At 41.8% G+C, this 54512-nt stretch carries 49 protein-coding genes and 2 pseudogenes; 41 read left to right on the top strand and 10 right to left on the bottom strand.

Annotated features, from left to right (window positions below; translation table 11 throughout):
* The 7 genes and pseudogenes from NFS18_RS12070 to NFS18_RS12040 form a co-directional block, all read left to right on the top strand.
* Positions 1-1096, top strand: a pseudogene (locus NFS18_RS12070) (hypothetical protein); the annotation flags it as partial.
* A complete protein-coding gene (locus NFS18_RS12065; RefSeq protein ID WP_251390434.1) occupies positions 1002-2456 on the top strand; it encodes a DEAD/DEAH box helicase family protein in 1455 nt (484 codons plus the stop codon). The pseudogene NFS18_RS12070 and the gene NFS18_RS12065, both read left to right, overlap by 95 nt.
* Before the next feature lie 50 nt (positions 2457-2506).
* Positions 2507-2962, top strand: a complete 456-nt coding sequence (locus NFS18_RS12060) for a hypothetical protein (protein ID WP_251390432.1) — start codon at positions 2507-2509, stop codon at positions 2960-2962.
* Positions 2963-3261: 299 nt separating this feature from the next.
* A complete protein-coding gene (locus NFS18_RS12055; RefSeq protein ID WP_251390430.1) occupies positions 3262-3786 on the top strand; it encodes a sortase in 525 nt (174 codons plus the stop codon).
* The gene (locus NFS18_RS12050; RefSeq protein WP_251390428.1) at positions 3737-4582 is read left to right on the top strand and encodes a DUF6674 family protein; all 846 of its coding nucleotides are present in this window, start codon (positions 3737-3739) and stop codon (positions 4580-4582) included. The genes NFS18_RS12055 and NFS18_RS12050 overlap by 50 nt, the downstream gene beginning before the upstream one ends.
* 175 nt (positions 4583-4757) lie before the next feature.
* Positions 4758-5556, top strand: a pseudogene (ku, locus tag NFS18_RS19960) (non-homologous end joining protein Ku).
* Between the two features lie 32 nt (positions 5557-5588).
* Positions 5589-6485, top strand: a complete 897-nt coding sequence (locus NFS18_RS12040) for an ATP-dependent DNA ligase (RefSeq protein WP_251390427.1) — start codon at positions 5589-5591, stop codon at positions 6483-6485.
* 134 nt (positions 6486-6619) lie between these two features.
* Here NFS18_RS12040 and NFS18_RS12035 read toward each other — a convergent pair whose 3' ends face one another.
* From NFS18_RS12035 to NFS18_RS12005, 7 genes are read right to left on the bottom strand one after another with little or no spacing between them, the layout of a single operon-like run.
* Entirely contained in the window at positions 6620-7204 is a 585-nt protein-coding gene (locus NFS18_RS12035) for an ANTAR domain-containing response regulator (RefSeq protein ID WP_251390425.1), read from the bottom strand.
* Between the two features lie 32 nt (positions 7205-7236).
* Positions 7237-8448, bottom strand: a complete 1212-nt coding sequence (locus NFS18_RS12030; protein WP_117576268.1) for a glutamine synthetase family protein — start codon at positions 8446-8448, stop codon at positions 7237-7239.
* Between the two features lie 18 nt (positions 8449-8466).
* Positions 8467-9189 (bottom strand): GltB/FmdC/FwdC-like GXGXG domain-containing protein, encoded by a 723-nt coding sequence (locus NFS18_RS12025; RefSeq protein ID WP_117576267.1) that lies wholly within the window; start codon positions 9187-9189, stop codon positions 8467-8469.
* 1 nt (position 9190) lies between these two features.
* Complete coding sequence (locus NFS18_RS12020; protein ID WP_251390423.1) at positions 9191-10438, bottom strand: NAD(P)/FAD-dependent oxidoreductase; 1248 nt, start codon at positions 10436-10438, stop codon at positions 9191-9193.
* A 1-nt stretch (position 10439) separates the two neighbouring features.
* Positions 10440-10874 (bottom strand): 4Fe-4S dicluster domain-containing protein, encoded by a 435-nt coding sequence (locus NFS18_RS12015; protein WP_016439168.1) that lies wholly within the window; start codon positions 10872-10874, stop codon positions 10440-10442.
* Between the two features lie 5 nt (positions 10875-10879).
* Positions 10880-12385: a glutamate synthase-related protein gene (locus NFS18_RS12010; RefSeq protein WP_251390420.1), complete on the bottom strand. Its 1506-nt coding sequence runs from the start codon at positions 12383-12385 to the stop codon at positions 10880-10882.
* Positions 12385-13479: a class II glutamine amidotransferase gene (locus tag NFS18_RS12005; protein WP_251390419.1), complete on the bottom strand. Its 1095-nt coding sequence runs from the start codon at positions 13477-13479 to the stop codon at positions 12385-12387. The genes NFS18_RS12010 and NFS18_RS12005 overlap by 1 nt, the downstream gene beginning before the upstream one ends.
* A gap of 218 nt (positions 13480-13697) precedes the next feature.
* Here NFS18_RS12005 and NFS18_RS12000 point away from each other — a divergent pair, with 218 nt between their 5' ends.
* The 5 genes from NFS18_RS12000 (at position 13698) to NFS18_RS11980 (ending at position 17038) form a co-directional block, all read left to right on the top strand.
* Positions 13698-13889: a UDP-N-acetylmuramoyl-tripeptide--D-alanyl-D-alanine ligase gene (locus tag NFS18_RS12000; protein ID WP_251390417.1), complete on the top strand. Its 192-nt coding sequence runs from the start codon at positions 13698-13700 to the stop codon at positions 13887-13889.
* Positions 13890-13926: 37 nt separating this feature from the next.
* Entirely contained in the window at positions 13927-14616 is a 690-nt protein-coding gene (locus NFS18_RS11995; protein ID WP_251390415.1) for an aspartate/glutamate racemase family protein, read from the top strand.
* Positions 14617-14885: 269 nt separating this feature from the next.
* Entirely contained in the window at positions 14886-15731 is an 846-nt protein-coding gene (locus tag NFS18_RS11990) for a helix-turn-helix domain-containing protein (protein WP_251390413.1), read from the top strand.
* A complete protein-coding gene (locus tag NFS18_RS11985; RefSeq protein ID WP_251390411.1) occupies positions 15721-16632 on the top strand; it encodes a DMT family transporter in 912 nt (303 codons plus the stop codon). The genes NFS18_RS11990 and NFS18_RS11985 overlap by 11 nt, the downstream gene beginning before the upstream one ends.
* Positions 16616-17038, top strand: a complete 423-nt coding sequence (locus tag NFS18_RS11980) for a DUF2000 domain-containing protein (protein WP_251390409.1) — start codon at positions 16616-16618, stop codon at positions 17036-17038. The genes NFS18_RS11985 and NFS18_RS11980 overlap by 17 nt, the downstream gene beginning before the upstream one ends.
* A gap of 65 nt (positions 17039-17103) precedes the next feature.
* Here the strand turns inward: NFS18_RS11980 and NFS18_RS11975 are convergent, their stop codons facing one another.
* Both NFS18_RS11975 and NFS18_RS11970 read right to left on the bottom strand, forming a co-directional pair.
* Entirely contained in the window at positions 17104-18477 is a 1374-nt protein-coding gene (locus NFS18_RS11975) for a TrpB-like pyridoxal phosphate-dependent enzyme (RefSeq protein ID WP_251390407.1), read from the bottom strand.
* Between the two features lie 1222 nt (positions 18478-19699).
* A complete protein-coding gene (locus tag NFS18_RS11970) occupies positions 19700-20356 on the bottom strand; it encodes a Crp/Fnr family transcriptional regulator (RefSeq protein ID WP_251390405.1) in 657 nt (218 codons plus the stop codon).
* 153 nt (positions 20357-20509) lie between these two features.
* Between NFS18_RS11970 and larA the strand changes: the two genes are divergently transcribed.
* The 29 genes from larA (at position 20510) to NFS18_RS11830 (ending at position 54141) form a co-directional block, all read left to right on the top strand.
* Complete coding sequence (larA, locus tag NFS18_RS11965) at positions 20510-21790, top strand: nickel-dependent lactate racemase (RefSeq protein ID WP_251390403.1); 1281 nt, start codon at positions 20510-20512, stop codon at positions 21788-21790.
* Between the two features lie 29 nt (positions 21791-21819).
* Entirely contained in the window at positions 21820-22530 is a 711-nt protein-coding gene (larD, locus tag NFS18_RS11960) for a D/L-lactic acid transporter LarD (protein WP_251390401.1), read from the top strand.
* A gap of 100 nt (positions 22531-22630) precedes the next feature.
* Positions 22631-23197 (top strand): ECF transporter S component, encoded by a 567-nt coding sequence (locus NFS18_RS11955; RefSeq protein ID WP_251390399.1) that lies wholly within the window; start codon positions 22631-22633, stop codon positions 23195-23197.
* Positions 23198-23203: 6 nt separating this feature from the next.
* A complete protein-coding gene (locus NFS18_RS11950; RefSeq protein WP_251390397.1) occupies positions 23204-23731 on the top strand; it encodes a uridine kinase family protein in 528 nt (175 codons plus the stop codon).
* 199 nt (positions 23732-23930) lie between these two features.
* Positions 23931-24668: an MATE family efflux transporter gene (locus tag NFS18_RS19955; RefSeq protein WP_331477677.1), complete on the top strand. Its 738-nt coding sequence runs from the start codon at positions 23931-23933 to the stop codon at positions 24666-24668.
* A gap of 12 nt (positions 24669-24680) precedes the next feature.
* Positions 24681-25313, top strand: coding sequence for an MATE family efflux transporter (locus NFS18_RS19950; protein ID WP_331477676.1), 633 nt, complete (start codon positions 24681-24683; stop codon positions 25311-25313).
* Positions 25314-25552: 239 nt separating this feature from the next.
* The gene (locus tag NFS18_RS11940; RefSeq protein WP_251390394.1) at positions 25553-27649 is read left to right on the top strand and encodes a glutamine synthetase III family protein; all 2097 of its coding nucleotides are present in this window, start codon (positions 25553-25555) and stop codon (positions 27647-27649) included.
* Between the two features lie 100 nt (positions 27650-27749).
* A complete protein-coding gene (locus NFS18_RS11935) occupies positions 27750-29465 on the top strand; it encodes an ammonium transporter (RefSeq protein ID WP_251390392.1) in 1716 nt (571 codons plus the stop codon).
* Positions 29466-29759: 294 nt separating this feature from the next.
* Positions 29760-31340, top strand: coding sequence for an asparagine synthase B (asnB, locus tag NFS18_RS11930; RefSeq protein ID WP_120105174.1), 1581 nt, complete (start codon positions 29760-29762; stop codon positions 31338-31340).
* 205 nt (positions 31341-31545) lie between these two features.
* Positions 31546-32022: an Hsp20/alpha crystallin family protein gene (locus tag NFS18_RS11925; protein ID WP_016439162.1), complete on the top strand. Its 477-nt coding sequence runs from the start codon at positions 31546-31548 to the stop codon at positions 32020-32022.
* Between the two features lie 303 nt (positions 32023-32325).
* Positions 32326-33609, top strand: coding sequence for an O-acetylhomoserine aminocarboxypropyltransferase/cysteine synthase family protein (locus tag NFS18_RS11920; protein ID WP_016439161.1), 1284 nt, complete (start codon positions 32326-32328; stop codon positions 33607-33609).
* 19 nt (positions 33610-33628) lie between these two features.
* Positions 33629-34561 (top strand): cysteine synthase A, encoded by a 933-nt coding sequence (gene cysK, locus NFS18_RS11915; protein WP_251390390.1) that lies wholly within the window; start codon positions 33629-33631, stop codon positions 34559-34561.
* A 19-nt stretch (positions 34562-34580) separates the two neighbouring features.
* Positions 34581-34982, top strand: a complete 402-nt coding sequence (locus NFS18_RS11910; protein WP_251390388.1) for an RrF2 family transcriptional regulator — start codon at positions 34581-34583, stop codon at positions 34980-34982.
* A gap of 172 nt (positions 34983-35154) precedes the next feature.
* Positions 35155-35874: a phosphoribosylaminoimidazolesuccinocarboxamide synthase gene (gene purC / locus NFS18_RS11905; RefSeq protein ID WP_120091418.1), complete on the top strand. Its 720-nt coding sequence runs from the start codon at positions 35155-35157 to the stop codon at positions 35872-35874.
* Between the two features lie 5 nt (positions 35875-35879).
* Positions 35880-37316 (top strand): adenylosuccinate lyase, encoded by a 1437-nt coding sequence (gene purB / locus NFS18_RS11900; RefSeq protein WP_251390385.1) that lies wholly within the window; start codon positions 35880-35882, stop codon positions 37314-37316.
* Between the two features lie 15 nt (positions 37317-37331).
* Positions 37332-38609 (top strand): adenylosuccinate synthase, encoded by a 1278-nt coding sequence (locus NFS18_RS11895; protein WP_251390383.1) that lies wholly within the window; start codon positions 37332-37334, stop codon positions 38607-38609.
* Between the two features lie 13 nt (positions 38610-38622).
* A complete protein-coding gene (gene guaA / locus NFS18_RS11890) occupies positions 38623-40164 on the top strand; it encodes a glutamine-hydrolyzing GMP synthase (RefSeq protein ID WP_251390381.1) in 1542 nt (513 codons plus the stop codon).
* A 14-nt stretch (positions 40165-40178) separates the two neighbouring features.
* Entirely contained in the window at positions 40179-41786 is a 1608-nt protein-coding gene (locus NFS18_RS11885) for a CTP synthase (protein WP_251390378.1), read from the top strand.
* Positions 41787-41813: 27 nt separating this feature from the next.
* The gene (glmS, locus tag NFS18_RS11880) at positions 41814-43652 is read left to right on the top strand and encodes a glutamine--fructose-6-phosphate transaminase (isomerizing) (protein ID WP_251390377.1); all 1839 of its coding nucleotides are present in this window, start codon (positions 41814-41816) and stop codon (positions 43650-43652) included.
* A 19-nt stretch (positions 43653-43671) separates the two neighbouring features.
* On the top strand, positions 43672-45090 hold the full coding sequence (purF, locus tag NFS18_RS11875) for an amidophosphoribosyltransferase (RefSeq protein ID WP_251390375.1): 1419 nt from the start codon (positions 43672-43674) through the stop codon (positions 45088-45090).
* Between the two features lie 20 nt (positions 45091-45110).
* Positions 45111-46211: a glutamine-hydrolyzing carbamoyl-phosphate synthase small subunit gene (gene carA / locus NFS18_RS11870; RefSeq protein WP_251390373.1), complete on the top strand. Its 1101-nt coding sequence runs from the start codon at positions 45111-45113 to the stop codon at positions 46209-46211.
* Positions 46195-49377: a carbamoyl-phosphate synthase large subunit gene (carB, locus tag NFS18_RS11865; protein WP_251390370.1), complete on the top strand. Its 3183-nt coding sequence runs from the start codon at positions 46195-46197 to the stop codon at positions 49375-49377. The genes carA and carB overlap by 17 nt, the downstream gene beginning before the upstream one ends.
* A 46-nt stretch (positions 49378-49423) precedes the next feature.
* Positions 49424-50155: a glycosyltransferase gene (locus NFS18_RS11860; protein ID WP_251390368.1), complete on the top strand. Its 732-nt coding sequence runs from the start codon at positions 49424-49426 to the stop codon at positions 50153-50155.
* Position 50156: 1 nt separating this feature from the next.
* Positions 50157-51344, top strand: a complete 1188-nt coding sequence (locus NFS18_RS11855; protein ID WP_016439147.1) for an LL-diaminopimelate aminotransferase — start codon at positions 50157-50159, stop codon at positions 51342-51344.
* Positions 51341-52090 (top strand): NAD(+) synthase, encoded by a 750-nt coding sequence (gene nadE / locus NFS18_RS11850; protein ID WP_016439146.1) that lies wholly within the window; start codon positions 51341-51343, stop codon positions 52088-52090. The genes NFS18_RS11855 and nadE overlap by 4 nt, the downstream gene beginning before the upstream one ends.
* 254 nt (positions 52091-52344) lie before the next feature.
* The gene (locus NFS18_RS11845; protein ID WP_251390366.1) at positions 52345-52614 is read left to right on the top strand and encodes a helix-turn-helix domain-containing protein; all 270 of its coding nucleotides are present in this window, start codon (positions 52345-52347) and stop codon (positions 52612-52614) included.
* A 43-nt stretch (positions 52615-52657) separates the two neighbouring features.
* Positions 52658-52978: a LytR/AlgR family response regulator transcription factor gene (locus NFS18_RS11840; RefSeq protein ID WP_251390364.1), complete on the top strand. Its 321-nt coding sequence runs from the start codon at positions 52658-52660 to the stop codon at positions 52976-52978.
* Between the two features lie 146 nt (positions 52979-53124).
* Complete coding sequence (locus NFS18_RS11835) at positions 53125-53364, top strand: LytTR family transcriptional regulator DNA-binding domain-containing protein (protein ID WP_251390361.1); 240 nt, start codon at positions 53125-53127, stop codon at positions 53362-53364.
* 3 nt (positions 53365-53367) lie between these two features.
* A complete protein-coding gene (locus tag NFS18_RS11830) occupies positions 53368-54141 on the top strand; it encodes a hypothetical protein (RefSeq protein ID WP_251390359.1) in 774 nt (257 codons plus the stop codon).
* A gap of 119 nt (positions 54142-54260) precedes the next feature.
* On the opposite strand, the gene NFS18_RS11825 is transcribed toward NFS18_RS11830, so the two are convergent.
* A partial coding sequence (locus tag NFS18_RS11825) for a hypothetical protein (protein WP_251390357.1) occupies positions 54261-54512 on the bottom strand: 252 nt, incomplete at its 5' end.

The following is a 54512-nucleotide window of genomic DNA, read 5'->3' as shown; positions in this document are numbered from 1 at the left end:
CGAAGAAAAGCCAATGCTGAGGGCTCTGCCTCTGATCCCCTTTGAGATATGTGAGTGGTCCTATAACCATAAGGTTGTCCTTCTTTTGTACCGTTATATCGGATTAACACCGAGTGTGTATGTGGCAGTTCCGGTGGTGGTACCGATTGCACTTGGCGGGTTTTATTCTTATAACGGTATGGGGTTTTATGAAGTTATGGGAAGAAAGATCCGTATGATGTTTGCAAACCATCCTCTGACTTATGTTTCCACAGAAGGGGAAGCTATTGTGATGACGGACAAGGTGGATGGTCCATATGGTGATAGTTTTATCACAAGGGATATGGAAGGTGTAACGGTATCCTATAAAAAGTCGGATGGAACAAGGGGAGAGAAAAAAGTCGATTACAAATATTGTGCTGCTTTAATCCTCCACATGATTGAGGAGAATGATTATCTGTCAGAGGAGATTTTTGAACAGTTCAGAATCAGTCCGCAGTCCTTTCAGGCAAGTCCGGCATTTATGGAGATTTACCATGAATACAAAGAGCGTATGCGTATGGAACCGGGCTTTACGGCGATAGAGCTTGAGGATGCAGAGCAGACCGAAGCGGAGGAAGCACAGACAGAGCAGACGGAAATCATAGAAAAAGTGGAGGGAGAAATTGTTGACCAGAAAGGGAATGTGATTAAACCCGTTTCCACAGCAACCTTTCCAACTGCTTTAGAGCAGGTGGAGACAATGGAGGAGGACTTGCGTGAGGCATTGGAGCTTTATATGCAGGGATGTTCCGTTATCAGACCGTTTCAGCCATTTTTACAGATGGTAGCGAAAAGTGAATTACCAAACACAGATAAGCTTCATTTTTTAAACCGTATTACCAATCACTACGGAAACGGAGATACCCATAGTGCTTACCACAACAATGCTTATGGTCTGATTGAGTATATCGGTAACTCGGATACTTTTATGGTAGATTATAAGAACCGTAAAGGAGAGCGTAAGCGGGCATCTGTCACTTTTGAGCAGATTTACAGCGTTATGGAGTATCTTATCCGGGCGGGGCAGTTTACGGACAAGGCAGCTTATTTTTATTCAGACAGAAGGTTGCAGTGATGAGGAACTGAGGTTCCAGCAGAAGCTCTTAAACGAGAAGTATGATGCCTATGTAAGAAAGTTCGGTCCGATTACCGGCAGGGGAAGTAAGCAGGCATTTCAGGACGATGCGGATTATCCTCTTTTATGTTCTTTAGAGGTTGTGGATGAGGACGGAAATGTAAAAAAGGCGGATATGTTCTATAAGCAGACAATCCGTGCAAAGAATCAGGTAGACCGTGTGGAAACTGCAACGGAAGCATTAAATGTGTCGGTAAGTGAATTTGGTGCAGTAAACATTCCGTTTATGCTAAGTATCTATGAGCCTGACATTTCTAAGGCAATGGCACAACTGCCGGAGGGCAGTACACTTTCTGAACAGGCAGAAGCTGAGGTAAAAAGGGCAGTATTGCTTGAGGAACTTTCGGGATTGATTTATCTTGATCCTACGGAATATAACGAGAATAACCTAAATGCAGGCTGGAAAACAGCAGATGAATATTTATCCGGTAATGTTCGTGATAAGCTCCGTATTGCCAAAGCTTACGCAGAGGAAAACGGGGAGAAGTTTGCAGTTAATGTGCAGGCATTAGAGCAGGTACAGCCGAAGGATTTGGACGCATCGGAGATTGAGGTAAGAATCGGAACGACTTGGATTGAGCCGGAGGACTATGAGAAGTTTATTTATGAGCTTCTTGGAACTCCAAACCGTGCAAAGGCAGTCAGAAGTTCTTATTACAGTTCCGGTATTCAGATTAAGTACAATTCCTATGGGCAGAACTGGTATATTGAGAATAAAAATCTTGATAAAAGGTTCATTGCGGCAACAAAAACTTATGGTACAAGCAGGATTGATGCTTACTCCATTATGGAGGAAACCTTAAACCTTCGTACTGTGACAATCCGTGACCGAATTGAGGATGGGGACGGGAAATTCCATTATGAAGTGAATAAAAAGGAAATCATGCTTGCAAGGGAAAAGCAGAACCAGATGAAGGAAGCGTTTAAGGCTTGGATATTTAAGGATCAGGAACGCAGACAGAAGTATGTGGACTATTATAACAATACTTTCAACTGTATCCGACTTAGAAGTTATGACGGTTCCTTTTTACAGTTCCCCGGCATGAACCCTGAGATTAAGCTCCGTGACCACCAGAAAAATGCGGTTGCACGTATCCTTCTTGGAGGAAATACCTTGCTTGCCCATGTGGTAGGTGCAGGAAAGACCTATACCATGATGGCAGCCTGCATGGAACAGAAGCGTTTAGGACTAGCCAATAAAAATGTGATTGTTGTACCAAAGTCCCTTATCGGGCAGACCGCAGGAGAATTTATGCGTCTGTATCCGTCCGCCAATATCCTTGTGGCAAGGGACTCATAGCGGAGCCGGAATTTGCCATTACAATCAAGGGTGTGAAGTTTAAGGAGCGAGTGGATGGCGGTACATCTATGCTGGAAGCAGTCAGCAAATGTAAGAATGGCGAGACGACACATCTTGGAGAGTTCAAAGGCTTTGAGCTTTTAGTAGAAAAGAACTTCATCGGTGTTAATTATCTGGTGCTTCGTGGTAAGACAGACCATAAGGCAGAGCTTTCCTCAAGTCCTGTAGGTAATATGGTGAAGCTTGAAAATCTGCTTGGCGGTATGGCTGAGGAGCTTGATTTTCTGACTAAGAAAATCGAGCAATATGAGCGAGACTTGGAGCAGTCAAAGTTAGAATATGAGAAGCCTTTTGCACAGGAAGCGGAACTTTCCGAGAAGATTGCAAGGCTGAATGAACTGAATGTCCAGCTTGACCTTGAAAATGGCAGGGCAGAGGATGTGGACCTGGCCAGACAGGAAAAAGAAGAACAAAACAGGGTGGCTTGTTGTGATAAAGTAAAGTAGTAACAGGAGTGGCTAATAAGATATAATCAATCCAGAAAGAAAAGAGGTACTTGCAGCATAAAGAGCGGCGGGAGCAGGATTTCTGATTGAATTGCTTGACCACCCAAAATCGGAGGTGGGAAGTTTTGTCAATGGCATAGCCGCGCAGCGTTGCAAAGCACTATTGATAAAAGCTGACAGTTCCGCTAGCATCCAAGCAACAATCCAATAAATTTTAAGCCACAAATGTTACAAAAAAGCTTGACCACTACAGCTGAGGATAGTCCTTATCATACCAGACCACTCGGAAAAGAGGGAAGATGAAACGAATAGTGATTGCAGGAATATTGATTGTTGTGGGGCTGGCAGTAATGTCAGTCCCGCTTTATTACAGATACACGGGCAATCAGAAAAGTGACGAAATGGTAGAGCGTTTTGAACACATGATAGAACAGGAGACGGTAACAGAGCATGAAGAAGAAAAAGAAACTTGTGGGCAGGAGGAAACCGAAACCACCGTTAGTGAAGAAGATGCTGCCACACTTGCCAAAGAAGAAGTAATCGGATTGATTGAGATTGAGGCTTTGGATATAAAGTATGCAGTATTGGAGGGAACGGAGAGCCATGAGCTATCCTGTGGTATCGGTCACATCACGGATACAGCAGGAATCGGAGAAAAAGGCAACTGTGTCCTTGCAGGTCATAATGGCAGCAGACACGGTACATTTTTTACGAACCTAAAGACCATTCAGACGGGCGAGGTGGTGAAGCTGACGGATAAGGAAGGCAAAGAACATGGAATTGTCGAAAGACCAGATCATTCAGGAGCTGATAGTACTTCTTAACCAAAACCAGCAGAAGGAAGCTGCCAATAATGTATTTGAAATGACAGCATTGATTGACGGTATGGGAAAAAGGCTTGAACAGGTAACGGAGGAACTTGTGAGTGTCCGTAAACAGCTTGAAAAGATGGAGCAGGAGAAGGCAAATAAAACCTTGAAGGCTACTGTCTGTAAGGCTGTGGATTCCTTAGAACAGCAATGCCAGAAGATGAAGAAGCAGTTGTTTGAAATCAAAATAGAGGTAAAAGCAAAGGCTTCGGAGGTTGTGGCAGAGACAAAAGCCAAAGGAAAAGCGGCACTTCATAAGGTGTCGGAGTTCTTAGGTGTTAAGGATAAGCTGGAGTCTGTCCGTGACAATATCCGTAAGAGTATCGGAGAAACAGAGCAGACAATGATAAAACTTGATGCTTTTGGTAGTGGCATGAGGGAGGCAGGTCAGAAGATTGCTAATACTTTCCGTACTTTTGCAGACAAGGAGACTGTGGATTATTCAGTAAAAGAGAAGCATTTTTCAAAGACAGAGCTTGCAAAGAAGCCTTTTGCCATGCAGAAAAAATTGTATGAAAGCATGGAGCGATATTTGGATGCTGCTATTGATAAGGTAAAGAGCCTTGCAAAGCAACCGGAGCTTGTGCAGGAGGTTGATATGGCAGAGCCTACCGTACTTGGAATGGTGGCAGAGCAGGAATTTCAGTATGGGGCAGAAGTTTTTGAAGCACGGGAGCAGGAAATATCTGCAAGAATGACAGAGGTTATTGAGAATAAAGATATAGCTGTTATAAGTGATAAAAGCCGATAAGGGATAGTCCTCTTGAAATGAACATAGTTTAATTCAAGGGGACTATTTCAATGTATATATTTTCATTCTTTCCTTCTAAGCAATTCAATTTCAATATTGTTCAGACAGATATCTACAAATGCATAATTAAGATAAGTGGGCAGATACTAAAATCAAAAGAAATTGAGGTGAATGTATGGCAGTTGCACATAAAGGAAGTATCTCCATGGGTTTGGTATTGATCCCTATCGGTATGTATAAAGCTACGGTTGACAATGATATCCATTTTAATCAATTGGAGAAAGAGAGTAAGGCGAGGATTAAATACAAAAAGTATTGCAGCCACTGCGGAAAAGAGGTAAGCAGTTCAGATATTATTAAGGGATATGAGTATGAAAAAGATAAATATGTGGTAATGACAGATGATGAATTAGAACGGATCAAGACAAAGAAAGATAAAACAATCCATATTCTGCAGTTTGCAAAGATGGCAGAAGTCAATATGATTTATTATGAAAAGGATTACTATGCAGTTCCGGATACAGGGGCGGAGAAAGCGTATGAATTGTTAAGGCAGGCACTTTTAGCACAAAAAGGTAGCAATCGCAAAAACAGTGATGGGAACAAATGAAAAACTTCTTGTGCTGTACCCTACAAAGGAAGGGATTATTGTAAAAACCTTGTTTTATTATGATGAGATTGCTGCCATTCCTAAGAGCGTTCCAAGGATGAAGCTGGATGAGAATGAGCTGAATATGGCGAAAATGCTGATTGAAAATATGACAAAACCATTTGTGGCGGAGGAATATCAGGATGAATACCAGGCAAGACTGAGGGAAGCTATTATGAAGAAGATACAGGGACAGGAAATCGTGGCAGTTGATACCGGTACTACAGCAAACGTCATTGATTTGATGGAAGCATTACAGAAGAGTCTGGAACTATCCAATAAAAAAGACGAAGAGAGCAAAAAGAAATTAACGGGAACGGCATGATGGATCTGTTTGATAAAAGAGAGGCTTCGCCAATGCTGATAGCACAGCAAATGGATGCTTTCGATAATCCCAGCTGGCTATATGAATTGAAGCTGGATGGGTTCCGATGTCTGGCTTATATAGATTACGGTATGGTGGATCTTCGTAATAAACGCAATATACGAATGCTCCCACGGTTCCCAGAACTGAAAGAAATCAGTAAAAATGTAGGAGGACGATGCATATTAGATGGCGAAATCGTTGTTTTGACAAATGGCGTTCCAGATTTTTATCGCCTGCAAAAGAGGACGCTGCTCACAGACAAATTCAAGATAGAGATGGAAGCATTGCGCTATCCGGCATCCTTCGTTGCCTTTGACTGCATTTATATAGAAGGAAAAGAACTGATATGGACACCCCTGATGGACAGAAAAGAACAATTATCCCGGCTTGTGAATGAGGATTCGAGAATAGCGGTGTCCAGATATGTGGAAGGTTCGGGGACTGCGCTTTATATGGCGGCAGAGGCGAGCAAACTGGAAGGCGTTGTTGCAAAAAGAAAAGACAGCTTTTATCTGATGGGGAAACGAACGAAGGACTGGATCAAATTCAAACGGATGGCAGACGAGGACTTTGTAGTAGCGGGATATATCAAAAAAGGCGGACATATGTATAGCCTTGTTCTGGCAAAATACAAAGGTAATACACTGATTTTCAGAGGGTATGTAACATCTGGCGTGACAAAAGAAGCAATAGATACTTTGGAAGTGACTGGCAAGAATCCATTCCTTTTGATGCCTATTGGGGAACATGATGTAATCTGGGTGAAGACGAACCATGTATGTGTTGTGGAATATATGCCCAATCTCATTAATTCGCTAAGACAGCCAGTATTTAAGGGTTTTCGTGATGATGTCTTACCGAAAGAAGTACAGGCATCAGAAGCATAAAATAAGAGAAACAAATTGGTAAGAGTCGATAAATGAAAAAGGATGCACACCATTATGTACGGAGTGTATCCTTCAAGTGGAACGCAATGGAGATAGAAAGGGAGAAGTTTTACCATTGCAAGGTTAAAAGGGGATTAAGTATAAGTTTTGATGATTTCTTCGGCAATGGTTCGCTTTGCAATACAGCGATCCATTGCCTGTTTTTCTATGTAACGGTGAGCATCAGGTTCGCTCATGGAGAGTTCACTGATCAAAATCCATTTTGCCTTGTTGACCAGACGGATTTCAGCCATTTTTTCTTCGATGGACAGAGACTTCCTTTCAAATTGTCTCAGTCGTTCTCTGGCGCTTTCCATCCAGTTAAGGGCATGCAGCATAGTTGGTTTTGAGGTTGGCTTTGGCAAAGTGAAGACGCCGTACTCAGCAACCTTATCGTGGATACCGGCATGAACATCACTTTTTACCAAAAGCAACACAGCGGACGGTTTGGTAGTACAGGTGTCAATTGCAAAACGAGTACCCACATCATCAGGCAAAGGGGCGTTGATGATAACAAAATCAAATGTTTTTTCGGCAAGTGCCCGTTTGGCAGCACTGACACTTGTAACATTATGGATAGGGTAGTATCTTGTTTCGGGGAGCAGGTCAGCAAAGGCAGAGGTGAAACTATCTGTTGCAGACACGATGAGTATGCTGTAAAAACGTTCTCTTAAACTCATTTTACACCTCCTCCTTTTTTCGTTGGTTTGAATTATTTATTGCAATAAATATCTAAGATAGCATCTGGTATATGTTCTTTTATAAAATTACTGTTTACGGCTGCAGCACATGCGGATTTAAAATCGCCGGGCAGCTGCTCAAATTTTGCCAGCGTATCTGCATCTGCTTTATACAGGTTCATATCAGCGGGACCTGGTAGTTCCAGTTTATTCTGAATGCCATCCATAATTGCATAAATCAGCAGGGCAAATGCAAGATAAGTATTTGCGGATGGATCTGGAGAGCGAAGCTCCGCACGTTGGTATTTGCCTACAGCAGCAGGAACCCTGACAAGCTGGGAACGGTTCTCGCTGGACCAGGAGATATATCTTGGAGCTTTATTGCTGCCAAAACGCTGATAAGAATTTTCTGTCGGGTTTAAAAATACGGTCATATCTGCAACCTTATCCAGAATAGCAGCAATCATATAATTCATATAGTCTGTATTATCAGAGGATTTTACAGATATATTGATATGGAATCCGTTTCCCGGTTTATCTTCCAGCGGCTTCGGGCTGAAATCAGCAAAAAGCCCATTACGTCTGGCGATTGTTTTCACAACAGTCTGGAAGGTCATGGCATTGTCAGCAGCAGTCAGTGGATCGGAATAGCGAAAATCAATTTCGTTTTGTCCCGGACCTTCTTCGTGGTGAGAACTTTCAGGCTGTATTCCCATCTGTTCAAGTGTCAGACATACTTCTCGGCGGATATTTTCGCCTCTGTCTTCCGGGGCAATATCCATATATCCTGCGTTATCATAAGGCTCTTTGGTCGGGTTCCCATTATCATCCAGAGTAAACAGGTAAAATTCCTGTTCAGCACCAAAGAAGAACTGGAATCCTGCATTTTGGGAATCCTGAATTGCTTTTTTTAAAATAGAACGGGTGTCACATTCAAATGTTTTTCCGTCTGGGTGGGTAATGTAACAGAACATTCGTACCACACGGCCATGCTCTGGTCTCCATGGCAGGGGCATAAGTGTGTCTGCATCCGGATGGAGAAACAGATCGGAATGGTTTTCATCGCCAAAGCCTGCGATGGCAGATGCATCAATGGCAATTCCACATTCAAAAGCGCGAGGAAGTTCCTCTGGCATGATGGATATGTTTTTCTGTTTGCCAAATACATCACAAAAGGCGAGGCGGATGAATTTTACATCTTCTTCCCGCACATATTGCATTACCTCTTCTTTTGAATACTTCATAAGCCTACCTACTTTCTTTTAATTTGCTACATACATTTGTTTATATGGGTTTTTACTGTCTGGTGTGATGACTGTAAAAGGAGCGGATAAAAGTTCGTCCACAGAATATCCGAAGTCTGCACAGTATTCGGACAGATATTCCTGGATTTCCTCTAAATCCTCTGGGGCTGCACATCTTGCAGTTACCTGTTCCGGAAAGCGGATATCCTCACAGTTGCCGCGCAAGAACATTTTACCGCCGTGCATTCCGGTACATGGGAAATTGCCTACGATACGTTTGTCATCTGTGTGAAGTCCAAGGACGATAATTACGCCGCCAGCCTGATATTCCCCAAGGAAGCTTCCGGCACACCCACCGATGATCATGACTGGAATCTTTTCCTTGTATGCTTTCATATGAATTCCGGCACGGTATCCTGCATTGCCTTGTACATAGATTTTGCCGCCACGCATGGCATATCCGGCGGCATCACCAATATTGCCATGGATCAGGATCTTCCCTTCATTCATGGTGTCGCCTACTGCATCCTGAGCATTGGCATTTACGGTAATATTGGCATTGTTTAAATATGCGCCCAGTGCATTTCCCGGAATTCCATTGATTGTAAGATTCCGATCAGACATACCGGCAGCAATGAATCTCTGACCGCAACAGCCTTCAATCGTACAGTCGCTGTCTGTCCCACGCAATGCTTCATTTACAGCTCTGTAATCTAAATTTGCAGCATCAATGATTTTCATATTATACCACACCTCCAAAAAATTGTTTACGCTTTTCTACGGAAAATGCTGTAGAAGTAGCAGTTTTTTTCAACATTTCAAAATCAATGGAACTTAAAGGAATACGTTCTCTGATTAAAGAAGTATAAATTCCAGCCCGTTCAGTTGCCCCGATAAGGATAAATCCGGTTAAATAGTCACCTCTGGTAAACAGACGTTTTAAAGTTCCTTCTGACTTTTCCTCATACAGTTCGCCGCCCTGCTCAGCGGTATAGTAGCTTCCGGCGGTCATGGCATGTAATCCAAAGAAACCGATGGAGTTCATAGGGATTCCTTTATCGAAAACAGAAGAACCGCCTGCCATATTGATGCCAGCACAATTTCCTTGCATATAAGCATTTGGCAAAATGGCAAGGACACGTTTATCGTGGAACGAAATGTCTTCGCCTTCCGTACAGTCGCCAGCGGCATAAATATCAGGAATGGAAGTTTCCATTTTGTTGCTGATTAAAATGCCACGGTTCACTTCACCACCAATTCCTTTTATCAAAGAAGTGTTTGCACGAACACCGACAGCAAGGACTAAAACATCGAAACGAACGGTTTTTCCGCTTTTCATAAAAGCAGTATTTTTATCGAAAGATATTGCACTGTCATTTAACATAAAGTTGATTCCATTTTGTTCCAGATGTTTTTGCATCATAGCTGCGCAGTCAGCATCAAGGATACTGGAAAGCACACGGTCTGCAAGGTCGCATATCGTAATACTGGAAACACGGTCTTTTAAACCTTCGGCACATTTTAAACCGATGAGACCGGCACCTACGATCAACACATCCGAATTTTCATTGATGGAAGCTTCCAGTTCCAGCATATCATCTATCGTCATAAAGGAATGCTTCTGTTCCACTGATTCCAGACCCGTAAAAGGAGGTACAAAAGGAGAGGAACCAGTGGCAATGCAGAGTTTATCATAAGGAATCACGGTATCATCGTTTAGGGCTATCTGTTTTGTGGAAGGATCAATTTGCGCAGCTTTCTTTCCATAGAGAACTTCACATCCCATTCTTTCATAAAAATTCTTATCACGATATGCCATTTTCTCCAGATTCGTTTTGCCTTCCAAATAATAGGAGATTAGTGGGCGGCAGTATACAGGATGCGGTTCTTCTGAAATTACGATGATCTTGCCCGCTGCATCCTCTTTTCGGATACCTTCAATGCAGCCCACAGCAGCAACACCATTTCCAATCACAACATATTGAGCCATTCTACTCACCCCTTTCTTCATAGACGATTGCCCGGTTCGGACAGCCTTTTACACAGGCTGGTTCACCGCAGGTATTAGCAATGCAAAGTTCACATTTTTGCATAATTCCTTTTTCATTCGGTGCCAGTGCCCCATATGGACAGACCAGAACACAGGTAAGGCATCCCACGCATTTGTTCTGGTCTATATGGACAACTCCGTCAATCTTTGAGATTGCACCTGCAATACAGCTTTTTATGCATAATGGATCGGTACAGTGTCTGCAGGAAACGGCGTAACAGATTTTTTCGCCTTCTTCAATATGGATACGAGGAAAGATTGGCTTTCCTTTTAATGCTTCTGTCATATCTGGTTTGCCGGAATTGGCAAAAGCACAATTATATTCGCATAAATGGCATCCGAGACACCATTCTTCTTTTACATAGATTCGTTTCATTTTTATCACTCTCCTGCATGAGAGATACCAAGTATCTCAAGCTCTTTTTCTGTCAGACCAATGCCACGCAGCATCAGACGGTTTCCTCGTAAAGCCTCGATGGAATTGATGCCCATGCCACCCATCAGTTCTTTGATTTCGTGTTTCCATGCGGTCATAAGATTCATCAGGCGTTCGCTTCCCATTTCAGGATTCAGTCTCTTTACAAGCTCTGGACGCTGGGTTGCGATTCCCCAGTTACATTTACCGCTTTGGCAGGTTCGGCAAAGGTGGCAGCCAAGAGCCAGAAGGGCAGCGGTAGCCACATAACAGGCATCTGCACCAAGTGCAATGGCTTTTACCACATCAGCAGCACTCCGGATACTTCCGCCGACTACCAGTGATACATTGTTTCGGATACCTTCGTCACGAAGTCTTTGGTCAACGGAGGCAAGTGCTAACTCGATGGGAATACCAACATTATCCCGGATTCTGGTAGGAGCGGCTCCTGTACCGCCACGGAAGCCATCAATGGCGATGATATCAGCTCCGCTGCGGGCAATACCACTTGCAATGGCAGCAATATTGTGAACGGCTGCGACTTTAACGATGACAGGTTTCTTATATTCTGTAGCTTCTTTCAAAGAGAACACAAGCTGACGCAAGTCCTCGATGGAATAAATATCATGATGCGGAGCCGGTGAAATTGCATCAGAGCCTTCCGGAATCATGCGGGTACGTGATACATCCCCGACAATTTTTGCACCGGGGAGATGTCCGCCAATGCCCGGTTTTGCTCCTTGTCCCATCTTAATCTCTATGGCAGCACCTGCTTTCAGATAATCCTCATGAACGCCGAAACGTCCGGAAGCCACCTGTACGATGGTATTCTCGCCGTAGCAGTAAAAATCTTCATGAAGGCCGCCTTCCCCCGTGTTATATAAGATGCCAAGCTCAGTAGCTGCCAGTGCAAGGGATTTATGAGCGTTGTAGCTGATAGAACCATAACTCATGGCAGAGAACATGACAGGCATGGAAAGCTCCAGCTGCGGCGGCAGTCTGCAGTCTAATTTTCCGTCCTCTGTACGACTCACTTTTTGGGGCTTCTTTCCGAGGTAAACTCTGGTTTCCATCGGTTCCCGCAAGGGATCAATGGAAGGGTTTGTTACCTGTGATGCATTGATCAGGATTTTATCCCAGTATACAGGCAGTGGTTTGGGATTACCCATGGAAGATAAAAGGACGCCGCCACTGTTCGCCTGCTTATAAATCTCCTTAATCGTATCGTTTGACCAGTTTGCGTTTTCGCGCAGGGTACAGTCACTCTTTACAATTTTTAGTGCTCTGGTCGGACAAAGAGAAACACATCGCTGGCAGTTGACACATTTCGATTCATCGCACTTCATAATTTTATGTTCTTCGTCATAACTATGTACTTCATTGGCACATTGTCGTTCGCATACCCGACAGGCAATGCATCTGTTTTCATTTCTGATTACTTCAAATTCCGGATAGATAAATTCTACGCTCATTAAAATGCACCTTCCTTTACTTTTACAATGACTGGTTCACCACCGGTAGGAGACCATATGTTTTCGGCATTCGGTTCCATGGTTCGGATGGCAGCCTCTTCACTGGCAATGAATACCTTGTCGTCTTTTTCCCCGACTACCATAGAACGCAGTTTCAACCGGTCATTCAGTGCCATCAGTCCGCCATCAAATCCTAAAACGATAGAGAAAGGACCGGTCACAAGCAGACTTGGGAACATGGTTCTAAGATAGGTGTGTTTTTTCTGGTCTTCCAAATCTGTTTTTGCTGCAATGGTACTCCAGAATGGAGCAGCAATGACACTTGCAGCTTCACCAAGGGTAAGTCCCTGTACACGGAGCAGATAATCCATAATATAGGTAATGACTTCGGTATCGGTCTGGAGCGTACATTTGTAGCCAAACATTTCGATAAATCGGCGGTTCGCATCATAAGAGGAAATTTCTCCATTATGTACGATAGAATAGTCAAGCAGCGTAAACGGATGTGCGCCGCCCCACCATCCGGGAGTGTTCGTTGGATAGCGTCCGTGGGCAGTCCAAGAGTATCCTTCATATTCTTCCAGTTTATAAAAAACACCCACATCTTCCGGGAAACCTACCGCTTTGAAGGTTCCCATGTTCTTGCCACTGGAGAAAACATAAGCACCGGACATTTCGGCGTTGATCTTCATAACAGTTCTGGCAACAAATTCCTTTTCGTCCAGCTGTAAAGAAACCAGCACGGATTTTAGTGGAGCAACAAAGTATCTCCATATAATCGGTTCATCTGTAATAGCCGGAATCTTGCGGGTCGGAATAATTTCGGATTGGATGATTTCAAACCGTTCTTTTAAGAAAGCTTCACATTCTTTTCTTGTGTCACGGGTATCAAAGAACATATGTAATGCATAAAACTCTTTATATTCAGGGTAAATGCCATAACCGGCAAAGCCTCCGCCTAATCCGTTGGAACGGTCATGCATGGGTTTCATGGAATTTGTGATCATTTCACCGGACATCTTGTTTCCTTCTTTGGAAATGACTGCTGAGATTGCACATCCGGAAGGAATTCTCACTTGACCTTCAGTTTTCATATATCATATACCTTCCTTTCAGAATAAATAGAAAAACAAAGGCGTCCATTTTAAGGGCAGAAAAAATTCTACTCTAAAAATGAACGCCTTTGCTCATATTCAATATATATACAGCAGATGGTAAGTTTTGTCAAGAAACAATGTATTTCACCTCGCAGTTGTTATTTTTTCATACTTGCTATATAATAATTCAAAAAATGAGGATACGAGGTGAAAATATGAAATCGCGCAGTGCAATAACGCTTATTGGAAGTGGCATGCCAGAAGTAAAGGTATGCGATATTGTTAATGGTAAACCTAAAGTTAAGCGAATTGAAAGAGAAGATTGTATAGAGTTTGTTCTAAAATATTCCTTGTTTCATAAAGAAATAAAGCGATACGATAAAAGAACTTTTGAACAATTGCAATAAGATTAAACTTATATGAATTAAAATTGGAGGAGTAATTATGAAAACAATTGGATTAATTGGTGGAATGAGCTGGGAAAGTACAGTTACATATTATCAAATTGTAAACGAAACAGTGAAACGTGAATTGGGAGGCTTACATTCCGCAAAGGTACTTCTTTACAGCGTCGATTTTGCTGAGATTGAAGAATATCAGACAAAGGGTGAATGGGATAAGAGTGCGGCAGTGTTAGCTGAGGCGGCACAAAATCTGGAAAAAGCTGGTGCAGGTTTTATTATTATTTGTACAAATACAATGCACAAAGTTGCACCTGTAATTCAGAAAAAGATTTCGATTCCAATTATTCACATTGCAGAAGCAACTGCCGATGCCCTGAAAGAAAATGGTATTGAAAAAGTCGGTCTTCTTGGTACGAAATACACGATGACACAAGAATTTTATAAAAGCAAATTAATTGAGGCTGGTATTGAAGTTGTGATTCCAGATGAGGCAGGCGTTACGGTTGTAAATAATATTATTTACAATGAACTTTGCCTTGGAATTATTTCAGAAGAGTCAAGGAAGAAATTTGTGAACATTATTAAGCAGCTTGAAAAAGCAGGCGCGCAGGGTGTGATCTTAGGATGTACGGAGATTGGGCTTTTGATTCATCAAAAGGATGTAGAGATACCAGTATTTGATACAACGCAGATTCACGCAACAAAAGCTGCTTTATTGGCGATTGAATAGTAGAGAGTTAAACTCTTTTGTAGCTCCTAAAATATACTGGTATGCAAATTCGAAATTCATTAAATATTAAGGAAAGCATAATTTTCACAATTCTATTTGAGGGAAATCCAACAAATCAGGAAACATTGACTTACGGCGGCTCGGAGGGGCCGCCGTTTTCCATGAGGAAGGGATTTCCATATATTTTTAATAAGCTAATAAATGAAGATATTTTACAAGCCTTTTTGAAATGTCAGTGATAGAATATCGTTAGCAAGGAGGGAAAGCACATGAAGAAAGAAACAAGAACCGTTGTTTATGATGACGAACTACGGCTCGAAGCCTATCGCTTTGAGGGAACCCAGCAGCCTTTTCCGAACCATTTTCATGAATACTATGTAATTGGATTTGTAGAGAGTGGAGAACGCTGCCTTTCCTGCAAAAATAATGAATATGCGATACAAAAGGGGAATGTCCTTCTTTTTAATCCCGGTGATAATCACGCCTGCGTCCAAAATGATGGCGGAACTTTAGATTATCGGGGATTTAACATTTCTAAAGAGGTTATGTTGGATTTAACCGAAGAAGTAACCGGAAAACGGGAGCTTCCAGGCTTTTCCGAGAATGTAATTTTTGATGAAGAAGTCATCTGCTATCTACACCCATTGCATGAGATGGTAATGAAAGGATTATGCGATTTTGGTAAAGAAGAAAATTTGCTCCTGCTTATTTCCATGCTGATACAACGGTATGGACAGCCATTTGAAAACTGTATTCCTGAGTGTCGGGAGGAGATTGAAAAGGCTTGCCGATTTATGGAACAGCATTTTGCAGAACGCATTTATTTAGACCAGATATGCCGCTATGCAGGTCTTAGTAAATCCACCTTACTGAGAGCATTCACAAAATCAAAAGGTGTTACACCGTACAGTTATCTCGAAAATATCCGTATTGGAGAAGCAAAAAAATTGTTGGAGCAAGGTTTCCCGCCAATTGAGGCAGCATTACGAACAGGTTTTTCTGACCAGAGCCATTTCACAAATTACTTTAACCGCTTTATCGGTTTGTCTCCTGGAGTTTATCGGGAAATCTTTTTAGCCAAGAGCAGTGGGGAGGATAAATCAAATGGAAAATAGGAATAAAGCAGGGCATTTATGCGCCTTGCTTACGATCATCATTTGGGGAACAACTTTTATATCTACCAAAATCTTATTGGTGGATTTCCAGCTGGTGGAAATATTGTTTTTCCGTTTCGTTATGGGTCTGCTTGCTTTGCTCATTATTTATCCGCATCGCCTAAAAGCAACTACTAAAAGGCAAGAACTTACCTTTGCCCTGGCTGGTCTCTGCGGTATTTGTCTGTATTATCTTTTGGAGAATATCGCACTTACTTATACAATGGCTTCAAATGTGGGAGTTATTATTTCAGTAGCTCCATTCTTTACCGCCATTATGAGCCATCTGTTTTTGAAAGAAGAAGGTAAACTAAGAGCAAATTTCTTTATCGGATTTGTTGTTGCAATGATTGGTATTTTTCTGATCAGCTTCAATGGCTCAAAGTTGGAACTAAATCCTGTTGGGGACTTATTAGCTCTGTTGGCTGCGTTTGTTTGGGCATGTTATTCCATTCTGACAAAGAAAATCAGCAGCTATGGATATCATACCATTCTCACAACAAGACGAGTATTCTTTTACGGTATACTTTTTATGATACCTACGCTATTTATGTTTGACTTCCATTTGGAACTGTCACGATTTACCAATCCTGTGTATTTGTTCAATATTATTTTCCTGGGGCTTGGCGCTTCGGCATTATGTTTCGTCTCTTGGAATCTTGCAGTTAAGGTTCTGGGGGCTGTGAAAACAAGTATCTATATTTACATGGTTCCCGTTATTACTGTTGTAACTTCGACATTGATTTTACATGAGCAAATTACAGCTTTATCTATTATTGGTACGCTTTTGACATTGGCAGGTTTATTTCTGTCAGAAAGAAAAACTATGAGAAAAGAGGTTAATCATGGACTTACAAAATGAAAAATGTGTTATGGTAATTGACGAAAACTTGCCCCTTGGTATTATTGCAAATACGGCGGCAATTATGGGGATAACACTTGGTAAGAAAATGCCGCAGGTAGTCGGGGCTGATGTGATGGATCAGAGCGGGAACGAACATCTTGGAATTATTGAGTTCCCCGTTCCCATCCTAAAGGGTTCCACGGAGACAATCAAAGAAATCAGAGAAAAGCTATATCAGCAGGATTTTCAGGATTTAACTGTCGTGGACTTTTCTGATTTAGCTCAAGGATGTAAAACATACGATGAATTTATTGAAAAGATGGGTCATGTACCTGAAAGCAGATTGCAATACTTCGGTCTTGCAATCTGCGGAGCAAAGAAGAAAGTGAATAAACTCACGGGCAGTATGCCGCTTCTACGATGACACGCAAAAGCAGAACCATATCAAGGGTTCTGCTTTTGGTGGTTTAAGGAACGAAGCGAAAATAATTATTCTATTATAGGAAGTTTACTACGATAAATTTCCAGTTCTTCATCAGTTGGGATGTAATCGTCCATATCACCGTCGTGGAATTTTTCATATGCAACCATATCAAAATATCCAGTGCCTGTAAGTCCAAATACAATCGTTTTTTCTTCACCGGTTTCTTTGCATTTCAGTGCTTCATCAATGGCAACACGGATTGCATGGGAACTTTCCGGCGCAGGCAGGATTCCTTCTACTCGCGCAAAGTATTCGGCTGCTTCAAAGACATCGGTCTGTTTTACGCTGGTTGCTTCCATAAGTCCCTGATGGTAAAGCTCCGACAGAGTAGAACTCATGCCATGGTAGCGAAGACCGCCTGCATGGTTGGCAGAAGGGATAAAGTCACTGCCAAGAGTATACATCTTTGCAAGCGGGCATACCATTCCCGTGTCGCAAAAGTCGTAGGCATATACACCTCTGGTAAAGCTAGGGCAGGATGCCGGTTCAACGGCTATGATACGGTAGTCTGCTTCTCCACGGAGTTTTTCTCCCATAAATGGTGCAATAAGACCACCCAGGTTAGATCCCCCACCGGCACATCCAATGATGATATCCGGCTTAATATTGAATTTATCGAGTGCAGTTTTGGTTTCCAAACCAATCACAGATTGATGAAGAAGCACCTGGTTGAGAACGCTGCCCAACACATAGCGGTAGCCATCGCTTGTTACAGCTTTTTCCACAGCTTCGGAGATTGCACAGCCGAGGCTTCCGGTAGTTCCCGGATGCTCTGCAAGAATCTTTCTTCCAACTTCTGTTTCCATGGAAGGAGATGGTGTTACCGATGCACCGTATGTGCGCATGACTTCACGTCGGAAAGGTTTTTGCTCATAAGAGCATTTTACCATATATACTTTACAGTCAAGGTCAAAGTAGGAACAAGCCATGGAAAGGGCAGTACCCCATTGACCGGCTCCGGTTTCTGTGGTCACGCCTTTAAGTCCCTGCTTTTTAGCGTAATAGGCCTGTGCAATGGCTGAGTTCAGTTTGTGGCTGCCACTGGTGTTGTTTCCTTCAAATTTGTAATAGATTTTTGCAGGGGTTCCCAGCTTTTCTTCCAGGCAGTAAGCACGTACAAGAGGAGATGGACGATACATTTTATAAAACGCTCGGATTTCTTCCGGAATTTCAAAGTAAGCAGTATCATTGTCCAGTTCCTGTGCAATCAGTTCCTCGCAGAATACACCTGCCAGTTCTTCTGCTTTCATCGGCTGGTGGGTGCCGGGATTTAATAGTGGTGCCGGTTTCTGTTTCATATCGGCACGCAGATTATACCATGCCTTTGGCATCTCGGATTCATTCAGATAGATTTTGTATGGGATATTCTCGTTTTTCATAGTCATTACCTCCAGATAAAAATAAATGTTGTTTATGTGTCTTTGATTCGCACTGTTACTTCGGCGCCACCATTCGACGCCATCGTTTGGTTAATAACATGATATTCGCCTCCTCGTAATATAGGAAAACTCCCTTGGTTTTTATTCTGAGCCAGGGACTTTGAAAATAAAAAACGCCCCTGACAGAATACAACTATCTGTCAAGGACGAATCACGTACAAATATATAGAGTACGACACTATCCGCGGTGCCACCTTGATTCATAGGATTGCTCCTATGCGCTTAGCAGGATACCAACATATCCCCGGCAACTGACGTATGCCCACACGTTGCAGAATACTGGGTGTAAATAAATGTACACTTTTGACTGCACCCTCAGCGGTCCATTTGACAACTTGTTTCTCGCCTGACTCTCAGCAACACAGGCTCTCTGTAAAGGCATCATTGCCGTTATCTCCGCTTCAACGGTTTATCATATTGAATTGACATGATATTAGCACTGATTTATATGGGTGTCAATAGGTGATTTAAAAAAGAGAATACGGAATTGTATATGATAAACGAATGAAATCTGGAAAATCCTTTTTGTTTACAAGGCTAGCCTTTCAGTGATTTGCGGTTGCCCATTTAGAAAAGGAATTAAAAATTTGATGGGCAAACAGTTAAAAATGATAGTTACCACGGATGAAATAATCTGCGTAGAAATTTAAAATGTTTTCAATAAATGCATGTAATTTGTTTTTCATAAAATATTGTCTCCTTTCTTGTTTACAAGGCTAGCCTTTCAGTGATTTGTGGTTGCCCATTTAGAAAAGGAATTAAAAATTTGATGGGCAAACAGCTAAAAATGATAGCTTCCATGGAAAAAATAATCTGTATAGAAACTTAAAAGCTTATCAATAAATGCATGAAATTTGTTTCTCATAAGATGTTATCTCCTTTCTTGTTTTCTTGAGTCGAGTATATCGTATTAAGATATAAATTACTTGCCAAAACAGATAAAAAAGTGGACAAAAGTTGCGCATTCTTTGCGTATATATAAAAATACATATTATATATTAGCCAAATTATTTAAACGTGTTAGAAAAAATCATCAAATGGATTTTTAGAAAAAATATTTAAGACATTCATAAGATTATGTTATACCACAAAAACGTATAAAAAAGCCCCTATCCCATCAATAGGGCAGGGGAGTTGAAGTGACAGAGTCTTTTAGTTGGATTTATTCCGGAACATACTGCTGCATATATACCATGTCCATCACAAGAATCTTCTGATTCTGAATATCAATTATCCCCTGTTCTTTTAACTGGTGTAGGATGCGGTTAACGCTGTTTCTGGTGGAAATACCACAAAAACCCGCAATATCTTCATTTGTAACAGGAAAATCTATAAGCCAACCATTTCTATGTTCTTTCCCAAATTGATGAACTAAAGTATAGAGGAATGCGCAGACGGCACCGGTTCTTCCGTTCATGCTCATCAGTTGTTGTCGTTGGATGGCTTCAGCCAGATTTAAGCGATAGTATTCTTTAACGTAATCTTGGAGTTGCCTATCGTTATTTATATAATTCCAGAATTCAACTCTGGGGATTAAATAAAATGTAGCTTCTTCTGTTTCGACACGAACATTGAATGGAGCTGAAGTATAAATGCTGACCTCATCTCTAAGAAGAGAAATAATATTAGGTCCTTTCAGATAAGCAATGTTAAATTCTCGCCCGTCTTTGAAAATAATACTGGTTTTAACAACGCCCTCCTTGAGAATATAGGTGTACTGCTGCTCAAGCCCGTAATAAGTCAGATAGGCATGGCGTTTACGGGTAATGGTGGGAATATTTCTTTGACTTAAAAAGGATAAAAGATAGCTGTTATTCATCAATAACCTCCTTGTTTTTAGCTCCTCTGTTTATATTTATAAATCAAAGTGCAAAAAACGTCAACAAATGTTAACAAATGTTACTATCAAATGTGGTTTTTGCATGCATTGAAATAGGGCATACTCTGTCAAAAATGAAAGGAGTTATAAATTATGTTTAAAATGGAAGTACCTTATGACAAAAGAATCATGCAAATAAGTCTGGAAGATGAAAATTTAGCTGGAGTACTTGTAGGCAGACAAAGTGATTATGTTTGTGACAAAAGCGAAAAAGAGATTGTGGAGGAATCTTTGAATCATGTCATTGGTTCACAGACATTAGAGAAACTCGCAAAAGGTAAGAAGGACATTGTAATTATCAGCTCTGATCATACTCGTCCTGTTCCATCAAAAATTATTATGCCGATTCTTCTTCGCAGAATTAGGAGTGTGTCACCAGATGCAAGAATCAGAATTCTTGTTGCCACAGGATTTCACCGTCCAAGTACCAAAGAAGAGCTAATTGATAAATACGGAAAAGAAATCGTTGAAAATGAAGAAATTGTCATGCATATTGCGAAAGATGACAACTCCATGAAAAAAATCGGAACTTTGCCAAGTGGAGGTGCATGCATTATCAATAAGATTGCGGCAGATGCTGACCTTCTTATTGCTGAAGGATTTATTGAAGCACATTTTTTTGCAGGATTTTCTGGCGGTAGAAAGTCTGTTCTTCCAGGAATTGCTTCTTATAAAACAATTATGGCGAATCACAGCGGAGAGTTCATCAATGATAAGAACTCACGTACAGGAAATCTAAAGTTTAACCTGGTTCATGAGGATATGGTTTATGCAGCACGCAAAGCTGGACTTGCCTTTATCGTTAACGTAGTTTTAAACGGGGAACATAAGATCATCGGTTCTTTTGCAGGAGATATGGAGAAAGCGCATGAGAAAGGTTGCGATTTTGTGCGTTCTCTGGCATGCGTTAAGAGAGTAGACTGTGACATTGCAATTTCCACAAATGGCGGATATCCTTTGGATCAGAATATTTATCAAGCCGTTAAGGGAATGACTGCTGCAGAAGCAACGCTTCCGGAAAACGGTGTAATCATCATGGTTGCGGGCTGCCGTGACGGTCATGGAGGACAGGATTTCTATGATAATATTGCAAATGTAAAAGAACTGGGCGAATTTCTGGAAAAAGCAATTCATACACCAAGACTAGAGACAGCTCCGGAACAGTGGACCAGCCAGATTCTTGCCAGAATTTTGGTGCATCATAAAGTGATTCTTGTTTCTGATCTTGTAGATCCTAAGCTTGTTTTGGGGTTGCATATGGAACTGGCATCAACAGTGGATGAAGCTTTGAAAAAAGCATTTGCTTTTAAGGGAAAGGATGCAAAGGTCGCTGTCATTCCAGACGGGTTGGGTGTTGTAGTAGAAGAACAATAAGAGAAAATACATGAAAGGATATTTAAGAGATGATACATAATATAATGTCAGAGTTCTTAGGAACTGCCCTGATGATTGTTTTTGGTGTTGGAGTTCATTGTGACGAAGTATTGAATAAAACAAAATATAGAGGAAGCGGACATTTATTTGCGATTACTACATGGGGATTCGGGATTACCATCGTGTTGATGGTATTTGGAGGAGTCTGCATCAATCCTGCAATGGCTTTCGCACAGGCAATTCTTGGCATGATTCCGTGGAACTGTTTTATACCTTATTGTGTGGCAGAATTTCTTGGAGGATTATGCGGAGCATGCATTGTTTATGTAATGTATGCAGATCATTTTAAAGCGAGTGAAAACGTTGTCGATTCGGTGGCAATTCGAAATATATTTTCTACGAACCCCAATATCCGAAATCTTTCGAGAAATTTCTTTGTGGAAGCATTTGATACTTTTGTCTTTTTGTCATCAGTTCTTGGTATTGCAAAATATTCTGAAAAAATGCTTCCTATCGGAGTGGGAATTTTGGTATGGGCAGTAGGTATGGGCTTGGGAGGCCCTACAGGCTTTGCCATGAATCCAGCCCGAGATTTAGGTCCGCGTCTGGCATATACATTATTGCCAATTAAAAATAAGACGGATAATGATTGGCGATACGGATTACTTGTTCCGGGGATTGCGCCTTTTGTAGGTGCTGTATGTGCGGCATTATTTGTAAGAGGGTTTCTTGGAATTTAATATATAATTTCTGATTCAAGATCCCTGTGTAAGTTTAGTTAAACAATTTAAAAAGATACCATATGGTATTGGAAAATGATAGATGAAAGGAGAAAGCCAAATGCATAAAACAACAAAAAAACTTACTTTATCAGCCATGTTTATAGCGGTTGGTATGGTTCTGCCTTTTTTGACAGGACAAATTCAGCAAATTGGAAATATGTTGCTTCTGATGCATCTTCCAGTTATTCTGTGCGGATTGATATGCGGATGGCAGTACGGAGCATTGAGCGGTTTTATTCTTCCGTTTCTGCGTTCGGTTACATTCGGGATGCCGCCTTTGTTCCCTACAGCCATTGCGATGGCATTTGAATTGGCTACTTACGGATTGGTTATAGGATTTATCTATGGACGTTCTCACTGGCAATGTTTGATTTCCCTATATAGATCGCTGATTGCAGCTATGATCGCAGGGCGAATTGTTTGGGGCATCGTCCAGATTGTATTGCTTGGACTTATTGGAAAATCTTTTACATGGCAGATGTTTATAGCAGGGGCCTTGTTAAACGCCGTTCCTGGAATTCTTGTGCAGTTGACATTAATTCCTACTATTATGGTCGCATTAAATCGTACGGGTTTGGTAATTTTTCGGAGAAAGCAGCCGTTAGAAAATTTGGCTGTTCGGTAAATAAAAATGCTGATAAAAGATATTGCAGAATTACTTCTAACCGAAATAAAACAGCGAAGCACGTTGGTGCTCGCCATTGACGGCAGATGTGCTGCGGGTAAAACCACCCTTGCAGCACACCTTGCCGAACTGTGTGATTGCAACGTCATTCATATGGATCATTTTTTCCTGCCCTGGAAACAGAATACAATGGAACGTTCACAACAGGCAGGAGAAAATATGGATTATGTGCGATTTCGTTTTTCTTACCGGCCTTTCAACTGCCATAAGCAGGAAATGGGAAAACCTATTTTAGTATTTCCAAAAAATGTTACAATCGTGGAAGGTTCTTATTCCTGTCACCCGGTTTTAAAAAATTATTACGATTTATCGGTTTTTCTGGATGCAGAAGCAAAAAAACAAATACAACGTATTCGCCTGCGAAACGGTGAGGACGGCGTTCTAATGTTTCAAGAGAGATGGATTCCGATGGAGAACACCTATTTTCATTCGTTCCGTATTCAGGAAAAATGTGATTTATATTTTAAAACTTAAAGAAGACATCAATTTACTTACTCAAGTTGCTTGACATTTAATTTCTATAGATGTATCATCTAACCTCGGAAGGCAAGGGCGTCTTTGATGTGATAGAAAAATCGCATAAAAGGTGTTTTTGCCTTTTTTGCGTTGTAATCCTCAAAAGATGACAAAGCGTCATCTGTACAGTCAGAAGAAAGGAGCGTGAGGAGAGGTTATGATGAATGATTTAACCGTAGGTAAGCCCGAAGCTGTATTATGGAAATTTTGTATGCCTTTGTTTGGAAGCATCGTATTCCAGCAGCTTTATAATATTGCAGACAGTTTTGTTGCAGGAAAGTTTATAGGTGAAAATGCACTGGCAGCAGTAGGGAATAGTTATGAGATTACGCTGATATTTATAGCATTTGCCTTCGGCTGCAACATGGGGTGTTCTGTTATTGTGTCACAGTTCTTTGGAGCGAGAAGATACGAAAATATGAAGACTGCTGTTTATACAGCGATGATTACCAGTGCAATGATATGTATTGTTCTAATGGTTTGCGGTCTGCTTTTTTGCGATTCATTGCTTGGAATGATCAATACACCGGAAGAATTGCTTGGTGATTCTAAAATATATCTGGATATTTATATTTTAGGGCTTCCGTTTGTCTTTTTTTATAATATCGCAACGGGAATTTTCTCAGCATTGGGAGACTCCAAAACACCCTTTTATTTTCTGGCAGCTTCATCCACATCGAATATTGCTGTGGATATCCTGTTCGTTACAGTTTTTCATATGGGAGTAGCAGGGGTTGCCTGGGCAACTTTTCTGTGTCAGGGAGTTAGCTGTGTACTTGCTGTTTTTGTTGTCTTTCGAAGATTGAAAGGAATAGAAACAGACAGGATTCCATTATTTTCATTTGATATTCTAAAAAGAATTATGACAGTTGCAGTTCCGAGTATTTTACAGTAGAGTTTTATCTCTGTGGGCAATATTATCATTCAGGGAACAATTAACGGATTTGGTCCGAGTGTTATGGCTGGATATTCAGCAGCGGTAAAGCTTAATAACCTTGTAATCACTTCATTTACAACCCTTGGAAATGGTATTTCAAATTATACGGCGCAGAATATCGGAGCTGGGAAGCTGCCACGTATACGGGAAGGGTTCAAGGCAGGGATTAAGATGGTCTGGATGCTTAGCGCATCGCTGTTTGTGCTTTATTTCTTTGCGGGAAAATGGGTTTTGTATGCTTTTATTGATGAACCGACTGCATTGACGCTTCAAACAGGTATCGAATTCTTGAGGATTCTGTCCCCGTTTTATTTTGTGATTTCTATGAAGTTTGTTGCTGATGGCATACTGCGTGGAGCCGGAATGATGGGAAAATTTATGGTTACAACCTTTCTGGATCTGATTTTGAGAGTTGGAATTGCTGTCCTGTTATCTCGAACAATTTTGGGAACCACAGGCATTTGGTGTGCATGGCCAATAGGCTGGATTGTTGCAGTTATACTTTCTCTGGCGTTCTATAAATCCGGCAGATGGAATGACCTGGAAAAAGTCGAGTCGGGAAAAAGGATGAGTGAAAAATTAAAAAAAGGGATTGACAAATGATTTTTCCGGGTGTATTATCCAACACGTAAAGGCAAAGGCGTCTTTGAGATGAAATTCTCAGAGGCGCTTTTTACTTTATAAAATCAAAATAGATGCAATTTGATTCAAAAGGCAAGGGCGTCTTGAGTGTTGCTAAAGCATCCGTAGGAAGCTGCCGGTGGCAGGTTCTGCAGGTGCAGGGAAAAGTACCATGAAAGACAACCTTGCCTTTTTATTTTCAAATTGGAAGGAGTGACATTATGAAGAATGTTTCAGAATTTTTTGGATGTAAAGTTTTTGACGACAGAGTGATGAAAGCAAATTTGTCAGCAAAGGTTTATCAATCTTTGAGAAAAACCATTGACGAAGGTGCAAAGCTTGATATTAGCGTGGCCAATGCAGTTGCAGCAGCTATGAAAGACTGGGCAGTTGCAAATGGAGCTACTCACTATACACACTGGTTCCAGCCTCTTACCGGCGTAACAGCAGAAAAGCATGACAGCTTCATTTCTCCATCCCCGGACGGCGGCGTGATTATGGAATTCTCCGGAAAGGAACTGATCAAAGGCGAACCGGATGCATCTTCTTTCCCATCTGGAGGACTTCGGGCTACTTTTGAGGCAAGAGGATATACAGCATGGGATCCTACCTCTTATGCGTTTATCAAAGGGAAAACATTATGTATTCCTACAGCGTTCTGTTCCTATGGCGGAGAGGCACTGGATAAAAAAACTCCGTTGCTTCGTTCTATGGAAGCTTTGAATAAGCAGGCGCTTCGTATTCTTCATCTGTTTGGAAATGATGATGTGAAATGTGTCCGTACATCGGTAGGACCGGAACAGGAATATTTCCTCATTACAAAGGAAATGTATGAACAGAGAAAAGATCTTCGATTTACAGGACGCACTCTTTTTGGTGCGAAGCCGCCAAAGGGACAGGAGATGGATGATCACTACTTTGGCGTGATTAAGCCAAGAGTTGCGGCTTATATGGAAGAACTGAATGAGGAACTCTGGAAACTGGGAATTCTGGCTAAGACAGAACATAATGAAGTGGCTCCGGCACAGCATGAGCTTGCCCCTATTTATACGACAACAAATATTGCGACAGACCATAACCAGTTAACCATGGAGATCATGCAGAAAGTGGCAGCAAAGCATGGACTTGTATGTCTGCTTCATGAAAAGCCATTTGCCGGAGTAAACGGTAGTGGAAAACATAATAACTGGTCTCTTGCGACAGATAAAGGCGTGAATCTGTTATCTCCGGGAGAGACACCGTATGAAAATGCACAGTTTTTATTATTCCTGTGTGCAGTGATCAAAGCAGTGGACGATTATCAGGATCTGCTCCGCCTTTCTGTTGCAACAGCAGGAAATGACCACAGACTTGGTGCGAATGAAGCACCTCCGGCAGTGGTATCTATTTTCCTTGGAGATGAATTAAATGCGGTGCTTGAAGCGATTGAAACGGATACTCCATACGCAGGAACGAAAAAGGCACAGATGAAGCTTGGTGTGGATGTGCTTCCAAAATTCAACCGTGATACTACAGACCGTAACCGTACATCACCTTTTGCATTTACCGGAAATAAATTTGAGTTCCGTATGTTGGGTTCTTCTAACAGCATTGCATGTGCAAACATCATGCTGAACAGCGCAGTAGCAGAAAGCCTGAAAATTTATGCGGATAGACTGGAAAAAGCGGAAAACTTTGAAGATGCATTACATGAAATGATCCGAAAGACCATCAAAGACCACAAGCATATCATTTTCAACGGAAATGGTTACGATGATACATGGATCAAGGAAGCAACGGAAGAGAGAGGGCTTCTCAACTACCGTACAACACCGGATTGTATGCCGCGCCTGCTGGATGAAAAGAATGTACAGATGCTGACAGGCCATAAGGTATTTTCTAAAGCTGAGCTGAAATCAAGATGTGAGATTATGCTGGAAAACTATTGCAAGACAGTGCTGATTGAGGCAAATACCATGATTGATATGGCAAAAACAGAGATTGCTCCGGCGGTAAGTGCATATGTACTGGAGCTTGCCAATACAGCAGCAGCGAAAAAAGCAGTTGATGCTTCTATTTCCTGTAGTTATGAAGCGGGGCTGCTGAAGAAACTGGCAAGACTGGAAGACCAGATTGCGGTTAAAGCCGATGAACTGGATGATGCAGTGATGAAGCTTAAGGATGCCGGAGACATTGAATCAGAATCTTATATGATTCGTGATGTTGTCTTAAGTAAAATGGGTGAACTCCGAGTTGCCTGTGACGAGGCAGAAACAATGACAGCAAAAAAATACTGGCCATTCCCAACCTATGGCGATTTACTGTTTGGCGTAAAATAACGTATCAGCAGGAAAGGACGCTTGCGTATTTTCACCTGATACGTTAGCGATAGAATCGAAGATTCTAGAGCATAAAAAAATACAGAAAGAAGGAATGTTTATGACTTACAGTGCAGTTAACACAATTTGGGTATTGATTGGAGCAGCATTAGTGTTCTTCATGCAGGCGGGATTCTCCATGTGTGAAGCCGGATTTACCAGAGCAAAGAATACAGGAAATATTTTGATGAAGAACCTGATGGATTTTTGTATCGGTACACCAGCCTTTTGGCTGGTAGGGTTCGGGCTGATGTTTGGCAGCGGCTCTGCGATCATAGGAACCTTTGATCCATTGATTCGTGGAGATTACAGTCACATTTTGCCGGCGGGGGTTCCGTTATGGGCATTTGCAATCTTCCAGACTGTTTTTTGTGCGACATCTGCAACAATCGTGTCCGGAGCAATGGCTGAGAGAACAAAATTCAGTGCATACTGCATTTATTCAGCAGCGATTTCTCTTTTAATCTACCCGATTTCAGGGCACTGGATTTGGGGCGGAGGATGGCTTTCACAGATGGGCTTTCATGATTTTGCAGGTTCTACAGCCGTACATATGGTAGGCGGTATCTGTGCATTGATCGGAGCCAAAATTTTAGGACCTCGTATCGGAAAATATGGTAAAGATGGAAAACCACGAGCTATCCTCGGACATAATCTTACTTTTGCAGCACTTGGTGTATTTATCCTCTGGTTCTGTTGGTTTGGCTTCAATGGTGCATCTACTGTAGGTATGGACAGCGATGCTTTGATGGAAACAGCAGGAAGAGTATTTTTCAACACAAATATGGAAGCTGCGGTAGCTTGCTGTACAACTTTAATCTTCACATGGCTTCGTTATAAAAAGCCGGATGTTTCCATGACATACAATGCAGCATTGGCAGGACTCGTTGGTATTACGGCAGGCTGTGATGCAGTAAGTCCGGTTGGTGCAGCCGTAATCGGTGTTGTATGCGGTGTTTTAGTTGTATTATCCGTTGAATTTTTTGATAAGATTGCAAAAATTGATGACCCGGTTGGTGCTGTATCTGTTCATTGTGTATGTGGTGCAACCGGAACAATCCTTACAGGATTATTTGCAACAGGTGTAACAACAGAAGCAGGGCTTTTCTATGGAGGCGGCTTACACTTCCTTGGAGTTCAGGTGGCAGGTGTTCTTTCTGTAGCAGCATATGTTGCGGTTATTATCACGATTGTATTTTTAGCGATCAAATATACGATTGGTCTTCGTGCTGACGCAGAAGATGAAATTGCAGGACTTGATGTATCTGAACATGGTTTATTAACAGCATATGCAGGTTTTGCAATGCTTCCGGATACAGTTACAGCAGAGGATGAGGTTATGCCGGTTATGGTGACGGGCGATGCACCGATGGCAGAAGCAATCCCGGTTAAAAATGTTCCGACTTTTGAAGAAGGGACTCCGAAGTTTACAAAGATTGAGATTGTGTGTAAGGAATCTAAATTTGAAGCATTGAAAAATGCCATGATGAAGCTTGGTATTACCGGTATGACAGTATCTCATGTTTTGGGATGCGGTGTGCAGAAAGGAAAGCCGGAGTATTATCGAGGCGTACAGGTCGAAGCAAATCTGCTTCCAAAAGTACAGGTGGATATCGTAGTCAGTGCAGTTCCGGTTCGTAAAGTCATTGAAACAGCGAAGAAGGTACTTTACACAGGACATATCGGCGATGGTAAAATCTTTGTTTATGATGTAGAAAATGTTGTAAAGGTAAGAACCGGAGAAGAAGGATTTGATGCCCTTCAGGACGTAGAATAAAATCAGAATGGATAGAAACTAAATATTGTAAAGGCATTTGAGAAAAGAGAAGTAGTACAGGTGATCACTTACAGCGAAGGTGGAACAGTGAGAGCCACGCAGCAGAGCCTGTATGAATAACACTTTTTAAGCTGCAATCCGAACAGGATTTCCTTAGTAGGTGCGACGTTACGTCAAGCGTTAATGGCAGAACCATGAAAAGGTTTGGAAATGAGACAAAAGATAGGTGGCACCGCGAGCACAGCACTTGCCCTATAGAATGCTGAATTACTAGATTTACGGAGGTAGATTTATATGTGTTCTATTATGGGTTATTGCAGCCGCAGTGCTGCCTTTGATGTTTTTATGAAAGGATTTGAGAAGACCATATCAAGAGGTCCGGATGATACACGTGTGGTTGAAACAGGTGATGGCCTTCTTGGATTCCACAGATTATCAATCATGGGATTAACTCCATCCGGTATGCAGCCATTTAAGTATGGGAACAGTTATGTGGTCTGTAATGGAGAAATTTATGGATTTGAGAAGCTGAAAGAAGAACTGTCAGTAAAATATACATTTGAAAGTGAATCGGACTGCGAGATACTTTTGCCGTTATATCAGGAATACGGTACAGACATGTTTGACATGATTGATGCGGAGTTTGCCTGCATCATCTACGATGGGGAAGCAAGAGAATTTATCGCGGCAAGAGATCCGATTGGAATCCGTCCATTGTATTATGGATATGATAAAGAAGGTGCTGTTATATTTGCCAGTGAAGCGAAAAATCTGGTAGGACTTGCGGAGAAGATCATGCCGTTTCCACCGGGACATTATTATAAGGGCGGTCAGTTTATCTGCTACTGTGACATTGCTAAAGTAGATACGGTTTGTCATGATGATCTGGAGACAGTCTGCAAGAGTATTCATGATAAGCTTGTGGCTGGCGTGGAAAAACGTCTTGTAGCTGATGCAAAGGTAGGCTTCCTGCTTTCCGGCGGTCTGGATTCTTCTTTGGTGTGCGCGATTGCAGCAAAGAAAAGTAAGGAACGGATTAAGACATTTGCGATTGGTATGAGTGAAGATGCCATTGACTTAAAATATGCAAAACAGGTGGCAGATTATATTGGAAGTGATCATACAGAGGTTTATATGACACCGGATGAAGTGCTTTCTTCGCTGGAAACAGTCATTCAGTTGTTGGGAACCTATGATATTACCACAATCCGTGCATCCATGGGTATGTATCTGGTGTGTAAGGCAATCCATGAACAGACCGATATCCGTGTCCTTTTGACCGGTGAGATTTCTGATGAATTGTTTGGTTATAAATATACGGACTTTGCACCGGATGCGAGAGCCTTTCAAGAGGAATCACAGAAACGAATCCATGAACTTCATATGTATGATGTTCTCCGTGCGGACCGTTGTATCTCCGTAAACTCGCTGGAAGCAAGAGTTCCGTTTGGTGATCTGGATTTTGTAAAATATGTGATGGCAGTAGACCCGGAATTAAAGCTGAATACTTATGGAAAAGGAAAATATCTGCTCCGTCATGCGTTTGAACAGGGTGGTTATCTGCCGGATGAGATTCTTTGGAGAGAAAAAGCTGCATTTTCAGATGCTGTTGGACATTCCATGGTTGATTATTTAAAGGAATATGCACAAAAGCAATATACAGATGCAGAATTTGAAAGAAGATGTAAAAGCTATACCCATGCCAGACCATTTACAAAAGAATCCTTATTATATAGAGAAATTTTTGAAAAGTATTATCCGGGTCAGGCTGAGATGGTTGCAGATTTCTGGATGCCGAACAAAGAGTGGGAAGGATGCGACGTAAATGATCCTTCTGCAAGGGTACTATCTAACTATGGTGATAGCGGAAAATAAAATGAAGTAATGGAAAGATCGAGGCACTCAATCTTGATTGAAAAGACACAAAAAATTCACATAATATGTTAGCACTCACGCTTGACGAGTGCTAACAAAGGTGCTATAACATAATTAGAAACAGGAGAAAGAAAGAACCACGAGTTCATGATTCTTCCTAAACATCCCCAGTTTCAAAATATAATTTGAAAAAGGAGCGATGATTATGTTAACACCTAGTATTTTTGGAGAAAATTTATTTGACGAGTTCTTTGATGATTTCTTTGATTTTCCGGTATTTGATGATCGGGCAATGAAGAAAGCACAGAAAAAACTGTATGGTCGTCATGCTGCAAACATGATGAAAACAGATGTGAAAGAACAGGATGATCATTATGAAGTGGATATCGATCTTCCGGGATTTAAGAAAGAGGAACTTTCACTAGAACTGAAGAATGGATATTTGATGATCAATGCAGCGAAAGGTCTCGACAAAGAGGAAAAAGAAGAAAAGACGGGAAGGTTTGTCCGTCGTGAACGTTACGTAGGCAGTATGAGCAGATCGTTCTATGTGGGCGAGGATATCAGACAGGAAGATATTCATGCGAAGTACGAAAGTGGAGTATTAAGACTGTCTATTCCAAAACAGGAAGAGAAAAAAGCACAGATAGAAGATAAAAAGTATATTGCTATTGAAGGATAAATGCCTTTCATAAAATGATAGTAATGTGAATTTGGCCCGGAGTCATTATGGCTTCGGGCTATTTATATGGAACGATTAACAGAGATATGGAACAAGAATTTTGAAATACCTATTGACATGGTAGGTAAATAATGGATATAATACAGAAAACAAAAACCTACTTGAACGGTAGGCAATAAGGAGCTTGTTATGGGATTTTATTTTGAAAAGCTTGTACGAGAAAACTTTCGTTTTGGTCGAATGTGACAATCCGCAGTAAGCTAATTGAAATCATTGAAATTTATAAACGAAAGGAACTATATTATGTCAAAATACAGATTTGAAACACTTCAGCTTCATGTAGGACAGGAGGCTCCGGATCCTGTTACGGATGCACGTGCAGTGCCTATTTATGCAACCACTTCTTATGTTTTTCACGATTGTGCCCATGCGGCAGCACGTTTTGGACTTACAGATGCCGGAAATATTTATGGACGCTTAACGAACTCTACGCAGGATGTTCTGGAAAAGCGTGTTGCTGCCTTAGAAGGTGGTGTTGCTGCTTTGGCACTTGCTTCAGGAGCAGCTGCAATTACATATACCTTGCAGGCTCTGGGACAAAATGGTGGACACTTTGTTGCACAGAAAACGATTTATGGCGGCAGTTACAACCTGTTGGCACATACACTTCCGGGGTTCGGAATCACAGCTTCCTTTGTCAATATACATGATCTTGATGAAGTGGAAGCTGCTATTGAGGAAAATACAAGAGCGATTTACATAGAAACGCTTGGCAATCCGAACAGTGATATTCCGGATATTGACGCATTGGCTGCGCTTGCCCATAGACATGGATTACCTCTTGTGGTAGATAATACCTTTGGTACACCGTATTTTATTCGTCCAATTGAACATGGGGCTGATATTGTGGTACATTCTGCTACAAAATTTCTTGGAGGTCATGGAACTACTCTTGGTGGGGTCATTATAGATTCAGGCAAATTTGATTGGACTGCTTCAGGTAAGTATCCAGCCATCGCTGAACCGAATCCAAGTTATCATGGCGTTTCTTTTGTAAAAGCTGCAGGGCCAGCAGCCTTCGTTACTTATATCCGTGCAATTCTGCTTCGTGATACAGGAGCAACCATTTCTCCTTTTGCAGCGTTTTTTTTATTGCAGGGAATCGAAACACTGTCGCTGCGTCTGGAGCGTCATGCAGAAAATACGAAGAAGGTGGTAAAATTTTTAAACGCTCATCCACAGGTTGAAAGAGTGAACCATCCATCTCTTCCTTCCCATCCTGATTATCCGCTTTATCAGAAGTATTTCCCGAATGGTGGAGCATCTATTTTTACATTTGATATTAAAGGGGGAGTGGAAGAGGCTTACAGGTTTATAGATCATCTGCAGATTTTTTCATTACTTGCAAATGTAGCTGATGTGAAAAGTCTTGTGATTCATCCTGCGACTACAACACACAGTCAGCTTTCGCCGGAGGAACTGGCTGAGCAGGAAATTAAGCCAAATACAATCCGGCTTTCTATTGGAACAGAACATATAGAAGATATTATCAATGATTTACAGCATGGGTTTGATGCGGTAGAATAAGTAAAGGAGAGTGTTTGAGATGTCAAGAGTATATACTTCGGCAGAGCAGCTGATTGGAAAGACACCACTTTTGGAACTCACTCATATTGAAAAAGAATATGAGTTGCAGGCAAAAATTTTAGCCAAGCTGGAATACTTTAATCCAGCTGGCTCGGTAAAAGATCGTGTGGCAAAAGCAATACTGGATGACGCTGAGAGTACAGGCGGATTAAAACCTGATACAGTAATTATTGAGCCAACTTCCGGCAATACAGGTATTGGTCTCGCTTCTGTTGCAGCTGCCAGAGGGTATCGCATGATTCTTGTAATGCCTGATACCATGTCCGTAGAGCGACGTCAGCTTATGAAAGCATACGGAGCGGAACTTGTGCTTAGTGAAGGGGCGAAAGGCATGAAGGGAGCCATTGCGAAAGCAGAAGAGCTGGCCAATGAAATACCGAATAGTTTTGTTCCCGGACAATTTGTGAATCCTGCAAATCCCAAAGCCCATAGGGAGAGTACAGGCCCTGAAATATATGAGGATACAGATGGTAATGTGGATATCTTTGTAGCAGGCGTAGGTACCGGAGGTACAGTGACGGGTGTTGGTGAATATCTGAAAGCACAAAATCCGGATATTAAGATTGTGGCTGTTGAGCCGGCATCTTCAGCAGTGCTTTCTACAGGCATTGCCGGTTCGCATAAAATACAGGGCATTGGAGCAGGATTTGTTCCGGATATATTAAATACTTCCATTTATGATGAGGTTATTACGGTAGAGAATGAAGATGCTTTTGCAACCGGAAAACTCATGGGGCATAGAGAAGGGGTGCTTGTAGGCATTTCTTCCGGAGCAGCCTTATGGGCGGCAATCCAGCTTGCCAAAAGAGCCGAAAATAAAGGAAAAACAATTGTTGTATTGATGCCGGATACAGGAGATAGATATTTATCAACACCTCTATTTGCAGAATAAGGAAAGAAGGAACAAAGGAATGATGATCTCAACAAGGGGAAGATATGCTTTGCGTGTATTGCTTGATCTTGCAGAAAATCAGAATGAAGGTTATATAGCAATGAAGACAGTTGCCCATCGACAGGAGCTGTCTTTAAAATATATCGAGAGAATTATGCCTGTACTTTCTAAGAACCATTATGTGGAAGGGGTACAGGGGAAAGGCGGCGGATACCGTCTGGCAAGGGAACCAAAAGATTATAGGGTTGGAGATATATTAAGACTTGCAGAAGGGGAACTGGTTCCGGTTGCATGTCTGGAATGTAATGCAAAAACCTGTAAACGTGCAGATACATGTAAAACATTGCCGATGTGGAAAGAATTTCATCATATGGTAAATCATTATTTTGATAATATTACTCTTTTGGATCTAATGAAATAGATCGATGAAAGTAGGGATTTTTAGATAAAATGGATTGACAAGATAAAATTTAAGAGGTAAAATAGCGTGCGTAAAGGCAAAGGCGTCTTTAAGTTTAAAATGAACTTAAAGGCGCTTTTGCCTTTTTTGCGTTCAAAAATGCAGGAAATGACTTTATTGGAGGAAGAATGAAATGCAAAAGTGTGAACAATTATATGAAGGAAAAGCAAAAAAGGTTTTCTTAACGGATGATCCGGATGTCCTGATTGTTTCTTATAAAGATGATGCAACTGCCTTTAATGGCTTGAAGAAGGGAACAATCGTTGGGAAAGGTGCGATCAATAACCGTATGACCAATCTGTTGTTTCAGAAAATTGAAGCAGAAGGTGTGCCGACTCATTTTATTCAGGAATTAAATGACAGAGAAACCGCAGTGCGCAGGGTGGAGATTGTTCCGTTGGAAGTAATTGTGCGAAACGTGGCTGCCGGCAGTTTTTCTAAAAGATTGGGTGTGGAAGAGGGAACGGTACTTGCTGAGCCGACGATTGAATTTTCTTATAAGAATGATGAACTGGGAGATCCGCTGATCAATTCCCATTTTGCAAAAGCATTACAGCTTGCGACTGCAAGTGAGATCAAAACGATAAAGGATTATGCATTTAAAATTAACGAAATTCTGAAAGTGGAATATTTAAAAGCAGGCCTTCGTCTGATTGATTTCAAGATAGAGTTTGGCCGTTTTCATGGCAAGATCATTCTTGCAGATGAGATTTCTCCGGATACTTGCCGCTTATGGGATGTGGAAAGTGGAGAAAAAATGGATAAAGATCGTTTCCGCAGGGATTTAGGAGGCGTAGAGGATGCGTATATTCAGGTGGCAAAACGATTAGGATTAGAAATGGAGAGTAAATAGATTTTATGAGAACAGATATTTATCAATCACCTTTATGTGAACGTTATGCAAGTAAAGAAATGCAGAGTATATTTTCCAATGATAGAAAATTTTCCACATGGAGAAAACTCTGGGTGGCACTTGCGGAAAGTGAAAAGGAACTGGGACTTCCTATCTCTGATGAGCAGATTGAGGAAATGAAAGCTCAGATTGACAACATTGATTATGAAAAAGCAAGACAATACGAAAATGAGCTTCGTCATGACGTGATGGCACATGTCCATACCTTCGGGGATGCCTGTCCTGAAGCGGCGGGAATCATACATTTAGGAGCAACTTCCTGTTATGTGGGGGATAATACGGATATTATCCTCATGCAAAGTGCGCTCTTACAGATTAGAAATCTTTTGTTAAATGCCATAGAAGCCCTTAGCGAATTTGCCATGGAATATAAGGCATTACCAACTCTTGCATATACTCATTTTCAGGCAGCTCAGCCAACAACGGTAGGAAAAAGAGCCTGTCTTTGGATGAATGATCTGCTGTTTGATATCGAACAGCTTGATTTTCAACTGAATAACTTAAAACTCCTTGGCTGTAAAGGAACCACCGGGACAGGTGCCAGCTTTTTGGAACTGTTCGATGGGGAAGAAACAAAGGTGGAACAGCTGGAGCAGAAAATCGCAGAAAAAATCGGCTTTTCAAAGTGTCAGAGTGTCAGTGGACAGACCTATACACGAAAAGCTGATTTTGCGGTTTTACAGGTATTGTCCGGAATTGCACAGAGTGCATCAAAATTCTCCAGTGATATCCGTTTACTCAGCCACTTAAAAGAGGTGGATGAACCATTTGAGGAAAAACAGATCGGTTCTTCTGCCATGGCATATAAAAGAAATCCAATGAGAAGCGAACGTATTGCATCACTGGCTCGTTTCGTGATTTGTGATTTACAAAATACTGCTATTACAGCAGCTTCACAGTGGTTTGAACGCACATTGGATGATTCCGCAAATAAGCGCCTGGCTGTACCGGAAGCATTTCTGGCCACAGATGCCATTTTAAATCTGTATATCAATGTAATCAGGGGGCTGAAGGTCTATCCGGCAGTTATTAAGAAGCATCTGGATGCAGAACTTCCATTTATGGCGACGGAAAATATCCTGATGTATTGTGTAAAAACCAAAGATGGGGACAGACAGGAACTTCATGAAGCAATCCGTAAACATTCTATTATGGCAGCGGAACAGGTAAAACTCTATGGAAATGAAAATGATTTAATAGAACGTATCAAAAATGACGATAGCTTTGGACTTTCTGCCATGGAACTGGAAGTTTTGCTTGACCCGGTGAAGTTCACCGGAATGGCAGAATATCAGTGCGAGAAGTTTGTAACAGAAACCGTGAAACCATTACTGGAAAAAAATAAGCAGCGTGTGAACGTGGAAGCGCAAGTGAATGTCTGAAAGGAAGGAATGCATATGCTTACATCAATTGTTGGAACAAACTGGGGCGATGAAGGAAAAGGCCGTATGGTAGATCTTCTCAGCGAAAACTATGATATTGTTGTCCGTTATCAGGGCGGAAATAATGCGGGTCATACCGTGATCAATGAAAAAGGAAAATTTGTCATGAATCTGATGCCGTCCGGAATCTGCCATGAAGATACGGTCAATATTCTGGGACCGGGCATTGTGATTGACCTGGAACATTTGTACGGGGAAGTGCAGAAACTGGCAGAAAAAGGTGTGGAAGTAACGCCGGAACATTTAAAGATCAGTGACAGGGCAACCATCTGTATGCCATATCATAAGCTGATGGATTGTCTGGAGGAAGACCGACTGTTAGATAAGAAATTTGGATCTACCAGAAGAGGTATATCTCCGGTATATGCAGACAAATATATGAAAAAAGCACTGCGTATGGGTGATTTGCTCCATCTGGAAGCATTAAAGGAACGCCTTGGTGGTCTTGTGGAATGGAAGAACCTGACTGTGGAAAATGGATATGGTCATGCACCAGTGCTGGCAGATGAAATGTTTCAGTGGTTAAAAGAATACGGAGAGTTCTTTGTTCCTTTTATCTGTGATACGACGGAATACCTTGGAGACGCTATTGAAGAGAGAAAATCCATTCTGTTTGAAGCACAGCTTGGGGCACTCAGGGATATAGACTTTGGCATTTATCCATATACCTCTGCATCCACAACCCTTGCTTCTTATGCGCCAATCGGAGCTGGCGTACCTTTTGCAAAACTGGATGAAAGCATCGGTATTATGAAAGCATACTCAAGCTGCGTGGGAGAAGGACCTTTTACCTGTGAACTGTTTGGAGAGGAAGCGGAGCAGCTTCGTGCGGCAGGGGGCGAATATGGTGCAGCAACCGGAAGACCGAGAAGAGTCGGAGGCTTTGATGTGGTTGCTTCCAGATATGGGACAAAGATGCAGGGCTGCAGCTATGTGGCGCTTACAAAGCTGGATGTGCTTTCTTATATGGAAAAAATCCCGGTATGTACAGCGTATGAGATTGATGGAAACAGAGTAGACACATTTCCATCCGGTATCGAAGAACTTAAATGTGCAAAACCGATCTATGAATATCTTCCGGGATTTCAGTGTGATATCAGCGGATGCAGAACAGTAGATGATCTTCCCAAAGCGGCATTGGAGTATATCCGTTATATTGAAAAGGAAATCGAGTGCCCGATTAAGTATGTGTCTGTCGGCGCCGAACGTGATGCCTATATCACAATGTTTTAGGAGAAAAGGAAAGATGCAGAATCAGAAAGTACTAATTTTGAATTTTGGCGGTCAGTATGACCAGTTGATTGCCAGGAGGGTGAGGGAATGCAGCGTCTATTGTGAGGTTAAGCCTTATACCATGACCCTTTCTGAGATTCGGGCATTTGACCCCATTGGCATTATCTTCACTGGAGGACCGGACAGTGTATATAAAGAAAATTCTTATCATCCGGCAGAAGGTATTTTTGAGCTTGGAATACCGATTCTTGGTATCTGCTATGGATGTCAGCTCCTTGCCCATCATCTTGGAGGAATGGTTACGGCAGCAGAAAATGAAAACGCCAGAGAGTATGGAAAAACACTTACTTTCTATGATAATTCCTGTCTGCTGTTTGACGGACTGGATGAGGAGAGTATTTCATGGATGAGCCATGGCGACTACATGAGGAAAGTACCCGACGGATTTAGGCTGGTTGCCCGTAGCGGGAAATGCCCGAATGTAGCCATTTGTGATGAAAACAGAAAATATTATGGTGTACAGTTCCATCCGGAAGTAAATCATACAGAAAATGGAACTACCATGATCCGAAACTTTTTATATAAAGTCTGTGGTGCAGTGGGTGACTGGACGATGGAAAGCTATATGTATCGCTGTATCGAAGAAATCAGAAGCAAAGTAGGGAATGATAAGGTGCTTTTGGCTCTATCGGGAGGCGTGGATTCCTCTGTGTGTGCAGCCCTGTTTGCGGAAGCAGCGGGTTCACAGCTCACCTGTGTTTTTGTGGATCACGGCCTTCTGAGAAAAGACGAAGGTGATGAAGTAGAAAAAGCATTTGAAAAATGGAATATCAACCTGATCCGTGTGAATGCCGGAGAACGCTTTCTAAAAAAACTGGAAGGGATCACAGAACCGGAACAGAAACGTAAGATCATCGGAGAAGAATTTATCCGTGTATTTGAGGAAGAAGGCAAAAAAATTGGCAGGACGGACTATCTGGCACAGGGAACTATTTATCCGGATGTGATTGAATCCGGCAAAGAAAATGCAGAAACCATAAAGAGCCATCACAATGTGGGCGGCCTGCCGGATTTTGTTGATTTTAAAGAGATTATTGAACCATTGCGTTTGCTGTTCAAGGATGAAGTAAGAGAACTGGGAAGACAGCTTGGGCTTCCGGAATATATGGTTATGCGCCAGCCGTTTCCAGGTCCCGGACTTGCAATCCGTGTGATAGGAGAAATTACAAAAGAAAAGCTGGATATCTTAAGAGAGGCAGATGCCATTTTCCGTGAGGAAATTGCAAAAGCAAAGCTGGAAATGCAGATGAATCAATACTTTGCAGTGCTTACAAATATGAAGTCTGTAGGTGTCATGGGAGATGGACGTACTTATGACTGGGCAGTTGCACTCAGAAGTGTGACAACAGAGGATTTTATGACTGCAGACTGGTCAAGGATTCCATATGAGGTGCTGGATAAGGTGTCAGGCCGTATTGTGAATGAGGTTTCCCATGTAAACCGTGTTCTCTACGATATTACAAGCAAACCGCCGGCAACGGTGGAGTTTGAGTAAGGAAGTGAAAGATTATGACTAAATATATATTTGTGACTGGAGGTGTGGTATCCGGTCTGGGAAAAGGGATTACCGCCGCTTCTCTTGGACGTCTTTTAAAAGCAAGGGGCTTAAAAGTGGCAGCACAGAAGTTAGACCCATATATTAACGTAGACCCCGGAACCATGAGCCCGTATCAGCATGGCGAAGTATATGTAACCGAAGATGGAGCAGAAACGGATCTGGACCTGGGGCATTATGAGAGATTTATTGATGAAGATCTGAATCAATACTCCAATCTGACGACTGGAAAGGTTTATTGGAATGTATTAAACAAGGAACGAAGAGGAGAATACTTAGGTTCCACGGTTCAGGTGATTCCCCATATCACAAATGAGATTAAGGAATTTGTGTACCGTGTAGGAAAAAAGACGGATGCAGATGTAGTGATCACGGAGATTGGAGGAACCATTGGGGATATTGAATCCCAACCATTTCTGGAAGCAGTACGTCAGATTTCATTGGAGGTTGGCGGGGAGAACAGTTTATTTATCCATGTGACGTTAGTCCCTTATTTGAGTGGCTCTGAAGAACATAAGTCAAAACCAACGCAGCACTCTGTCAAGGAGCTTCGAGGAATGGGTATCAATCCAAATATTATAGTGCTGCGTTCTGATAAACCATTGGAAGAATCCATCTTTCAGAAAATTTCTCTTTTTTGCAATGTGAAACCGGATTGCGTGATTGGGAACAGGACGTTACAGAACCTCTACGAAGCACCGCTGATGTTGGAAAAGTCCGGATTTTCAGATGTTGTTTGCAGAGAACTTCACATTGATGCGCCGAAACCGGAGCTGGAAGATTGGGAACAGATGGTGGAACGCATCCGAAACCGTTCCCGGGAAGTCCACATCGGTCTGGTTGGAAAGTATGTAAAGCTCCATGATGCATACCTGTCTGTGGCAGAAGCAATGAACCATGCAGGGTATGAACTGAATACGTTTGTGAAAATCCACTGGATTGATTCAGAAAATATCAGGTCGGACAATGTAAAGGAAATATTGGAAGGTCTGGATGGGATCATCGTTCCGGGCGGATTTGGAAATCGTGGTATCGAAGGAATGATCCTGTCAGCAAACTATGCCCGTGAAAATCAGATTCCTTACTTTGGTATCTGTCTGGGTATGCAGATTGCCGTCATCGAATTTGCAAGGAATGTTCTGGGACTTAAATGTGCTCATTCGGGTGAATTTGATGAACAGTGTGCCCATAAGGTCATTGATTTTATGCCGGGACAGAGTGAGGAAATTGATAAAGGCGGTACGCTCCGTCTGGGAAGCTATCCATGCAGCATTAAAGCCGGAACGAAAATGGAACAATGCTATGGTAACAAACTGATCCATGAGCGCCATCGCCATCGCTATGAGTTTAATAATAAATATCGTGAGGAACTGATGAGAGCAGGACTTGTGATCAGCGGTACTTCTCCGGATGACAGACTGGTGGAAACCGTAGAACTTAAGGAGCATCCGTTTTTTGTAGGCGTACAGTTTCATCCGGAATTTAAGAGCCGCCCAAATCAGTCTCACCCACTGTTTAAAGGATTCGTTTCGGCAGCTTTATTAAAAAGAAACGCTGATTAAGTCGAAACGAAAAGAGGAGTAGAAAAAATGTGTGGAATTATTGGATTTGCAGGAAAGACAGAAGCTGTTCCGATATTGCTTGATGGTCTGGAACGACTGGAATACAGAGGATATGATTCAGCAGGAGTTGCGGTCGTATCAGCGGATGGGAGATTACAGGTAAAAAAGAGCAAAGGACGTCTGTCTGTTCTGCGGGAATTGCTGGACTCTCAAAATCCTTTGTCGGGGAATATCGGCATTGGTCACACCAGATGGGCAACCCATGGGGAACCAAATGATACAAATGCACATCCCCATGTTGGGCAGGAAGGAAAGATTGCGGTTGTCCATAATGGCATCATAGAAAATTATCTGGAGATCAAAAACTCTCTTATCCGTAAAGGAGTCGTTTTTTCTTCTGATACGGATACGGAGGTAATCGTCCAGTTACTGGAATATTATTATAGGAAGAAATCCAATCTGATGGATGCAGTGTATGCGGTTTTAAATCGTATCAAAGGTGCTTATGCTATGGGCATTCTCTGTTCTGATTTTCCGGGACAGATGGTTGCAGCAAGAAAAGACGCCCCTCTGCTGATTGGTTACGGTCAGGAGGGAAATTACATTGCCTCTGATGTTACTGCACTTCTTGCACATACAAGGACAGTTACTTATATGGAAGATGATGAAGTGGCAGTCATTACGGCAGATGATGTTCAGATCTTTGACAGAGACAGATTTCTGCTGGAAAAAGAAAAACATTTGATTGAGTGGGATGTTTCCGCAGCAGAAAAAGGCGGATATGCACATTTCATGTTGAAAGAGATTATGGAACAGCCGGAAGCAGTACGTAAAACAATCTCTCCGAGACTTTCAGATGGAGAAATTGTTCTGGAGGAACTGAACGATGCAAAAGAGTTGATGAAGAATATTTCCAGAATCTATATTGTTGCATGTGGTTCTGCATATCATGTAGGCATGGTAGGAAAGTATGCATTAGAGAGACTTCTGCACATTCCGGTAGAAGCCTGTCTTGCATCAGAGTTCAGATACAGCGAACCGTTACTTGGAGAATCGGCACTTGTAATTGTAATCAGCCAGTCAGGGGAAACACTGGATTCTATGGCGGCACTTCGGGAAGCAAAGCGAAAAGGTTCCAAAGTCCTGTCAATCGTAAATGTGATGGGAAGCTCCATAGCAAGAGAATCGGATTATGTACTTTATACATGGGCAGGACCGGAAATTGCGGTAGCAACTACCAAAGCGTATACCACGCAGATGGCACTTTTGCTCATGTTGGGAGTTTATCTTGCAAAACAGTTAAACAGGATGGAGCAGGAAGAATATGCGGCAATTATCAGGGAGCTTCAAGATTTACCTGAAAAGATAAGTGTTGTTATGAATGATCTGGATCTTTATCAGAAAGCGGCATCCAGATATTTCAACCATAACAGTGTTTTCTATATTGGTCGTAATCTGGACTATGCACTGGGTTTGGAGGGCTCTCTAAAACTGAAAGAGATTTCTTATATTCATTCAGAATCCTATGCGGCAGGAGAACTGAAACATGGAACGATTTCTCTGATAGAACCGGGAACACTGGTGGTTGCTATGGCAACCTATGAGCCGCTGGTGGAAAAATCCTTGTCCAATATTGTTGAAGTAAAATCCAGAGGAGCAGAAGTAATCGCAATGACGACAGATCAGACAGCAGAGCTGATTAGCAGTCAGGCATCCGAAATGTTTGTGATACCAAAGACCCATTCCCTTTTGCAGCCGGTTCTCGGAGTGATTCCTTTGCAGCTTTTTGCCTATTATGTTGCACTGAATCGCGGCTGTGATATTGATAAGCCAAGGAATCTGGCAAAATCGGTCACAGTAGAATAATACGCAGGAGGAAAAGAGTATGGCGATTCATGAAGAATGTGGTGTATTCGGTGTGATGAGTACACAAAAAGAAAATGTGGCAGGGATTACCTATTATGGATTGTATGCCTTGCAGCACAGAGGACAGGAGAGCTGCGGGATCGTTGTGAATGATGATGGTGTGTTTTCTTCCTATAAGGATCTGGGCCTTGTAAGCGAAGTGTTTTCGAAAGACACATTATCTCATTTGCCGGAAGGGACTATGGCAGTGGGCCATGTAAGATATGGAACAACCGGCGGGACAACACGAAATAACTGCCAGCCCATTGAAGTCAACCACCAGAAAGGAAAGATGGCACTGGCACATAACGGAAATTTGAGTAATGCATTGGAGCTGCGTGATAAGCTGGAGTTATCAGGAGCCATTTTTCATACCACCAGCGATACAGAAACCATTGCTTATGTGATTACAAGAGAAAGGCTGATGACACCGAGCATAGAAGAAGCGGTAAGCAACACCATGAATTTACTGGAAGGGGCTTATTCATTAGTTTTGATGTCAGCTACAAAGATGATTGCTGCAAGAGACCCATATGGATTCAGACCACTTTGTTATGGACAGATGCCGGATGGAGCCTATGTAGTGGCATCAGAAAGCTGCGCATTATCAGCGGTAGGCGCAGAATTTGTCAGAGATCTGCTTCCGGGTGAGATTCTGGTGTTTAGTCAAAATGGAGTGGAATCAAGGAAAGAACACTGCGGTAAGCAGAAAAAGAAAACCTGTATCTTTGAGTATATCTATTTTGCAAGACCGGATTCTGTCATAGATAGTGTATCTGTCCATGAATCACGAATGAGAGCAGGCGAGCTGCTCTCAGAAAGTTATCCGGTGGACGCAGATATTGTGATCGGAGTTCCGGACAGCGGACTGGATGCAGCGCTTGGATATGCAAATAAATCCGGCATTCCTTATGGGATAGGACTGATCAAAAATAAATATATTGGAAGAACATTCATTTCTCCGGGACAAAATGAACGTTTGGACAAAGTCAGGATTAAGCTTTCTCCTGTGAAAAATGTAATCGATGGAAAACGAGTCGTTCTTATTGATGATTCTATCGTAAGAGGTACAACCAGTAAACGTATTGTAAAGCTTTTGCGTGACGCAGGAGCGAAAGAGATACATATGAGAATCTCGGCTCCCCCATTCTTACATCCCTGCTATTATGGCACGGACATTGACTCAGAAGAAAATCTGATTGCATGCCATCATAGCATGGAAGAGATCGCAGAGATGATCGGAGTGGATTCTTTGGGATATTTGGAGGTGGAGAAGCTGAGTAAGCTGATTGACAGCGAGGATTATTGTGCTGCCTGCTTTAACGGAGAATATCCAACCAAAATTCCGGCAGATCTCCGTAAAGACCGTTTTGAAAGGAAACTGTCTGAACGGGTTTAGATAGAGGGGTGACATATATTATGAAAAAATTTGACAGAAAACTGATTCTCCCAGATGGCAGTGAGTATTATGGATATGGTTTTGGTTCCTTTGATGAAAGAATCACGGAAATCGTATTTAATACCTCTCCGGTTGGGTATCAGGAAATCATCTCTGATCCGTCCTATACCTACCAGACTGTTGTGATGGCATATCCGCTGATTGGTAACTATGGGATTGCAGAAGAAGATTTTGAAACAGAAACACCGACGATTGGAGGATTGGTTGTAAGGGATTATAACGATCAGCCATCCAACTTCCGCAGTAAATATACATTATCCGAAATCATGGAGAAATACCGGATTCCGGGAATTTATGGAATTGATACCAGAAAGCTGGTACGTTCTATCCGTGATTTGGGAAGCAGAAAAGTATTGATTACAGATGCTGATACTTCTCTGCAGGAGAGACTTTGCAAATTGAGTTCCTATGATATACCAAAAGATGCAGTAGCTTTTGTGAGCAGAAACGAGATTCAGCAATATAGGATTCCGGATGAGAAATATCATGTGGCCGCCATTGATTGTGGAATGAAGCAGAATATTGTGAGGAGTTTTAACAGACGAGGCTGCAATGTGACGGTATTTCCATGGAATACCTCTATGGAAGAAATAGAAAAAATGAAGCCGGACGGAATCTTTTTATCTAATGGTCCGGGAGACCCGATGGATGTGCAGCCGGTCATAGAACTGGTGAGAGGCTTACGGGGAAAATATCCGATCTTTGGAATCTGCCTTGGTCATCAGATCATTTCCCTTGCATATGGGGCAAGGATCTATAAGTTAAAATTTGGACACAGGGGAGGAAATCATCCGGTAAAAAATCTTCTGACAGGAAAGATAGAGATTACCTCCCAGAACCATTCCTATGCAGTGGACAGGGAAAGTCTTGCGAATACCCGATTGAAAGTAACGCACCTGAATCTGCTGGATCAGACAGTAGAAGGTGTTGCCTGTGAGGAGGACAAGGTGTTTAGTGTGCAGTATCACCCGGAAAGCGCACCGGGCCCGCAGGACAGCGGTTATCTGTTTGAACAGTTTATAGAAATGATGGAGGGAACAAAAGATGGCGAAAAGAACTGATTTGAAGAAAATACTTGTCATTGGTTCCGGTCCGATTGTGATTGGTCAGGCGGCAGAATTTGACTATGCAGGGACCCAGGCATGTCTTGCACTGAAAGAAGAAGGGTATGAGGTTGTCTTATGCAACTCCAATCCGGCAACGATTATGACAGATACCACCATTGCAGATAAGGTGTATATGGAACCGTTGACATTGGAATATGTTGCAAAGATTGTCCGTCATGAGCGTCCAGATGCCATCGTACCGGGAATTGGTGGTCAGACCGGACTTAATCTGGCAATGCAGCTTGAGAAAAAAGGCATTTTAAAAGAGTGCCGTGTGGAGCTTTTGGGAACCAGCAGTGAGAGCATTGAAAGGGCAGAGGACAGAGAACTCTTTAAAGAGCTTTGTGAAAGCTTAGGAGAGCCGGTGCTTCCGTCTGTCATTGCCAATACGGTGGAGGAAGCCATAAAGGCTGCTGAGAATATCGGATATCCGGTGGTGCTTCGTCCGGCATTTACCCTTGGCGGAACCGGCGGCGGCTTTGCAGATGATGAGAAGGAGTTTCTGGGATTGATTAAAAATGCCCTTGCTTTGTCACCGGTTCATCAGGTGCTGATAGAAAAAAGTATCAAGGGCTTTAAAGAAATTGAATATGAAGTGATCCGTGATGCCAATGACACAGCAATCACGGTCTGCAATATGGAAAATCTGGACCCGGTAGGAATCCACACAGGAGATTCCATTGTGGTATGTCCGTCACAGACACTGACGAATAAAGAATATCAGATGCTCCGTGACAGTGCCTTGAAAATCATCCGTGCCTTGAAGGTGGAGGGAGGCTGTAATGTACAGTTTGCACTTGATCCGGATTCTTTTCAGTATTATCTGATTGAGGTAAATCCGCGCGTATCCCGTTCCTCTGCATTGGCATCAAAGGCAAGCGGATATCCGATTGCAAGGGTATCGGCGAAAATCAGTGTGGGAATGACTCTGGATGAGATTATGCTGGTAAATACGCCTGCATCCTTTGAACCGGCACTGGATTATGTGGTAACAAAAATGCCGCGTTTTCCATTTGATAAATTTACCGATGCAAATCAGAAGCTGGGTACACAGATGAAAGCAACCGGGGAAGTCATGAGTGTTGGCAGAACCTTTGAGGAGAGTCTGTTAAAAGCAATCCGTTCTCTGGAAACAGGCGTAAATTATCTGTATATGGAAAAGTTTGAAAAAGAAGATAAAAAGGCTTTGATGGAATATATCAAAATCGGCACAGATGACCGTATCTTTGCCATTGCCCGGTTGCTCCGAATGGGTGAATCGGTTTCTGATATCAGGGAGCAGACACGCATTGACCGTTTCTTTCTTGATAAGATGAAAAAAATCATTGATATGGAGAAAGAACTGGAGCAGTGTATCGGTAACAGACAGCTTTTGTATCAGGCAAAGAAGGCAGGCTTCTCAGATAGAGCAGTTGGGTGGCTGTGGAATATGACGGAAACGAACATTTATGAAATGCGTAAGACACATGGCATTTTCCCAGTCTATAAAATGATTGATACCTGTGCATCGGAATTTGAAAGCTATGTTCCTTATTTTTATTCTACTTATGAGGATGAAAATGAATCGATCGTGGAAGACAGGAAGAAAATCATTGTATTGGGCTCCGGTCCTATTCGTATCGGTCAGGGCGTGGAGTTTGATTATTCCACGGTACATGCAGTGAAAACCATTAAAGAAGCCGGATATGAGGCGATCATCATCAATAATAATCCGGAAACTGTGTCTACGGATTATACCACATCCGACAAGCTGTATTTTGAGCCTCTTTGCGTAGAAGATGTTATGAATGTGATCGAAATGGAGAAGCCGGATGGAATTATTGCATCACTTGGCGGTCAAACTGCAATCAACCTGGCAAATCCACTGCAGGAACGTGGGGTGAAGCTGATTGGCACGGACTGTGCTGCAATCGAAAAAGCAGAAAACAGAGATGCTTTTGAAAAGCTGTTGTCAGAGCTTTCTATCCCACAGCCGAAAGGACAGGCTGTAACGAATATAGAAGATGGCGTAAAAGCGGCAGAAGAGATCGGTTATCCGGTGCTGGTACGTCCAAGCTTTGTACTTGGCGGAAGAGCCATGCAGATCGTGGCAAAGGAAGAACACCTGCGGCACTATCTGAAAACTGCGGTAGAGATTGATGAAGATAAACCGGTATTGGTAGACAAATACATCTGTGGGAAAGAAGTCGAAATTGATGCCATTTGTGACGGTACGGACGTATTTGTTCCGGGAATCATGGAGTTGGTAGAAAGGACAGGGGTTCATTCCGGCGATTCCATCAGTGTATATCCGACGTTTAGCATTTCAGATAAGGTAAAGGCTACGATTTTGGACTATGCGAAAAAACTAGGTATTGGCATTGGCATTGTGGGACTGTTTAATATCCAGTTTATCGTGGACAGACAGGAGAATGTATCTATCATTGAGGTAAATCCGCGTTCTTCAAGAACAGTTCCATTTTTGTCAAAAGCAACCGGATATCCATTGGCTGATATTGCAACGAAAGTCATTCTTGGAAAGAGCCTGAAGGAGCAGGGGATTACTGTGAGCTATCCCGAAGAAAAGAAGAGGTGGTATGTGAAAGTGCCTGCATTTTCCTTTGCAAAGCTAAGTGGTATGGATGCTTACCTGTCACCCGAAATGAAATCAACGGGAGAAGCAATCGGATATGATAAGAAGCTTCACAGGGCAATGTATAAAGCCATGATTGCTTCCGGTATTCGTGTGCAGAATTATGGAACAGTCATTGTGACGCTTGCAGATGAGGATAAAGACGAAGCCCTTCCGCTTATCAGACGCTTTTATGATATGGGCTTTAATATAGAAGCAACCTCTCTTACGGGAGAGCATTTGAAACAGCATGGAATCCGTACCCGTATACTGGGGAAACCATCGGAAGGAAGCAGTGAGATACTGGATGCGATCCGTGCAGGATACGTCAGCTATGTCATCAATACCCGTGCAATTCTTTCCGGTGTTCATTATGAAGATGGTGTTGCAATCCGAAGTGCGGCAACACAGAACAATATTACCATGCTGACATCTCTGGACACGGTAAAGGTACTTTTAGATGTGCTGGAGGAAGTGACCATTGGTATATCTACGATAGATGCTGAATGAAAGGATTGCCTGGAAAAAAATGTGCAAGGAAAATGTCAGCGTTTGCATGGCAAGCTATAATGGGGCATTGTATATAAAAGAACAGATAGAGTCGATTTTGCCGCAATTAAGTCGGGAGGATGAACTGATTATTGTAGATGATCGTTCTACTGATAATACGAAAGAAATTATTTCAGCAATTCCTGATAACAGGATTAAGCTTTACCAGAACACATCAAATAAAGGAGTTGTAAAATCTTTTGAAGAGGCGGTAAGGCTTGCGGGAAATGAATATATTTTTTTGGCGGATCAGGACGATATCTGGACAAAAAACCGAATGGAAAAAATGCTTCATGTAATACAGCGATATTCGGTTATGCTTGTTACAGGAAATATGGTTGCCATAGACAAACGGGGAAACAGGAGTAAGAAAACTTTTGATCGATTACAGGCAAAAGACTCCTGTAACTATATGCTAAATATCTCCAGAATATTTGGAGGGAAGGCATCTTATTATGGATGTGCCATGGCATTCAAGAGGGAATTGAAAGAAGTTATCTTACCGTTTCCAAAGTATATGGAATCCCATGATACATGGATTGCCATGGCAGCAAATTTATTGAAAAGCAACGTTCATTTGGAATATACCGTCTTAGAACACAGGCTGCACGGAAATAATGTGACAAAATCTCATAGAAAACTTGGAAAGAGACTTCATTCAAGAATTCTTTTTGCAAGGGCATTGGGCGAATTGTCCATCAGAATTATTAGATATCGAATCATACAGGGAGGAGAATAACATGATCAGACCAAATATGCATTACAGCGAATTAAAAGATTCCTATCTTTTTTACAATATTGCTCAGAAAACCAAGGCTTATGTAGAGCAGCATCCGGGAGTAAAGCTTTTAAGAATGGGTATTGGAGATGTTTCACTGCCATTATGCGATGCCGTAATCAAGGCATTGCATGAGGCTGTGGATGATCAGGCTTCAAAAAGCAGTTTTCATGGATATATGCCTGAGTGTGGTGCCTCATTTTTGAGGGATACGATTGCAAAGTATTATGAAAACAGAGGCGTTTCTTTGTCCTCAGACGAGGTGTTTGTTTCAAGTGGAGCAAGCGATGAGCTTGGGGATATTTTAGACTTGTTTGAACGTTCCGGTTCTGCATTGGTGATTGAGCCGGCTTATCCTGCGTATGTGGATGCGAATGTGATGGCAGGAAGGAAGATTGTCCATCTGGCTTCCGGGGAAGAAAATAGCTTTTTGCCTGAGCCGAGCGAAGAAATAAAAGCAGACTTACTCTATATATGCTCACCAAACAATCCTACCGGAGCCGTTTTTTCACGTAATCAGCTTCAGGCATGGGTAGATTTTGCCAATGAGAATGGTTCCGTGATTCTCTTTGATGCAGCATATGAGGCTTTTATTGAGGATGAAACTCTTCCGCATAGTATTTTTGAACTGGATGGAGCAAAAACATGTGCGATTGAAATCTGCTCGCTGTCCAAGACTGCCGGTTTTACGGGAACCAGACTTGGATATACGGTAATACCAAAAGCATTGAAACGGAGTGGAATGAACCTGAATGAAATGTGGGTACGCAATCGTACAACAAAGACAAATGGTGTGTCTTACATTATTCAGAAAGGTGGGGCAGCAGTTTTTACGGAGGAAGGACAGAAACAGATTCACGAAAATATCCGTATTTATAAGAAAAATGCAAAGGTGCTGATGAAAGCGCTTGATCAGCTTGGAATCTGGTATTGCGGAGGAAAGAATGCTCCATATATCTGGATGAAGTGTCCAAATGGAATGGGAAGCTGGGAGTTTTTTGATTATCTGTTACATGAAATTCAGGTTGTGGGAACACCGGGAGAAGGGTTTGGAGCCTGTGGAGAAGGCTATTTCCGGTTTTCAACTTTTGGCTCACCGGAAGATACAAAAGAAGCGGCAGAAAGGCTTGTAAAGCTGCTTTCAAAATGAGAAAAGAGGTGCAGGAGATGTTCGATGCAGGAAAGGTAACAAAGGACTGTATTGACTGGATCAGAGATTTTTTTGAACAGAACGGACAGGACTGTAATGCAGTTGTAGGAATTTCCGGTGGAAAAGATAGTTCTGTTGTAGCCGCTTTATGTGTGGAAGCACTGGGAAAAGAGCGTGTTATCGGAGTCTTGATGCCGTGTGGGGAACAGGGGGATATTGATATGGCGTACAGGCTTGTGCAACATCTGGGTATCAGATACTTTATAGTAAATATAAAGGAGTCTGTTGATGCAGTTACAAAAAGTATCGGGATTTTGCCGGAAATTTCTGTACAGACAAAGACCAATCTTCCAGCCAGAGTGCGTATGACAACATTGTATGCAGTATCACAAAGCATGAATGGCAGGGTGGCAAATACCTGTAATTTGTCTGAGGACTGGGTAGGATATGCAACCCGCTATGGAGATGGTGCTGGTGATTTCAGCCCACTGTGTAATTTGACTGTTACAGAGGTTAAGAAGATCGGAATGGAGTTGGGACTGCCTGCTGAATTGGTTGAAAAGACTCCTATTGATGGACTTTGCGGGAAAACAGATGAGGAAAATCTGGGGTTTACCTATGCAGAGCTGGATGAGTATATAAGACATGGCGTTATAAAGAATATGGAAACAAAGGCACGGATAGATTCGCTGCATCATAGGAATCAGTTTAAAATTGAGCCGATGCCAGGATTTGTATATAAATAACTGAATATTAACAGCGTTCTGAAGAAAACGGGTGGTGACTGATAGTTGCCATCCGGTTTCTGGTTTTTAGGGAAAAATCAAAATCTAACCTTAATATGGTTATAAAATGATGTTGGTTGGGTTGTTTTCTGGTCTGTAAGAAAGGGCTGTCCATTGCTATGATTTATTTTGGAAAAGAGGTGCAAATCACGGAAAACGACAGAAAAAATATAAATATACAGATTGGAAAGAGATTAAGGGAAGCAAGAACAAACATGAATATCGATAAGTCAGAATTTGCCAGAGTGCTTGACGTGACAGAAGAACATTATCGCAAACTGGAAGCAGGGGCAACCGGATTGTCTGCAGATAAGATACTGATTCTTTATCATACATATGGAATTGATCCTACGTATTTGATAGCTGGTGTAAGCAGCAATATTATGGATTTTAATTTAGAATACTATGTTGCAAACAGCAGCAAGGAACAGCGGGATCAGTTTTTTGACAGGGTACTGGCGTATGTAGCAAAGCTGATTAAATGATAGAAAGGAATTCCTGCTTCTTGATGGACAAGGAGGAATTACCATGTTAAAGATTGCAGTATGTGATGATAGCAGAACAGATGTAGAGATGTTGGAAAGTGCTTTTGATAAGCTTAGACATTACCCTGTTGAGTATGATGTATATTTCAGCGGAAAAGAGCTAATTGAAGCACATTCTTTGCATGATGAAGTATATCATCTCTACATTTTTGACATTGAAATGCCTCAGATGAATGGTCTGGAGCTTGCCAGAGAAATTCGGGTAAAAAATGCGAAAGCATTATTTGTATTCCTGACAAGCTATACTCAGTATGTCATGGAAGTATTTGATGTGATTACTTTTACTATATATCTAAACCGATAACAGCAGAGAAGCTAGAGTCGGTTCTTTTAAAAGCATTGCATTATCTAAATATGATAAAGCAGGACTTTGTGTTCCAATTCCGTAAAAACCATTTCAGGGTAAACTGCGCTGATATACTTTACTTTGAGAAAAAAGGACGTCAGGCAGTGATTCACACGGTTTCCGATGTCTACAAAACCAATATGACAATAGAAGAATTGTGGAAGCAGCTTGATAAGCAGATGTTTTCGCATATTCATGTGTCTTATATAATTAATCTTAGCCATATCAGATCCATAGAGGGGGACGAGGTTGTTCTGGATGATGGAGAACGTTTTCTGATTGCACGTTCTCATAAACAGAGCCTGAAAGAGAAGCATCTCGAATATATGAGGAGGATGGTGTAGATTATGGAGAGTATCATTCGATTGGGTGTAAATTTGTTTGATTTGGGAATATTCTATTATTTTATCAGCTCCTTTAAGAAAAAGAGAAATGTCCCACAGATACTGTTATCGGTTTATATTATGATAATGGCGGTCATATGGACATGTATTAATGAAATGCAGCATCCATTATTTAATTTCATAATGCTGTTGCTTGCACTGATGACGATAACATTATTCTTCGATATGGGAATGCGATCAAGAGTTACTACACTCATTATATATGTAGGCATTGGTATGGTATTAGAACCTGTAGGGCTGCTTTTGCTTCGTACTTTTAACTTCACACTGAAAACGGCTGAGTGGAAAACGTATTATTTTGTGGTAGTGCTCTGTGCATTGATAAGAGGGAATGGATTGTATCTTTTTAGTAAGCTGATATCCCGGAAAGGGATTCGTCTGTCAAAACTGCCAAAAGAAATAGCGAGTGTTTTAGTAATGGTATTTGTCTTTTCAATTCTTAACTGTTGCTTTGTGGTTCTGATTTCAATGGAAGCAGGAAATGGAAAAAGCATGGTCATGTGCATAAGCATTATAATTTCAATCGTGCTGACGTATTACTGTATGCTTTACATGATGGAACGATTTGAAACTCTTACACGTAAACAGCATGACGACGAAATGTATCGAAAGGAAATGCGATATAAAGAAATATACTATTCTGAGATGGAGAAACGGAATGAATACATACAGAACCTGAAACATGATACTTATAGGCTGACACGAACACATGAGTAGGAAGGCTTCTCTTTTTGTTGATTTTAGCAGACAACGGAACAACTGTAATCACGGCATCATACTAGGTGATGAAGCGGTTGTGAGCAAAGGACCAGACAGAGATATTGATCGTGAAGCTGTCAACATTCTGATTTCACTTGTTCATAGAGTGGCATCCAAGTCTTTTTCAATGTGGCAATGGACTTTATCAAAGTAGTAATCTCTGCTCTTTCCGAATATGGAGTCACCTTTTTCTTTGCTTCTTTGGATAGTTCAGCTGCTTTGATAAACAACTGTATCTGCTGCTTTAGTGCCGCCAGTTTCAAGACCAATGACCCTGCTTCATTCCGCATCCATAAAGATGATGAAAACCTGCTCCAGATGCTCTGCCA

Origin of the sequence: Mediterraneibacter agrestimuris, from assembly GCF_943193195.1 — a bacterium.
In the GTDB taxonomy this organism is placed as follows: domain Bacteria; phylum Bacillota; class Clostridia; order Lachnospirales; family Lachnospiraceae; genus Schaedlerella; species Schaedlerella agrestimuris.
Note: the sequence above shows the minus strand (reverse complement) of the source record. Positions and strands in the feature narration are given on the sequence as shown.

Bases quoted from the DNA above. Each gene is read 5' to 3' on its own strand.
- NFS18_RS12055 (WP_251390430.1), top strand. From the start codon at position 3,262: ATGAAACGAATAGTGATTGCAGGAATATTGATTGTTGTGGGGCTGGCA.
- NFS18_RS12050 (WP_251390428.1), top strand. From the start codon at position 3,737: ATGGAATTGTCGAAAGACCAGATCATTCAGGAGCTGATAGTACTTCTT.
- NFS18_RS12040 (WP_251390427.1), top strand. From the start codon at position 5,589: ATGCTGATAGCACAGCAAATGGATGCTTTCGATAATCCCAGCTGGCTA.
- NFS18_RS12035 (WP_251390425.1), bottom strand. From the start codon at position 7,204: ATGAGTTTAAGAGAACGTTTTTACAGCATACTCATCGTGTCTGCAACA.
- NFS18_RS12030 (WP_117576268.1), bottom strand. From the start codon at position 8,448: ATGAAGTATTCAAAAGAAGAGGTAATGCAATATGTGCGGGAAGAAGAT.
- NFS18_RS12025 (WP_117576267.1), bottom strand. From the start codon at position 9,189: ATGAAAATCATTGATGCTGCAAATTTAGATTACAGAGCTGTAAATGAA.
- NFS18_RS12020 (WP_251390423.1), bottom strand. From the start codon at position 10,438: ATGGCTCAATATGTTGTGATTGGAAATGGTGTTGCTGCTGTGGGCTGC.
- NFS18_RS12015 (WP_016439168.1), bottom strand. From the start codon at position 10,874: ATGAAACGAATCTATGTAAAAGAAGAATGGTGTCTCGGATGCCATTTA.
- NFS18_RS12010 (WP_251390420.1), bottom strand. From the start codon at position 12,385: ATGAGCGTAGAATTTATCTATCCGGAATTTGAAGTAATCAGAAATGAA.
- NFS18_RS12005 (WP_251390419.1), bottom strand. From the start codon at position 13,479: ATGAAAACTGAAGGTCAAGTGAGAATTCCTTCCGGATGTGCAATCTCA.
- NFS18_RS12000 (WP_251390417.1), top strand. From the start codon at position 13,698: ATGAAATCGCGCAGTGCAATAACGCTTATTGGAAGTGGCATGCCAGAA.
- NFS18_RS11995 (WP_251390415.1), top strand. From the start codon at position 13,927: ATGAAAACAATTGGATTAATTGGTGGAATGAGCTGGGAAAGTACAGTT.
- NFS18_RS11990 (WP_251390413.1), top strand. From the start codon at position 14,886: ATGAAGAAAGAAACAAGAACCGTTGTTTATGATGACGAACTACGGCTC.
- NFS18_RS11985 (WP_251390411.1), top strand. From the start codon at position 15,721: ATGGAAAATAGGAATAAAGCAGGGCATTTATGCGCCTTGCTTACGATC.
- NFS18_RS11980 (WP_251390409.1), top strand. From the start codon at position 16,616: ATGGACTTACAAAATGAAAAATGTGTTATGGTAATTGACGAAAACTTG.
- NFS18_RS11975 (WP_251390407.1), bottom strand. From the start codon at position 18,477: ATGAAAAACGAGAATATCCCATACAAAATCTATCTGAATGAATCCGAG.
- NFS18_RS11970 (WP_251390405.1), bottom strand. From the start codon at position 20,356: ATGAATAACAGCTATCTTTTATCCTTTTTAAGTCAAAGAAATATTCCC.
- larA (WP_251390403.1), top strand. From the start codon at position 20,510: ATGTTTAAAATGGAAGTACCTTATGACAAAAGAATCATGCAAATAAGT.
- larD (WP_251390401.1), top strand. From the start codon at position 21,820: ATGATACATAATATAATGTCAGAGTTCTTAGGAACTGCCCTGATGATT.
- NFS18_RS11955 (WP_251390399.1), top strand. From the start codon at position 22,631: ATGCATAAAACAACAAAAAAACTTACTTTATCAGCCATGTTTATAGCG.
- NFS18_RS11950 (WP_251390397.1), top strand. From the start codon at position 23,204: ATGCTGATAAAAGATATTGCAGAATTACTTCTAACCGAAATAAAACAG.
- NFS18_RS19955 (WP_331477677.1), top strand. From the start codon at position 23,931: ATGATGAATGATTTAACCGTAGGTAAGCCCGAAGCTGTATTATGGAAA.
- NFS18_RS11940 (WP_251390394.1), top strand. From the start codon at position 25,553: ATGAAGAATGTTTCAGAATTTTTTGGATGTAAAGTTTTTGACGACAGA.
- NFS18_RS11935 (WP_251390392.1), top strand. From the start codon at position 27,750: ATGACTTACAGTGCAGTTAACACAATTTGGGTATTGATTGGAGCAGCA.
- asnB (WP_120105174.1), top strand. From the start codon at position 29,760: ATGTGTTCTATTATGGGTTATTGCAGCCGCAGTGCTGCCTTTGATGTT.
- NFS18_RS11925 (WP_016439162.1), top strand. From the start codon at position 31,546: ATGTTAACACCTAGTATTTTTGGAGAAAATTTATTTGACGAGTTCTTT.
- NFS18_RS11920 (WP_016439161.1), top strand. From the start codon at position 32,326: ATGTCAAAATACAGATTTGAAACACTTCAGCTTCATGTAGGACAGGAG.
- cysK (WP_251390390.1), top strand. From the start codon at position 33,629: ATGTCAAGAGTATATACTTCGGCAGAGCAGCTGATTGGAAAGACACCA.
- NFS18_RS11910 (WP_251390388.1), top strand. From the start codon at position 34,581: ATGATGATCTCAACAAGGGGAAGATATGCTTTGCGTGTATTGCTTGAT.
- purC (WP_120091418.1), top strand. From the start codon at position 35,155: ATGCAAAAGTGTGAACAATTATATGAAGGAAAAGCAAAAAAGGTTTTC.
- purB (WP_251390385.1), top strand. From the start codon at position 35,880: ATGAGAACAGATATTTATCAATCACCTTTATGTGAACGTTATGCAAGT.
- NFS18_RS11895 (WP_251390383.1), top strand. From the start codon at position 37,332: ATGCTTACATCAATTGTTGGAACAAACTGGGGCGATGAAGGAAAAGGC.
- guaA (WP_251390381.1), top strand. From the start codon at position 38,623: ATGCAGAATCAGAAAGTACTAATTTTGAATTTTGGCGGTCAGTATGAC.
- NFS18_RS11885 (WP_251390378.1), top strand. From the start codon at position 40,179: ATGACTAAATATATATTTGTGACTGGAGGTGTGGTATCCGGTCTGGGA.
- glmS (WP_251390377.1), top strand. From the start codon at position 41,814: ATGTGTGGAATTATTGGATTTGCAGGAAAGACAGAAGCTGTTCCGATA.
- purF (WP_251390375.1), top strand. From the start codon at position 43,672: ATGGCGATTCATGAAGAATGTGGTGTATTCGGTGTGATGAGTACACAA.
- carA (WP_251390373.1), top strand. From the start codon at position 45,111: ATGAAAAAATTTGACAGAAAACTGATTCTCCCAGATGGCAGTGAGTAT.
- carB (WP_251390370.1), top strand. From the start codon at position 46,195: ATGGCGAAAAGAACTGATTTGAAGAAAATACTTGTCATTGGTTCCGGT.
- NFS18_RS11860 (WP_251390368.1), top strand. From the start codon at position 49,424: ATGGCAAGCTATAATGGGGCATTGTATATAAAAGAACAGATAGAGTCG.
- NFS18_RS11855 (WP_016439147.1), top strand. From the start codon at position 50,157: ATGATCAGACCAAATATGCATTACAGCGAATTAAAAGATTCCTATCTT.
- nadE (WP_016439146.1), top strand. From the start codon at position 51,341: ATGAGAAAAGAGGTGCAGGAGATGTTCGATGCAGGAAAGGTAACAAAG.
- NFS18_RS11845 (WP_251390366.1), top strand. From the start codon at position 52,345: ATGAATATCGATAAGTCAGAATTTGCCAGAGTGCTTGACGTGACAGAA.
- NFS18_RS11840 (WP_251390364.1), top strand. From the start codon at position 52,658: ATGTTAAAGATTGCAGTATGTGATGATAGCAGAACAGATGTAGAGATG.
- NFS18_RS11830 (WP_251390359.1), top strand. From the start codon at position 53,368: ATGGAGAGTATCATTCGATTGGGTGTAAATTTGTTTGATTTGGGAATA.